55 protein-coding genes (1 of these 55 cut by a window edge) are annotated in these 55,264 nt (G+C 68.7%); 29 read left to right on the top strand and 26 right to left on the bottom strand.

Annotated elements, in window-relative coordinates; all coding sequences use genetic code 11:
• Positions 1-161, bottom strand: the 5' portion of a protein-coding gene (locus ACR80S_RS07890) for an ABC transporter ATP-binding protein (protein ID WP_435399934.1). The gene continues 652 nt to the left of window position 1, outside the view; 161 of the gene's 813 nt are visible here — the first part of the coding sequence; the start codon lies at positions 159-161; its stop codon lies off the left edge, out of view.
• 167 nt (positions 162-328) lie between these two features.
• Here ACR80S_RS07890 and ACR80S_RS07885 point away from each other — a divergent pair, with 167 nt between their 5' ends.
• From ACR80S_RS07885 to ACR80S_RS07835, 11 genes are all read left to right on the top strand, one after another.
• Positions 329-1,285: a calcium/sodium antiporter gene (locus ACR80S_RS07885; RefSeq protein WP_435399935.1), complete on the top strand. Its 957-nt coding sequence runs from the start codon at positions 329-331 to the stop codon at positions 1,283-1,285.
• A 32-nt stretch (positions 1,286-1,317) separates the two neighbouring features.
• A complete protein-coding gene (locus ACR80S_RS07880; RefSeq protein WP_435399936.1) occupies positions 1,318-2,313 on the top strand; it encodes a KpsF/GutQ family sugar-phosphate isomerase in 996 nt (331 codons plus the stop codon).
• 26 nt (positions 2,314-2,339) lie between these two features.
• Complete coding sequence (locus tag ACR80S_RS07875) at positions 2,340-2,897, top strand: KdsC family phosphatase (RefSeq protein WP_435399937.1); 558 nt, start codon at positions 2,340-2,342, stop codon at positions 2,895-2,897.
• Positions 2,898-2,901: 4 nt separating this feature from the next.
• Complete coding sequence (gene lptC, locus ACR80S_RS07870; protein ID WP_435399938.1) at positions 2,902-3,486, top strand: LPS export ABC transporter periplasmic protein LptC; 585 nt, start codon at positions 2,902-2,904, stop codon at positions 3,484-3,486.
• Positions 3,483-3,989 carry a lipopolysaccharide transport periplasmic protein LptA gene (lptA, locus tag ACR80S_RS07865; protein ID WP_435399939.1) on the top strand — a complete coding sequence of 169 codons (507 nt, stop codon included), beginning with the start codon at positions 3,483-3,485 and terminating at the stop codon, positions 3,987-3,989. The genes lptC and lptA overlap by 4 nt, the downstream gene beginning before the upstream one ends.
• Positions 3,990-3,997: 8 nt before the next feature.
• A complete protein-coding gene (gene lptB / locus ACR80S_RS07860; RefSeq protein ID WP_435399940.1) occupies positions 3,998-4,723 on the top strand; it encodes an LPS export ABC transporter ATP-binding protein in 726 nt (241 codons plus the stop codon).
• A 198-nt stretch (positions 4,724-4,921) separates the two neighbouring features.
• On the top strand, positions 4,922-6,337 hold the full coding sequence (locus ACR80S_RS07855; RefSeq protein ID WP_435399941.1) for an RNA polymerase factor sigma-54: 1,416 nt from the start codon (positions 4,922-4,924) through the stop codon (positions 6,335-6,337).
• A 182-nt stretch (positions 6,338-6,519) separates the two neighbouring features.
• Positions 6,520-6,828, top strand: a complete 309-nt coding sequence (hpf, locus tag ACR80S_RS07850; RefSeq protein ID WP_119020786.1) for a ribosome hibernation-promoting factor, HPF/YfiA family — start codon at positions 6,520-6,522, stop codon at positions 6,826-6,828.
• Between the two features lie 7 nt (positions 6,829-6,835).
• Positions 6,836-7,300, top strand: coding sequence for a PTS sugar transporter subunit IIA (locus tag ACR80S_RS07845; protein ID WP_435399942.1), 465 nt, complete (start codon positions 6,836-6,838; stop codon positions 7,298-7,300).
• Positions 7,301-7,346: 46 nt separating this feature from the next.
• Positions 7,347-8,267, top strand: a complete 921-nt coding sequence (gene rapZ, locus ACR80S_RS07840; protein ID WP_435399943.1) for an RNase adapter RapZ — start codon at positions 7,347-7,349, stop codon at positions 8,265-8,267.
• A gap of 2 nt (positions 8,268-8,269) precedes the next feature.
• Complete coding sequence (locus ACR80S_RS07835; protein ID WP_435399944.1) at positions 8,270-8,539, top strand: HPr family phosphocarrier protein; 270 nt, start codon at positions 8,270-8,272, stop codon at positions 8,537-8,539.
• Positions 8,540-8,548: 9 nt separating this feature from the next.
• Here ACR80S_RS07835 and pmbA read toward each other — a convergent pair whose 3' ends face one another.
• Entirely contained in the window at positions 8,549-9,892 is a 1,344-nt protein-coding gene (pmbA, locus tag ACR80S_RS07830; RefSeq protein ID WP_435402960.1) for a metalloprotease PmbA, read from the bottom strand.
• A gap of 115 nt (positions 9,893-10,007) precedes the next feature.
• Here pmbA and yjgA point away from each other — a divergent pair, with 115 nt between their 5' ends.
• Positions 10,008-10,547, top strand: coding sequence for a ribosome biogenesis factor YjgA (yjgA, locus tag ACR80S_RS07825; RefSeq protein WP_435399946.1), 540 nt, complete (start codon positions 10,008-10,010; stop codon positions 10,545-10,547).
• Position 10,548: 1 nt separating this feature from the next.
• On the opposite strand, the gene tldD is transcribed toward yjgA, so the two are convergent.
• From tldD to ACR80S_RS07790, 7 genes are all read right to left on the bottom strand, one after another.
• Positions 10,549-12,003, bottom strand: a complete 1,455-nt coding sequence (tldD, locus tag ACR80S_RS07820; RefSeq protein ID WP_435399947.1) for a metalloprotease TldD — start codon at positions 12,001-12,003, stop codon at positions 10,549-10,551.
• Positions 12,000-15,824, bottom strand: a complete 3,825-nt coding sequence (locus ACR80S_RS07815) for a YhdP family phospholipid transporter (protein WP_435402959.1) — start codon at positions 15,822-15,824, stop codon at positions 12,000-12,002. Before ACR80S_RS07815 ends, tldD begins: the two co-directional genes overlap by 4 nt.
• Positions 15,825-15,828: 4 nt before the next feature.
• Positions 15,829-17,292, bottom strand: a complete 1,464-nt coding sequence (gene rng / locus ACR80S_RS07810) for a ribonuclease G (protein WP_435402958.1) — start codon at positions 17,290-17,292, stop codon at positions 15,829-15,831.
• 80 nt (positions 17,293-17,372) lie between these two features.
• Entirely contained in the window at positions 17,373-17,999 is a 627-nt protein-coding gene (locus ACR80S_RS07805; protein ID WP_435402957.1) for a Maf family protein, read from the bottom strand.
• 15 nt (positions 18,000-18,014) lie between these two features.
• Positions 18,015-18,509 carry a rod shape-determining protein MreD gene (gene mreD, locus ACR80S_RS07800; protein ID WP_435399951.1) on the bottom strand — a complete coding sequence of 165 codons (495 nt, stop codon included), beginning with the start codon at positions 18,507-18,509 and terminating at the stop codon, positions 18,015-18,017.
• Positions 18,509-19,357 (bottom strand): rod shape-determining protein MreC, encoded by an 849-nt coding sequence (gene mreC / locus ACR80S_RS07795; RefSeq protein WP_435399952.1) that lies wholly within the window; start codon positions 19,355-19,357, stop codon positions 18,509-18,511. Before mreC ends, mreD begins: the two co-directional genes overlap by 1 nt.
• A gap of 104 nt (positions 19,358-19,461) precedes the next feature.
• Positions 19,462-20,499: a rod shape-determining protein gene (locus tag ACR80S_RS07790; protein WP_416140162.1), complete on the bottom strand. Its 1,038-nt coding sequence runs from the start codon at positions 20,497-20,499 to the stop codon at positions 19,462-19,464.
• A 170-nt stretch (positions 20,500-20,669) separates the two neighbouring features.
• Between ACR80S_RS07790 and gatC the strand changes: the two genes are divergently transcribed.
• From gatC to ACR80S_RS07770, 4 genes are read left to right on the top strand one after another with little or no spacing between them, the layout of a single operon-like run.
• On the top strand, positions 20,670-20,957 hold the full coding sequence (gene gatC, locus ACR80S_RS07785) for an Asp-tRNA(Asn)/Glu-tRNA(Gln) amidotransferase subunit GatC (RefSeq protein ID WP_435402956.1): 288 nt from the start codon (positions 20,670-20,672) through the stop codon (positions 20,955-20,957).
• A 25-nt stretch (positions 20,958-20,982) separates the two neighbouring features.
• Positions 20,983-22,443 (top strand): Asp-tRNA(Asn)/Glu-tRNA(Gln) amidotransferase subunit GatA, encoded by a 1,461-nt coding sequence (gene gatA / locus ACR80S_RS07780; protein WP_435399954.1) that lies wholly within the window; start codon positions 20,983-20,985, stop codon positions 22,441-22,443.
• Positions 22,443-23,897, top strand: a complete 1,455-nt coding sequence (gene gatB, locus ACR80S_RS07775; protein WP_435399955.1) for an Asp-tRNA(Asn)/Glu-tRNA(Gln) amidotransferase subunit GatB — start codon at positions 22,443-22,445, stop codon at positions 23,895-23,897. The genes gatA and gatB overlap by 1 nt, the downstream gene beginning before the upstream one ends.
• A gap of 39 nt (positions 23,898-23,936) precedes the next feature.
• Positions 23,937-24,488, top strand: a complete 552-nt coding sequence (locus tag ACR80S_RS07770) for a cupin domain-containing protein (RefSeq protein ID WP_435402955.1) — start codon at positions 23,937-23,939, stop codon at positions 24,486-24,488.
• A gap of 8 nt (positions 24,489-24,496) precedes the next feature.
• Here ACR80S_RS07770 and ACR80S_RS07765 read toward each other — a convergent pair whose 3' ends face one another.
• The 4 genes from ACR80S_RS07765 to ACR80S_RS07750 all read right to left on the bottom strand — a co-directional run bounded on the left by ACR80S_RS07765 (position 24,497) and on the right by ACR80S_RS07750 (position 28,523).
• Positions 24,497-24,667, bottom strand: coding sequence for a DUF6435 family protein (locus tag ACR80S_RS07765; protein ID WP_435402954.1), 171 nt, complete (start codon positions 24,665-24,667; stop codon positions 24,497-24,499).
• 154 nt (positions 24,668-24,821) lie between these two features.
• Positions 24,822-26,324, bottom strand: a complete 1,503-nt coding sequence (locus tag ACR80S_RS07760; protein ID WP_435402953.1) for an aldehyde dehydrogenase — start codon at positions 26,322-26,324, stop codon at positions 24,822-24,824.
• Positions 26,321-27,721 carry an aspartate aminotransferase family protein gene (locus ACR80S_RS07755; protein WP_435402952.1) on the bottom strand — a complete coding sequence of 467 codons (1,401 nt, stop codon included), beginning with the start codon at positions 27,719-27,721 and terminating at the stop codon, positions 26,321-26,323. The genes ACR80S_RS07760 and ACR80S_RS07755 overlap by 4 nt, the downstream gene beginning before the upstream one ends.
• Before the next feature lie 25 nt (positions 27,722-27,746).
• Positions 27,747-28,523, bottom strand: a complete 777-nt coding sequence (locus ACR80S_RS07750; protein ID WP_435402951.1) for a gamma-glutamyl-gamma-aminobutyrate hydrolase family protein — start codon at positions 28,521-28,523, stop codon at positions 27,747-27,749.
• 169 nt (positions 28,524-28,692) lie between these two features.
• Between ACR80S_RS07750 and ACR80S_RS07745 the strand changes: the two genes are divergently transcribed.
• Positions 28,693-30,063, top strand: a complete 1,371-nt coding sequence (locus tag ACR80S_RS07745; protein WP_435399961.1) for a glutamine synthetase family protein — start codon at positions 28,693-28,695, stop codon at positions 30,061-30,063.
• Between the two features lie 92 nt (positions 30,064-30,155).
• Here the strand turns inward: ACR80S_RS07745 and ACR80S_RS07740 are convergent, their stop codons facing one another.
• From ACR80S_RS07740 to ACR80S_RS07695, 10 genes are all read right to left on the bottom strand, one after another.
• Entirely contained in the window at positions 30,156-30,848 is a 693-nt protein-coding gene (locus tag ACR80S_RS07740; RefSeq protein ID WP_435399962.1) for a glycine zipper 2TM domain-containing protein, read from the bottom strand.
• A gap of 249 nt (positions 30,849-31,097) precedes the next feature.
• The gene (locus ACR80S_RS07735) at positions 31,098-32,390 is read right to left on the bottom strand and encodes an NAD(P)/FAD-dependent oxidoreductase (RefSeq protein ID WP_435402950.1); all 1,293 of its coding nucleotides are present in this window, start codon (positions 32,388-32,390) and stop codon (positions 31,098-31,100) included.
• A gap of 30 nt (positions 32,391-32,420) precedes the next feature.
• Entirely contained in the window at positions 32,421-33,251 is an 831-nt protein-coding gene (locus ACR80S_RS07730) for an ABC transporter permease subunit (RefSeq protein ID WP_435402949.1), read from the bottom strand.
• 2 nt (positions 33,252-33,253) lie between these two features.
• Positions 33,254-34,165 (bottom strand): ABC transporter permease subunit, encoded by a 912-nt coding sequence (locus ACR80S_RS07725; RefSeq protein WP_435402948.1) that lies wholly within the window; start codon positions 34,163-34,165, stop codon positions 33,254-33,256.
• An 82-nt stretch (positions 34,166-34,247) separates the two neighbouring features.
• Entirely contained in the window at positions 34,248-35,393 is a 1,146-nt protein-coding gene (gene potA / locus ACR80S_RS07720; protein ID WP_435402947.1) for a polyamine ABC transporter ATP-binding protein, read from the bottom strand.
• 55 nt (positions 35,394-35,448) lie between these two features.
• Complete coding sequence (locus ACR80S_RS07715; RefSeq protein WP_435402946.1) at positions 35,449-36,555, bottom strand: polyamine ABC transporter substrate-binding protein; 1,107 nt, start codon at positions 36,553-36,555, stop codon at positions 35,449-35,451.
• 104 nt (positions 36,556-36,659) lie between these two features.
• Complete coding sequence (locus tag ACR80S_RS07710; protein WP_435399968.1) at positions 36,660-38,006, bottom strand: glutamine synthetase family protein; 1,347 nt, start codon at positions 38,004-38,006, stop codon at positions 36,660-36,662.
• 36 nt (positions 38,007-38,042) lie between these two features.
• A complete protein-coding gene (locus ACR80S_RS07705; protein WP_435402945.1) occupies positions 38,043-39,350 on the bottom strand; it encodes an NAD(P)/FAD-dependent oxidoreductase in 1,308 nt (435 codons plus the stop codon).
• 206 nt (positions 39,351-39,556) lie between these two features.
• A complete protein-coding gene (locus tag ACR80S_RS07700; RefSeq protein ID WP_435402944.1) occupies positions 39,557-40,303 on the bottom strand; it encodes a HesA/MoeB/ThiF family protein in 747 nt (248 codons plus the stop codon).
• 8 nt (positions 40,304-40,311) lie between these two features.
• Positions 40,312-40,812, bottom strand: coding sequence for an Lrp/AsnC ligand binding domain-containing protein (locus tag ACR80S_RS07695; RefSeq protein WP_435399971.1), 501 nt, complete (start codon positions 40,810-40,812; stop codon positions 40,312-40,314).
• Here ACR80S_RS07695 and ACR80S_RS07690 point away from each other — a divergent pair.
• Positions 40,802-40,951 (top strand): hypothetical protein, encoded by a 150-nt coding sequence (locus ACR80S_RS07690; RefSeq protein ID WP_435399972.1) that lies wholly within the window; start codon positions 40,802-40,804, stop codon positions 40,949-40,951. The genes ACR80S_RS07695 and ACR80S_RS07690 overlap by 11 nt on opposite strands.
• 43 nt (positions 40,952-40,994) lie before the next feature.
• On the opposite strand, the gene prmC is transcribed toward ACR80S_RS07690, so the two are convergent.
• From prmC to hemA, 3 genes are read right to left on the bottom strand one after another with little or no spacing between them, the layout of a single operon-like run.
• Positions 40,995-41,852, bottom strand: a complete 858-nt coding sequence (gene prmC / locus ACR80S_RS07685) for a peptide chain release factor N(5)-glutamine methyltransferase (protein ID WP_435400099.1) — start codon at positions 41,850-41,852, stop codon at positions 40,995-40,997.
• A 32-nt stretch (positions 41,853-41,884) separates the two neighbouring features.
• The gene (gene prfA / locus ACR80S_RS07680) at positions 41,885-42,976 is read right to left on the bottom strand and encodes a peptide chain release factor 1 (RefSeq protein ID WP_435399973.1); all 1,092 of its coding nucleotides are present in this window, start codon (positions 42,974-42,976) and stop codon (positions 41,885-41,887) included.
• 8 nt (positions 42,977-42,984) lie between these two features.
• Positions 42,985-44,253 (bottom strand): glutamyl-tRNA reductase, encoded by a 1,269-nt coding sequence (gene hemA, locus ACR80S_RS07675; protein WP_435399974.1) that lies wholly within the window; start codon positions 44,251-44,253, stop codon positions 42,985-42,987.
• A gap of 162 nt (positions 44,254-44,415) precedes the next feature.
• Between hemA and ACR80S_RS07670 the strand changes: the two genes are divergently transcribed.
• From ACR80S_RS07670 to htpX, 11 genes are all read left to right on the top strand, one after another.
• Complete coding sequence (locus ACR80S_RS07670; protein WP_435402943.1) at positions 44,416-46,176, top strand: tetratricopeptide repeat protein; 1,761 nt, start codon at positions 44,416-44,418, stop codon at positions 46,174-46,176.
• Between the two features lie 52 nt (positions 46,177-46,228).
• Positions 46,229-46,843, top strand: a complete 615-nt coding sequence (lolB, locus tag ACR80S_RS07665; RefSeq protein ID WP_435402942.1) for a lipoprotein insertase outer membrane protein LolB — start codon at positions 46,229-46,231, stop codon at positions 46,841-46,843.
• Positions 46,844-46,859: 16 nt separating this feature from the next.
• A complete protein-coding gene (gene ispE, locus ACR80S_RS07660; protein ID WP_435399977.1) occupies positions 46,860-47,714 on the top strand; it encodes a 4-(cytidine 5'-diphospho)-2-C-methyl-D-erythritol kinase in 855 nt (284 codons plus the stop codon).
• Positions 47,715-47,779: 65 nt separating this feature from the next.
• Positions 47,780-48,721, top strand: coding sequence for a ribose-phosphate pyrophosphokinase (locus ACR80S_RS07655; protein WP_290904020.1), 942 nt, complete (start codon positions 47,780-47,782; stop codon positions 48,719-48,721).
• A gap of 128 nt (positions 48,722-48,849) precedes the next feature.
• Positions 48,850-49,506: a 50S ribosomal protein L25/general stress protein Ctc gene (locus tag ACR80S_RS07650; protein WP_435399978.1), complete on the top strand. Its 657-nt coding sequence runs from the start codon at positions 48,850-48,852 to the stop codon at positions 49,504-49,506.
• 103 nt (positions 49,507-49,609) lie between these two features.
• Positions 49,610-50,197: an aminoacyl-tRNA hydrolase gene (gene pth / locus ACR80S_RS07645; RefSeq protein ID WP_435399979.1), complete on the top strand. Its 588-nt coding sequence runs from the start codon at positions 49,610-49,612 to the stop codon at positions 50,195-50,197.
• Positions 50,198-50,296: 99 nt separating this feature from the next.
• A complete protein-coding gene (gene ychF / locus ACR80S_RS07640) occupies positions 50,297-51,388 on the top strand; it encodes a redox-regulated ATPase YchF (protein WP_435399980.1) in 1,092 nt (363 codons plus the stop codon).
• Positions 51,389-51,411: 23 nt separating this feature from the next.
• Positions 51,412-51,813: a peptide-methionine (R)-S-oxide reductase MsrB gene (gene msrB, locus ACR80S_RS07635; protein WP_435399981.1), complete on the top strand. Its 402-nt coding sequence runs from the start codon at positions 51,412-51,414 to the stop codon at positions 51,811-51,813.
• Between the two features lie 93 nt (positions 51,814-51,906).
• Positions 51,907-52,887, top strand: a complete 981-nt coding sequence (ylqF, locus tag ACR80S_RS07630; protein WP_435402941.1) for a ribosome biogenesis GTPase YlqF — start codon at positions 51,907-51,909, stop codon at positions 52,885-52,887.
• 42 nt (positions 52,888-52,929) lie between these two features.
• Positions 52,930-54,159 carry a pyridoxal phosphate-dependent aminotransferase gene (locus ACR80S_RS07625; RefSeq protein WP_435399983.1) on the top strand — a complete coding sequence of 410 codons (1,230 nt, stop codon included), beginning with the start codon at positions 52,930-52,932 and terminating at the stop codon, positions 54,157-54,159.
• 157 nt (positions 54,160-54,316) lie between these two features.
• The gene (htpX, locus tag ACR80S_RS07620; RefSeq protein WP_435399984.1) at positions 54,317-55,219 is read left to right on the top strand and encodes a protease HtpX; all 903 of its coding nucleotides are present in this window, start codon (positions 54,317-54,319) and stop codon (positions 55,217-55,219) included.
• Positions 55,220-55,264: the final 45 nt, after the last annotated feature.

Below are 55,264 nucleotides of genomic sequence, written 5' to 3'. Positions count from 1 at the left end.
CCGCCTATCAGCTTCAGCATCGTGGTCTTGCCGGTGCCGCTGGGACCCATAATGGCGGTAATCCTGCCCCGCGGGATGGAGAGATCGACGCCGCGGAAGATCTCCATGTCACCTCGCGAGAAATACAGATCCTCCACCACCACGAAGGGAGTGTCACTCATCGGCTCGTCAGCTCTCTCGGCAACCCTGGGAATAATTATCGAACATCGTATCCTAACTACCCTGGCCGGCGCCAGCGACACGCTCATCGCCCTCGCCTCGCGTCCTTGCACTCACCGGGGCCAGCGCGTCTAATGCGCCCTTCCCGATTGACGGCCAAGGACACCCCATGCTGGTACCGCTGATCATCGTGCTGCTGGGTCTGGCAGCGCTGATGTGGAGCGCCGACCGCTTCGTGGGGGCGGCGGCGGCCACCGCCCAGAAGGCCGGCATGAGCAAACTTCTAGTGGGCATGACGGTGGTGGCGCTGGGCACCTCGGCTCCGGAGATGGTGGTCTCGACGATGGCGTCCCTCGACGGCATCCCCGACCTGGCCACCGGTAACGCCCTGGGCTCTAACATCGCCAACATCGGCCTGGTGCTGGGCATCACCGCCCTGGTCGTGCCGATCCCGGTGCGCTTCTCCATCGTACGCCGCGAGCTGCCCCTGCTGCTGGGCGCCACCGGCCTGGCCGGCTATGCCCTGGCCAATGGCATCCTCGGCCGCTTCGACGCCCTCTTCCTGCTGTTGCTGCTGGTGTTCAGCCTGTGGTTGCTGTTTCGCGCCGACACCCCGGACGTCCCCGACGCCGCCGCCGGCGAGATCCCCGACATGGCGCTGCCTCGGGCACTGGCCTGGCTGGTGGCGTCCCTGCTGGTACTGGCCGTCGGCTCACGCGCCGTGGTGTGGGGCGCCAGCGAACTGGCCCGCGGGCTGGGCATCAGCGAACTGGTCATCGGACTGACCGTGGTCGCCATCGGCACCAGTCTGCCGGAACTGGTCGCCTGTGTGGCCAGTGCGCTCAAGCGCCATCACGATATCACCATCGGCAACGTGATCGGCTCCAACCTCTTCAACCTGCTAGTCGTGTTGCCCATCCCCGGCCTGCTCGCTCCCGGTCCCAGCGATCCGGCAGCCGCGGGGCGCGACTATCCGGTGATGCTGGCACTGACGCTGGTGCTGGGCATGCTGCTGCTCTGGCAGCGCCGCGGACGGATCGGGAGACTCCCAGGCGTCCTGCTGGCCACCAGCTATCTGGGCTACCTGGCCTGGGTCGGCCTGGCCAGTCTCGGCGTCGCCACTTGAGTGAACCCGCGCAACAGGCAACAATCAGCGCCATGACTCAAAATATCCCCCAGGGCACGGCCCCCTCCCTGCTGCGCGACAGCGCCCGGCGCACCCTGCGGCTCGAGCAGCAGGCCATCGGGGCCCTGGTCGAGCGACTCGACGCCGACTTCGACCGCGCCTGCCAGCTGATTCTCGCCTGCCACGGCCGCGTGATCGTCACCGGCATGGGCAAGTCGGGCCACGTCGCTGGCAAGATCGCCGCGACCCTGGCCAGTACCGGCACGCCCGCCTTCTTCGTGCACCCCGGCGAGGCCAGCCACGGCGATCTGGGTATGATCACCCCCGGCGACGTGGTGCTGGCGCTCTCCAACTCCGGCGAGACCGCCGAGGTGACCGCCCTGCTGCCGCTGCTCAAGCGCATGGGCGTGCCGATGATCAGCATGACCGGCCGCCCCGCCTCCACGCTCGCGCGCCACGCCGAGGCGCACCTCGACGCCGGAGTCGAGCGCGAGGCCTGTCCGCTGGATCTGGCGCCCACCGCCTCCACCACCGCCGCCCTGGCGCTGGGCGATGCCCTGGCGGTGGCACTGCTGGAGTCCCGCGGCTTTACCGCCGAGGAGTTCGCCCTCTCCCATCCCGGCGGTAGCCTCGGTAAACGTCTGCTGCTGCGGGTTGGTGACCTCATGCACGACGGCGCACGGCTGCCGATCGTGCCGCTGGGCAGTCCGCTGCGTGACGCCTTGCTGGAGATTACCCGCCAGGGGCTCGGCTTTACCTGCGTGGTGGACGAACAGGGCCAGCTGGCCGGGGTCTACACCGACGGCGACCTGCGCCGCACTCTGGACCAGCACAGCGATCTCTCGGGCCTGACCGTCGATGAGGTGATGACCCGCCCCGGCAAGCGGGTGTCGGCAGAGATGCTGGCCGCCGAGGCGGTGAAGCTGATGGAGGACCACCGCATCTCCGCCCTGGCGGTGGTCGACGACACGGGCCGCCCGGTGGGCGCCTTGAACATGCACGACCTGCTGGCCAGCGGCGTGATCTGATTCCCACTCACCCAACCGGAGCTCCCATGCCCCACAACCTTCCGCTGCAAGACCCCCGCCTGGTGGACCGCCTGCGCCTCATCCGCCTGCTGGCCCTGGACGTCGACGGCGTCCTCACCGACGGCCAGCTCTTCTTCCAGGCCGACGGCACCGAGATCAAGGCATTCAACGTCCAGGACGGCCATGGCCTCAAACTGCTCAAGCGTGCCGGCATCGAGGTGGCGCTGATCACTGGCCGCGACTCGCCCACGGTGAGTCACCGCGCCGCGGCGCTGGGGATCCAGCACGTCTTCCAGGGCGTGGAGAAAAAGCTGCCGGTGCTCCGCGACCTCTGCACCCGCCTCGGCCTGGAGTTCGACCAGGTGTCCTACTGCGGCGACGACATGCCCGACGTGGGCGCCATCCGCCGCGCCGGCGTGGGCATCAGCGTGCCCAACGCCCCCGAGTACATCCGCCAGCACGCCGACTGGGTGACGGTCAGGAGCGGCGGCCAGGGTGCGGTCCGCGAGGTCTGCGACACCCTGCTCAAGGCCCAGGGCCACTGGGACGCGGTGCTCGACACCTACCTGCACGGGGCCGGCTGAGCCCATGACCCTGCCGCGGCCATCGTTTCGGGTCTGGCTGTTCCTGCTGCTGGTGGCGCTGGGCGGCGTGATGACGCTGCTCGACTCTCGCAGCGTCCGCGAGCCCGGCGCGGTGCCCCGGGACGCAGCCGGCGAACCCGACTTCTACCTGGAGGGCGCGCGGCTGACCCGCTTCGACGCCGAGGGGCGGGCCCACCAGCGCGTCGATACCCCCCGGCTGGTGCACACCCCCCATGACGACGTCACCCGCCTCGAGACCCCCAACGCCCGGCTCTTCGACAGCGCCGGCCGGATGTGGCTGGCAACGGCCGACAGCGGCGTGCTGGGCGCCGGCGGCAACCCGCTGACGCTCTCCGGCAGCGCCCGTCTTCACGCCCCCGAGGAGCGCTGGCAGCTCGACACGGAGGTGCTCCACTATGACGCCAACATCGGCCATGCCTGGAGCGACACCCCGGCCCTGCTCCAGCAGCCCCCCCAGCACATGCGCGGCGAGCGCTTCGACGCCTGGCTCCATGACAACCGCGCCCGGCTGACCGACAATGTGCGCGGCCACCATCCGCCCGAGACCCCAGAGGACCCCCAGCCATGAAGCGAACCTCCGCCCTGCTGCTCTGCCTGCTGCTGCCGCTGGTCGCCGCGCCGACCCTCGCCCAGAGCCGCGACGCCGAGGCCCCCATCGAGGTGGAGGCCGACCGGCTCGACCTGGACGACCGCGCCGGCTCCGCCGTCTACACCGGCGAGGTGGATATCCGCCAGGGCAGCATGCGCCTGACCGGCGACCGGGTGGAGATCCAGCGCAACGCCCAGGGCCAGCTCTCCCAGGCCATGGCCACCGGCGAGCGCGCCTACCTGGAGCAGCAGCCCGACCCCAGTGAACCGATGGTGCGCGGCTGGGGCCGCACCATCATCTACCACGTGGCCGAGCGCCGCATGGAGCTGATCGACCGCGCCGAGCTGCACCAGGGCGGCGACACCTTCGACGGCGGCTACCTGGAGTACTTCCTCGACCGCCGCGTGGTGCAGGCCCGCAGCGAGGGCGAGGGCGTCGAAGGACGCCAGCGCATCCGCATGACCCTCCAGCCCGAGCAGTAAGGCCGCCCATGAAGACCCTCCATGCCCGCCACCTGGCCAAGAGCTACAAGCGCCGCCGTGTGGTCAAGGACATCAACCTGGCCATCCGTCAGGGCAGTATCGTCGGCCTGCTGGGCCCCAACGGCGCCGGCAAGACCACCTCCTTCTACATGATCGTGGGGCTGGTGCGCGCCGACGCCGGCGAGGTCGCCATCGACGACCTGGACCTGTCGCGGGCCGCCATGCACGAACGCGCCCGGGCCGGCATCGGCTACCTGCCCCAGGAGGCGTCGATCTTTCGCAAGCTCTCCGTGGCCGACAACATCATGGCGATCCTCGAAACCCGAAAGGACCTCGACCGGGAGGGGCGCCGGGCGCGTCTCGAGCAGCTGCTCGAAGAGTTCCATGTGACCCACATCCGCGACAACCTCGGCATGAGCCTCTCCGGCGGCGAGCGACGGCGGGTGGAGATTGCCCGGGCCCTGGCAACGGAACCCGCCTTCATCCTGCTCGACGAGCCCTTCGCCGGGGTCGACCCCATCTCGGTGGGCGAGATCAAGGGCGTCATCCGCCAGCTCAAGGCCCGTGGCATCGGCGTGCTGATCACCGATCACAACGTCCGCGAGACCCTCGACATCTGCGACACCGCCTACATCGTCGGCGACGGCCAGATCATCGCCGAGGGGAACGCCGAGGCGATACTGGCCAACCAGCGGGTGCGCGATGTCTACCTGGGGCAAGATTTCCGCCTCTGACCACGTGCCTCTTGTCCACCGGCATCTTTCCTGCGGACCTTACGATCACAATCCTATGAAATGCCAGTCGTAATTTTATGACGGCATGCCAATTGCGGCTGGCACATAATTTGCAAATCAAGCACTTGCAAGCCCGCGGCACCCGGGCTAGGGTGAGGCTTCCGGCCACTTCCCGGCACACGAGGGCAGACCATCACGATGGCCATGAAAGCCTCCCTGCAGCTGCGCGTCGGCACCCAGCTGACCATGACCCCCCAACTCCAGCAGGCCATCGCCCTGCTGCAGCTCTCCACACTCGACCTGCGCCAGGAGATCCAGCAGGCGCTGGAGTCCAACCCCATGCTGGAGCTCGAGGAGGAGTTCGGCGAGCAGACGGTGAGCGAGACCCCGGAGGACGACTGGGCCAACGAGATCCCCGAGGAGCTCGTCACCGACAGCGACTGGTCGGATACCTACCAGGACCTGGCCGCCCCCACCGGCAGCAGCGAGGGTCTGGACTTCGAGCGCGAGGCGGCCCCCCAGAGCCTGCAGGGGCACCTGACCTGGCAGCTGGCGATGACCGACCTGGCCCCACGCGAGCGTCAGGTCGCCGAGAGCCTGATCGACGCCGTGGACGCCGCCGGCTACCTGGCCCAGCCCCTGGACGAGATCCGCGACGGCCTCAGGACCCAGGGGCTCGAGGGGCTGCGCAGCGCCGAGATCGAACAGGTGCTGCTGCGCCTGCAGCAGTTCGAACCCACCGGCGTCTTCGCCCGGGACCTGCGCGAGTGCCTGATGCTGCAGCTCGCCGCCCGGCCCGACGACACCCCGCTGCTGCCCCAGGCGCGGCGACTGGTTCGCCAGTTCCTCGAGGCCCTGGCCGGCGACGATCGACGTCTGCTCAAGCGCCGCCTGGGCCTGGACGACGACGCCCTGGACACGGCCATCGCCCTGGTACGCTCCCTGGACCCGCGCCCCGGAAGCGCCTATTCAAGCGTCGAGAATGACTATGTAATTCCCGACCTGGTGGCACGCCACGACAGCCGCGGGTGGCACGTGGAGCTCAACCAGGAGGCCCTGCCGCGGCTGCGCATCCAGCCCGACTATGCCTCGCTGATCCGCCGCGCCGACAAGAGCCAGGACAACCAGTTTCTCAAGGACCACCTGCTGGAGGCGCGCTGGCTGATAAAGAGCCTCTCCAGCCGCAACGATACCCTGCTGCGCGTCGGGCGCGAGATCATGGTCCGCCAGCTCGACTTCCTGGAACGCGGCGAGGAGGCGATGAGGCCGTTGATCCTGGCCGACATCGCAAAGGTCGTGGAGATGCACGAATCGACAATCTCCCGTGTCACCACCCAGAAATACATCCACACGCCCCGGGGCGTGTTCGAGCTGAAGTTTTTCTTCTCCAGCCAGGTGGGTGGCAACGGCGAGGGCGACGCCCACTCCAGCACTGCCATCCGCGCGCGCCTGCGCAAGCTGATCCAGGAGGAATCCCCGCGCAAGCCGCTCTCCGACAGCAAGCTGGTGACCCTGCTCGACGAGGCCGGCATCCAGGTGGCCAGGCGAACCGTGGCGAAGTACCGCGAAGCCATGGGCATCCCCTCCTCCAGCGAACGCAAGCGGCTGAGGTAGCCCAGGCGCACGGTGGCGCTTTCGATAGCCGGCCGCGAAGCCATGGGCATCCCCTCCGCCAGGGCGCACAAGCGGCTTCGATGACCTGCATCAGCCCCGCCGACGCGGCGGCGGGGCGAGGGGTATGCAAGGCAGGAAAAAGGGTTACAATCGATCCATCACCAACGAGCAAGGAGCGTGTCATGCAAGTCAACATCACCGGCCATCATGTGGAACTGACCGATGCCCTGCGTGGCTATGTGGACGAAAAACTGGCACGCGTGGAGCGCCACTACGACAACATCACCAACGTACAAGTGACCCTGTCCGTGGAGAAGGAGCGTCAACACGCCGCCTGCACCCTGCACGCCGCCGGTGCCGACCTGCACGCCGAGGCCCAGGATGGCGACATGTATGCCGCCATCGACGCCCTGGCCGACAAGCTCGACCGCCAGCTGGTCAAGCACAAGGAAAAGGCCCAGGCCCGCGCCCAGGGCGCCGGCGCTCGCTGAGCCTGTCATGTCACTGGAAACCATCCTGCCCCCGGAACGCACCTTGTTTGGTGTTCCCGGTGGCAGCAAGAAACGGGTGCTGGAGTTCTTCAGCACCTTCATCGCCCAGAATACGCCCAGCCTCGACAGCCAGGAGGTGTTCAGCCGGCTGATCGGGCGCGAGCGACTCGGCAGTACCGGCATCGGCCACGGGGTGGCCATCCCCCACGCCCGCAGCCCTCACTGCAAGACCCCTATCGCCGGCTTCCTGAAGCTGGCCGAACCGGTGGACTTCGACGCCATCGACGGCGAGCCAGTCGACCTGGTGTTCGTGCTGCTGGTGCCCGAGGAGGCCGACGACGCTCACCTGACCCTGCTCGCCCAGGTGGCCGGCGTCATGAACAACGCCGAGACCCGCAGCGGGCTGCGCAAGAGCGAAAGCCAGCGCGAGCTCCACGAACGACTCATCGAGGCGATCCGACGACAGGGGTAGATCCCCCCGCGGGCCGCCCGGCCAGATTGACGACCAGGAGACCCCCATGCAGCTCGTGATCATCAGCGGTCGTTCCGGCTCGGGCAAGTCGATCGCGCTGCAGGCCCTGGAAGACCTCGGCTACTACGCCATCGACAACCTGCCGGCCATGCTGCTCGGCTCGCTGGTCGACGAGCTCAAGGGTCCGGAATCGCCGCGCTCCTCCATTGCCGTCAGCATCGATGCCCGCAACCTGCCCCAGGCCCTGCAGCGCTTCCCCAGCCTGCTCGAGGAGGTGCGCGCCCGCGGCATCGACTGCCAGGTGATCTACCTGACCACCGATGCCCGCATCCTGCTGGAACGCTACTCGGAAACCCGCCGCCGACATCCGCTGACCCGGGACAGCCAGATGACCCTGGCCGAGGCGATCGACTCGGAGGAGCTTGCGCTCGCGGAGATTCGCGACCTGGCGGATCTGGTCATCGACACCTCGCGGCTCTCGGTCCACGAGCTGCGTGGCCGTATCGCCGACCAGGTGGCCCGCCACCGGCCCGACCAGCTCACCCTGACCTTCGAGTCCTTCGGCTTCAAGCGCGGGGTCCCGCTGGACGCCGACCTGGTGTTCGACGCCCGCTGCCTGCCCAATCCCTACTGGGATCCGCAGCTGCGCGCCAGCACGGGCCGCGACCCGGAGGTCATCGCCTTCCTGGAGAGCTATCCGCTGGTCGACGAGATGCGCCGCGACATCCATGCCTGGGTGGAGCGCTGGCTGCCCGCCTACCTGGCCAGCCACCGTAGCTACCTGACGGTGGCCATCGGTTGCACCGGCGGCCAGCACCGCTCGGTCTACCTGGCGGAGCGCTTGGCCGCCAGCCTGGCCAGCAACCACCCCCTGGTCCGGCTTCGCCACCGCGAACTGGGCATCCACGACTCCCTGCCCTCGCCGCCGGATCCGGCGGCTGCCGTCACACCTCATCAAGGACGTTGAGCGTGGCGCAACGCAAGCTGACCCTGACCAATCGGCGCGGCCTGCACGCCCGCGCCGCCACCAAGCTGGTGCAGTGCTGCCAGCCCTTCGAGGCCCGCATCAGCGTGGTCAACGGCTCCCTGGAGGGCGACGCGGCCAACATCATGTCGCTGCTGATGCTGGCTGCCCCCTGCGGCACCGAGCTCACCGTCAGCGCCGAGGGCGAGGACGCCGACGCGGCGCTCGATGCCGTCCAGGCGCTCTTCGAGGCCCGCTTCCACGAGGATGAGTGAGAGCGAGGCTCAGCTGCTGCCGGCCACCGTCATCTCGTCGATCAGCCAGCTGCCGGTATGGATGCTGCCGCGGGTGTCGGTATCGCTGCCCACGCCGGAAAGCCCCTTGAACATCGCCTCCAGGTTGCCGGCGATGGTGAACTCCTCCACCGGATGCTGGATCCTGCCGTCCTCCACCCAGAAGCCCGCCGCCCCGCGAGAATAATCCCCGGTCACGGCGTTGACCCCCTGCCCCATCAGCTCAGTGACCAGCACACCGCGCCCCATGCGCGCGAGCAGCTCATCGCAGGTGGCCAGCGGGGCGGTAAGCCTCAGGTTGCGGGCGCCGCCGGCGTTGGCGGTGCTCTGCATGCCCAGGCGCCGGGCGCTGTAGGCAGAGAGCATGTAGCTGGCCAGGCGGCCGTTCTCGATGAAGACGTTGTCGCGGGTCTGCACGCCGTCCCCGTCGAAGGGCGAGCTGGCCATGGCGCCCACCTCCATGGGCCGCTCCTGGAGGCTGAACCACTCGGGAAACAGCGACTCACCGAGCCGGTCGCAGAGGAAGGAGGACTGGCGATAGAGGGCACCGCCTGCGATGGCCCCCATCAGCGAGCCTACCAGGCCCGAGGCCAGGGTCGGGTCGAACAGCACCGGCATCCGCCCCGTCGCCGGGCGACCGGCGCCCAGGCGGCGCAGGGTGCGCTCGGCGGCGCTCTCGCCCACTCGCTCGGGCGCCAGCAGGTCGCGGGGGTGGCGCGCGCTGGTGTAGTCGTAGTCGCGTTGCATGCCAGTGTCGTCCTCGGCGATCAGCATGCAGGAGAGCGAGTGGCGGCTGCCGCGTTGGCTGCCAAGGAAGCCGTGGCTGTTGGCATAGACGCGCACGCCCTCGCCGCTGGAGAGAGAGGCGCCATCGGAGCTCATGATGCCCGGGCGACGGCGACCGGCGGACTCGCAGGCCAGCGCCAGCTCGATGGCCTGATCGGTGGTCAGGTCCCAGGGGTGGTGGACATCGAGGTCGGGCAGCTCTGTGGCCATCAGGTCGGCGTCGGCCAGGCCCGAGGCGGGGTCCTCGCCGGTGTGGCGAGCGATGGCGATGGCCTTCTCCACCACCGCCCGGATCGATGCCTCCCCGGCGTCGGTGGAAGAGGCGCTGCCCTTGCGCCTGCCCACGTAGACCGTCACGGCGATGCCCTGGTCCCGTGAGAGCTCCACCGTCTCCACCTCGCCCTCGCGCACGCTCACGCCAACGCCCTGGTCGACGCTGGCGCCCACCTCGCAGGCGTCGGCGCCGAGCCGACGGGCCAGTTCCATGGCCATCTGGGCGCGTGACTCCAGCAGGGTCTGCTGCGCGGCGGCATCGAATGCCTGTGTCATGGGTCTCTCCTCGTCTGCCGGCCCGCCGGGCCGGCTCTTCGTAATGTTGCGCTCAAGCCCGCCGCCGCGGGCTGGTATACTGTGTGAATTCTCAAGCCTCTACCATGGATGCGGCATGTCCCAGGATTCCCCCCTCGAGCTGCTCGACCAGCTCATCCAGCAGCAGCCCGACGACGACGAACGCCCCAGCAAGTCCCAGCTCAAGCGGGAGATGCACGCCCTGCAGGCGCTGGGCGAGGCGATCATCGCCATGACCCCCGCCGAGCGCGCCCGCTTTCCCCTCTCCGACGACATGCTGGCCGCGGTGGAGGAGACCGCCCGGGTGCGTTCCCACGAGGGGCGCCGGCGCCACATGCAGTACGTGGGCAAGGTCATGCGCCGCGAGGATCTCGAGGCGATCAAGGCCGTCTACGACGAGCTCGAGCACGAACGGCTGCGCCGGGACCACGCCTTCCATCGCCTGGAGTCCTGGCGGAACCGCCTGCTCGACGAGGGTGACGAGGCCGTGGAGGCCTTCATCGCCGACTACCCCGATGTCGATCGCCAGGCGCTGCGCCAGCTGATCCGCAACGCCCAGCGCGAACGCGAGAGGGACAAACCCCCTGCCAGCGCCCGCAAGCTGTTCAAGCTGATCCGCGATACCGCGAGGATGTGACTCAGGAAGCCGTGCCACCCACCGTCAGCTCATCGAGCTTGAGGGTGGGCTGGCCCACGCCCACCGGCACGCCCTGGCCCTCCTTGCCGCAGACGCCGATGCCGGTGTCCAGTTCCATGTCGTGACCGATCATGGAGACTCGGCCCATGGCCTCGGGGCCGTTGCCAATCAGGGTCGCGCCCTTTACCGGGGCGGTGATCCTGCCGTCCTCCACCAGGTAGGCTTCACTGGCCGAGAAGACGAACTTGCCCGAGGTGATGTCCACCTGGCCGCCGCCGAAGCTCACCGCATAGAGGCCGCGCTTGACGCTCCTGAGGATATCCGCGGGATCATCCTGGCCGGCCAGCATGACGGTGTTGGTCATGCGCGGCATCGGCAGGTGGGCGAAGGACTCTCGCCGGGCGTTGCCGGTGGGGGTCATGCCCATCAGCCGGGCGTTGAGCTTGTCCTGCATGTAGCCGGTGAGGATGCCGTCCTCGATCAGCGGCGTGTACTGCCCCGGGGTGCCCTCGTCGTCGATTGTCATGGAGCCCCGCCGGTCGACCAGGGTAGCGTCGTCCACCACGGTGACGCCCTTCGCGGCGACTCGCTGGCCCATGCGGCCGGCGAAGGCGGAGCTGCCCTTGCGGTTGAAGTCACCCTCCAGGCCATGACCCACCGCCTCGTGGAGCAGGATGCCGGGCCAACCCGGTGCCAGCACCACCGGCAGCTGGCCGGCCGGGGCATCGATGGCTTCCAAGTTGACCAGCGCCTGGCGCACCGCCTCCCTCGCGAAGCGCTCGGCCACCCCCTCGTCGCGCAGCCGCGCCATGGGGTAGCGGCCGCCGCCCCCAGCGCTGCCGCGCTCGCGGCGGCCGTTCTTCACCACGATCACGCTGACGTTGAAGCGCACCAGCGGGCGGATGTCCGCCGCCAGGGTGCCGTCGCTGGCGCGCACCAGCACCACCTCGTGCACGCCGGTGAGGGACGCGCTGACCTGGCTCACCGTCGGGTCGGCGGCCCGGGCCACCCGGTCGGCTTCCTTGAGCAGGGCGATCTTCTCCTCTGCGCTGAGTCCGGTGAGCGGGTCGACCCCGCCGTAGTGGGCCTCGCCCTGCACCATCACCCGCGGCGCCACCGCCAGGCTCGCCCCGCTGCGCACGATGCCGGAGGCGGTGCGGCCGGTCTCGGCCATGGCATCGGCGGTGATCTGGTTGGAGTAGGCGAAGCCGGTCTTTTCGCCGGCAAGGGAGCGCACGCCCACCCCGCCGTCGATGTTGTAGCTGGCCTCCTTCACCTCGCCGTCCTCGAGCACCCAGCCCTCGTGCCAGCTGCGTTGGAAGTAGAGGTCGGCGTAGTCGATGCCGGGGCCCAGGGCGTGGCCCAGGCCGAGGTCCAGGTCGTCGAGGGTCAGCCCCCCGGGGGTGAGCAGGATGCTTTCGGCTTCGTCGAGCAGGCTAGGTCGGGATGCAGTCATTCGGCACTTTCCACTGAGATCTGCGGCGCGGTCCAGGGACCTCGCACGCGATAATGAATTCGGGTCACGCGGTCGATGGCGTCGCCGAACAGGCGGTCGGCGATGAACAGGGCCCCGCCCACCACCGGCGCGCCGGCGATCACCGCCGCCAGGGGTAGATTGCGGCTTATGGGTACCGTGACCTCCAGCCGCTGGTCCAGTTCCCGCCGCGCCAGGTCGACGCGGCCGTCCAGGGTGAAGCGGGTCGCCGGGCCCTCGACCACCACCGGCCCCCGGGTTTCCAGTATGCCACCATACAGGGTCGCCGCTCCGCTGACATGATCGAAGGCGGTGCCCTGGCCGGTGACGTCGGAGAAGTCCAGACGCAGGCGGCGCACCAGGTTGTCGACGTTAAGCAACCCCACCAGCCGGGCGGGGGTCGAGGCGACGTTGACGAAGCGCCCGTTGCGCAACTGTGCCTCCACGCTACCCCGGGAGCGCTCCAGGGCAAACTGCCAGGGCGCCCCCGGCCAGGCCAGCTGGCTGGTCACCCGGGTCTCGGCACTGCGGATCACCGCGGTCTGGCCCAGGGTCTCCATGGCCGTGCCCAGGTCGCGGCCGTCCAGGTCAAGCCGCGCCCGTGACAGGGTGTCGGCGTCTCCGGCGGCCTCCCAGACCAGCTCGCCTCGGGCGCTGATCTGGCCCAGAGTCAGGCCCAGGGGGGCGAGGGTGAGGCGCTCTGGCGTTGCCTGCCAGCGAACGGTGAAGGGTCCCAGGCGCTGGCCGCTACGCTCGATGTCGGCGATACGCAGGCGGCCATCGGGCAGCCCCCCCACCCAGCCGGGCAGCGGGGCCGGCTCGGGCGGGGTGGCGATCTCGTCGAACAGCGACCCCACGGCCCCGGGCGGTGGCATCAGGCCGTCCAGGGAGAGGCGCATCAGGCTGATGTCCAGGGGCTGGGTAAGGTTGGGCCGGTAGTCGAGCTGTCCGGCCAGCAGGCTCCCGTCCAGCGCCACCCGCCAGCCGCCCCCCGCCTGGGGGCGGCCCTCGGCGGAGAGCGACCCGATGCAGTGGTCATCGCTGACCAGGCAGTCGGTGACCAGGTGAAGCTCGCGCAGCACCCCCGCACCGTCACCGCCCTCCAGGCCCTCGAGACCTCCCAGCGCCTCGGCCCAGGCCGCCGGGTCCAGGCGGGGCTGATAGGCATCGACCCACCACCCCTCGCCCTGGGGCCAGCCGGCGGTGGGTGGGCGCCCCAGCCAGACCTGGCCCTGGCCCGGTCCGTCGCCGGGCTGTGCGCGCCAGCGCAGCGTCAGCGCATCGCCCAGGCTGCCCTCCAGGCGTCCCTCGGTGAGGTCCATGTCGAACCGCAGCCGACGGCGCTCGCCGGCGCTCTTGCCGAGCGGTGCCGGCAGGTCGATGGCCAGCCCCTCCAGGGTGCTGTCGAGCCGCAGGCGCGTCGTCGCCTCGCCGATGCTCAGCCGACCCTGCCAGGGGAATCGCCCGGTGAGCGGCTCGGCCAGCGCCGGGAGCTCCGCCCAGCGCGCCAGGGCCGCGGCCTCGGCGCTGCCGGAGAGGCCCAGGCTTCCCTCCAGGGTGTCGATGTCGGCGCGCACCGGGCCGCCCAGCAGCTGCCCCTCGATGCGCCCCTCGAGGCCACCCTCCTCGCCGCGCTGACGCCAGGCCAGCGGTCCGGCGAGGTCGCGAAACACCAACCCCAACGGAAGGTACTCGAGCCTCGGCAAGGCGGCCTCGGTATCGATGGCCAGGTCCAGCCCACCGGGCTTGCCCAGGGGCAGCCCCAGGGCAAGCCGTCCCTCGACGCTGCCCTCGGCCTGCCAGTCGGCGACGGCCTCGATCCCCTCCACCGGCATGGCCAGCAGGTAGCGGCGCAGCGCCTCGCCGGAGGCAGCCAGTTCGCCCTCCACCTCGAGACGCTCGTCAGCCAGGCGCACCTGGCCGTTACGGGCCGTGACCCCCAGGCTCTCGGCCTGATCGAGGCTCGCCTCCAGGGTGGTGTCCTGCAGGGAGAGTCGACCCTCGATGTTCGTCAGGGTCGGCCAGGCCGGATCGAAGGCGAGCCGCCCCTCCTCGATGGCCAGCTCCAGGCCGAAGCTCGGGTCGATGCGCTCGGCGCCCCCCGCCAGGGGCATATGCAGGCGCAACGAGCCCCGGGGCACCCGGCCGGCCACGCCGCCGAGCCACTCGCGCAGTTCCTCGCCGAGGATCCCCACCGGCAACCACTCCGCCAGCGGCGATTCCACGGCGTCCACGTCCGTGAAGCCCAGCGTAAGGCCGAAGCCGCCCCGCGCCCCGCTCCCGGCGGAGAGACCGAAACCACCCTCCACCTCGGCACCGTTCCAGCCCACTCGCAGTTCCCGGCCGCTGACCAGAGTGCGCGGGCCGTCATAGGTCCACAGCACCTCGCCGCTGGCGTGGTCCAGCGCCATGGGGTCGGCGAACAGCGTGGGGAAGTTCAGAGTGGCCCCCTGGGCGGCGGCGAAGCGCACCCGGCCGGTCAGGTCGCGTGCCTCGACCCACATGTCCAGAGGGCCCCCGCCGGGTGCCTGCCCCCAGGGGGAGACCTCCACCCCGCTCAGCGCCGCCCGGGCCAGCCACTGGTCATCTCGGTGGCCGAGCCGAAAGCCGTTGACCTGCCCGCGGGGGTCCAGGATGTCCACCACCCGGGCCAGGGCCTCCGGCAGCGGCACCCGGTGGCGCCAGGCGGCAAGCGACCCCAGGTCGAAGCCGCTCGTGTCCAGCCACCAGCCGTCGGCATCGCCGGCCAGCTGCCAGCGATGGGGCAGCGCCGGCCCCCAGCGGGCCTCGAGCGCGTGGGGTTCGGCCGACTCCGGGCTCACCGCGTCGCCCTCGAACCAGGCCTCCCAGCCGTCGTCGCGGCGCAGCCACTGGCCGCGCCCCTCGACCTCGGTGAGCTCGATGGCGTGGCGGTCGCCGCTGTCGTCGGCATGACTCACCGCCAGCCGCGTGATGGCCAGGTCCAGGCGGGCATCGGCCAGTTCGCCACGGTGCCAGCGTCCCCATAGCCGGGCCCCGCCGCTGGATTCGTCGAGGCGAATGGGCTCGTTGCGCCCCAGCACCTCCGCCAGGCTGATCAGGCTGTCGAGTTTCATGTCGGCCTGCAGGGCAGCGCTGAAGTCACGGAACCCCGTGGGGCCGGGCAGCACTTCCAGGGCCGCCTGAATAGCGGCATCGGGATCCCCCTCCAGGCGAAGCTCCCCCTCCAGGCGGGCACGCCGATCGTCGCCGGTCATCAGCAGCCGCGGCGCCTTGAGCACCACGCGCCGCTCCCGGCCATGCAGCACCAGGCGCAGGTCCTCGACCCAGGCGCGCTGGCGCAGCAACACCCCGACCCAGAAGTCGAGACGCTCCAGGTCGAGTTCGCCGGTGGGCTGCAGTTCGGGGGGCAGTTCGGCGGGGTCAGGCCAGTGCCAGATGCCCTCGGGGGTCTGGTAGAGGTGCAGGGTCACCCCGTTCACCCTGGCATCCTCCACCACCGGCACCCCGGCAGCGAAGCTGGCCAGGGTGTCCAGGCGCAGGTAGCCGCCCTCCACCTCCAGCAGCGGCACCCCGCGCTCATGGGTGCGGATGGTCAGGCCATCGAGGGAGAGCATCGGGTCGAGGCCGGCCAGGCGAGTGTCGAGCTCGGCGACACGGACCTCGGCGCCGAAGCGAGCCGAGAGCAGCGCCTCCAGATTCGGCGTGAGGCCATCGGCCAGCGCCAGCGCCAAGCGCAGCGCCAGCAGCAGCAGGGCCAGCGACGCCAGCAGCAGCGCCACCAGGGTCAGGCTCCAGCGGGTCACCACACGAATCGGAGACATGGGCTCACATCAGCACGATGTCGTACTGCTCCTGGGAGTAGTGGGTCTCCACCTGGAAGCGGATCGGCTTGCCGATGAACTCTTCCAGATCGGCCACCGCCGCGGACTCCTCGTCGAGCAGGCGGTCCACCACCGCCTGGCCCGCCAGCACCATGTAGGTCTCGGCGCTGTAGGCGCGCTCCTCGCGCAGGATCTCGCGGAAGATCTCGTAGCAGACCGTTTCCGGGGTCTTCAGGGTGCCGCGTCCCGCGCAGGTGGGGCAGGCCTCGCAGAGGGTCTGCTCCAGGCTCTCCCGGGTGCGCTTGCGGGTCAGCTGGACGAGGCCCAGCTCGGTGACGCCGGTGCACTTGGTCTTGGCGTGGTCACGCTCCAGCGACTTTTCGAGCATGCGCAGCACCTGGCGCTGGTGCTCGGTGTCCTCCATGTCGATGAAATCGATGATGATGATGCCCCCCAGGTTGCGCAGGCGCAGCTGGCGGGCGATAGCGGTGGCGGCCTCGAGGTTGGTCTTGAAGATGGTCTCCTCGAGGTTGCGGTGCCCCACGTAACCGCCGGTGTTGACATCGATGGTGGTCATCGCTTCGGTGGGATCGATCACCAGATAGCCGCCGGACTTGAGCTGCACCTTGCGGCCCAGGGCCTTCTGGATCTCATCCTCGACGCTGAACAGGTCGAAGATGGGGCGTTCGCCGGCATAGTGCTCGATGCGCTCCACGGCGTCGGGCATGAACTCCTCGGCGAACTCGATGAGCTTCACGTGGTTCTCCCGGGAGTCGATGCGCACCTTTTCGATGTCGTCGCGCATCACGTCGCGCAGGATGCGCATGAACAGCGGCAGGTCGTCATAGATTACGCTAGGGGCCGGGGCGGTGATCTTGCGTTCGCTGACCTTGCGCCATAGTCGCAGCAGGAAGTGCATGTCCGCGAAGAGCTCCTCCAGGCCTACCCCCTCGGCGGCGGTGCGGACGATGAAGCCGCCGCTCACCTCCAGACTCTGCCCGGCCTGTGCCTCCTCGATCAGTCCGCGCAGCCGCTCGCGCTCGCGGTCGTCCTCGATGCGTTGGGAGACACCGTGATGGGGCGCATCGGGCATGTAGACCAGGTAACGCGACGGTACCGACAGATGGGTGGTGAGCCGGGCGCCCTTGGAGCCGATGGGGTCCTTGGTGACCTGCACCACCAGCGCCTGCCCCTCGTGGAGCAGATGGCCGATGGAGAGCTGCTCCTCCGCCGGTGTGCCGGGGGGCATCACCTCGTGGGCGTGAATGAAGGCGGCGCGATCCAGGCCGATGTCGACAAACGCCGCCTGCATGCCGGGCAGTACCCGCACCACCTTGCCCTTGTAGATGTTGCCGACGATGCCGCGTCGGCGGCTGCGCTCGATGAAGGCTTCCTGCAGCACGCCGTTCTCCACCACGGCGACACGGGTCTCCATCGGCGTCAGATTGATCAGTACTTCGCCGCTCATGCGGAAATCCTTGTCCAGAATGCTTTGCGGCCATTATGACATAGTGTCACCAGCTCAAGGCGTTGATGACGGGGAAGGGTTCACTCAAGCGCACCGCCCCACACCGCCACACCCTGGCAGCGCAGCAGCGCGGCGGTCTCGAACAGCGGCAGCCCCACCACCGCCGAGTGGCTGCCCTCGATGCGTTCGACGAACACCCCCGCCAGACCCTGGATGGCGTAGCCCCCCGCCTTGTCGGCGGGCTCGCCGCTGGCCCAGTAGGCAGTGATCTCGGCGTCGGCGATCTCGCGCATCGTCACCCGGGTGGCGACACAGGTCTCCCGCAACCCCGCGGGGCCGCTCACCGCCACCGCGGTGAGTACCTCGTGGGCGCGGCCGGCGAGGCGGCGCAGCATGGCGGCGGCGTGCTCGGCCCCCTCCGGCTTGCCGAGGATCTCGCCGTCGCACACCACGGCGGTATCGGAGCCCAGGGTGGGCAGGGGGGATAGGCGCGCGCCGGCCAGGGCCTTCTCTCGGGCCAGGCGGCTCACGTAGTCGACCGCCCCCTCGGCCGGGCGCGGTGTCTCGTCGACATCCACCGGGCGGACCTCGACGCTCACGCCGATGGAGGCCAGCAGATCGCGGCGGCGCGGCGAGGCGCTGGCCAGGCAGAGCACGGGGCCTGAGGCGTCGGGCTGGATGGGGTCGGACGGAATGGTATCAGACACGGTGGCGGCTCCGGGTCAGTCTCGGGCCAGGCGCCGACCCAGGGCCTCGAACAGGGTGGCGAGCCACGGCCAGAGCACGGCGCCGATCAGCGACGGCAGCAGGAAGGAGAGATGGATGGAGAAGGGGCCGAGCAGGGTGCGCAACCACTGCTCTCCCAGCTGCACGGTGCCCAGCAGCACCAGAATGAGCACGGCCTGCTGGACCAGGGAGTAGGCGCGAAAGCGCGGATAGACCAGCGCGCAGAGGAAGGCCAGCAGCGACAGGATCAGGGCGTTCTGCCCCAGGGTGGCCCCTTCGATCAGGTCGAGCAGGATGCCGAGCGCGAAGCCATGGAAGACGCCCACCCGGTGCGGCGCCTTCATGCACCAGTAGATCAGCATCAGGCCCAGCCAGTCCGGGCGCCAGATCTGCCAGCCGTCAGCCAGCGGCATCACCTGCAGGCAGAGCGCCAGCAGCAGCGACAGCCAGATCCATGGCAGGGCCAGGTTGGCGGAAGAGGGGGAGGCCATCAGGGGGCCTCCCCGTCGGCATCGAGTCCGATCACCGCCCGTGCGGCCTCCACGGCCTCGGCGGAGAGCTCCAGCGCCCAGCTCTCATCGTCGGCCCCCGGGGCGGGCGGCGGAAAGAGCAGCAGGAAGTGACGCGAGCGCTGCAGCTGGGCCACCGGCGTGGCGGTGACCCGGGCGAAGGGCTGGCCCGGGTCATGCACCACCTCGGAGACCCTCGCCACCGGGTAGCCCGGCGGGAAGCGCCCGGCCAGCCCCGAGGTAATCAGCAGGTCGCCCTCGCGAATATCGGCGGTGTCAGGCACATGCAGGACCGTGAGCGCATCGTAGTTGCCGCTGCCCTGGACGATGAAGCGCAAGCCGTTGCGGTTGACCTGAACAGGCAGCGCATGGCTGGCGTCGGCCACCATCAGTACCCGGCTGGAGTAAGCCGATACCGCAGTGACCTGCCCCACCAGCCCGGAGGCGTCCATCACCGGCTGGCCCACGTAGACGCCGTTGCGGCGACCGCGATCGATGACCATCTGGTGGGCGAAGGGGTCCGGGTCCAGGGAGAGCAGCTCGGCGGTGATGAAGGGCACCTCGTTCTGATCCGACGCCGAGAGCAGCTCGCGCAGGCGCACATTCTCGGCAGTGAGGCTGGCCATGTGCTGCACCCGATGGGAGAGGTTCAGGATCTGCTCCCGCAGCCGGCGGTTCTCCTCAAGCAGGGCGCGCTGGTCCGAGAGCGCCAGCGACCCCCAGGTGAGGACATTGCTGGGCAGGCTCACCGCCCACTGGATGGGCGCGACCAGGGTGGAGAGCTGGGCGCGCACGTCCTCCATGCGCGTGAAGCGAGTATCGACGACCATCAGCGCCGACGCCACCAGCACGCACAGGAAGAAACGATAGCCGGGCAGCGATCCGTGGGAGAACAGCGGCTTGATAGGCGTTTTCCCCTAAAGTCAGCCCTGGGTCAGTCGCTGGAGAGCAGCTCGAAGGTGTGCTGGTCGATCATCTCCAGGGCCTTGCCGCCACCCCGGGCCACACAGGTCAGCGGATCCTCGGCGACGATCACCGGCAGACCTGTTTCCTCGGCGATCAGCTTGTCCAGGTCGCGCAGCAGCGCGCCGCCGCCGGTCAGCACCAGGCCACGCTCGGCAATATCCGAGGCGAGCTCCGGGGGCGACTGCTCCAGGGCGTTCTTCACCGCGGTGACGATGGAAGCCAGGGTCTCCTGGAGGGCATCGAGGATCTCGTGGGAGTTGAGCGTGAAGCTGCGCGGTATGCCCTCGGCCAGGTTGCGGCCGCGCACGTCGATCTCGCGCAGCTCGCCGCCCGGATAGGCACAGCCGATCTCCTCCTTGATGCGCTCGGCGGTGGCCTCGCCAATCAGGCTGCCGTAGTGGCGGCGCACATAGGCGATGATCGCCTCGTCGAAGCGGTCGCCGCCGACGCGGATCGACTCGGAATAGACGATGCCGTTGAGCGAGATGATGGCGATCTCGCTGGTGCCGCCGCCGATATCCACCACCATGGAGCCCTGGGCCTCGTCCACCGGCAAGCCGGCCCCGATGGCGGCCGCCATGGGCTCCTCGATCAGGAACACCTCGCGGGCACCGGCGCCCTCGGCGGACTCCTTGATGGCACGCCGCTCCACCTGGGTCGACATGCAGGGCACACAGACCAGCACCCGCGGACTCGGGGTGAGGAAGGTGCTCTGATGGACCTTGCGGATGAAGTGCTGAAGCATCTGCTCGGTGACGGTGAAGTCGGCGATGACGCCGTCCTTCATCGGGCGAATGGCGGTGATGTTGCCCGGCGTGCGGCCCAGCATGCGCTTGGCATCGGAACCCACCGCGGCCACGCTGCGCATGTTGCCCGACTGGCGAATGGCCACGACCGATGGTTCATCGAGCACGATGCCACGACCGCGCACGTAAATCAGCGTATTGGCGGTTCCCAGATCGATCGACAGATCGCTGGAGAACAGCCCCCTCAAGCGTTTGAACATGGAAGTCGTTACCTAGTGCAGTCCGGGAACCCTGTGCGGAGGCAAACGGTATCACCGCGGCCCCCCAGCAGCAAGCAGAGCCCGCGAGCCCGGCGTCTCTCGGGCCTGCCCGCGGGTCGCCGTATGTGGTACCTTTTGCGGCCTGTTTTCCCTTCGAGGACATCACGACCATGGCGCTTGAACACGCTGACGTGCTCAGGGCCGCGCATCTCGCCCGGCTCGGCCTGAGCGACGAGAACGCCGCCCACTACCTGGACGACCTTGGCCGCATCCTGGAGATGGTCGACCAGCTCCAGGCCCTGGACACCGAGGGCGTCGCCCCCCTGGCCCATCCCCTCGACACCACTCAGCGGCTGCGCGCCGACGAGGTGACCGAGTCCGACCAGCGCGACCGCTTTCAGCGCTGCGCCCCCGCCGTGGAACAGGGCCTCTACCTGGTCCCCCGCGTGGTCGAATAAGCCTTCCCGACGGAGCCCCCGGCCCATGCATGACAAGACACTGAGCGAACTGGCCGCCGCCCTCAGGGCCGGCGAGTTCACCAGCCGCGAGCTGACCGAACACCAGCTCGCGCGCATCGCTCGCCTCGACGGCGAGATCAACAGCTTCATCACCGTGACGCCTGTCGCAGCGCTGGAAGCGGCCGATCGCGCCGACGCCGCCCGGGCCAAGGGCCAGGCCGGCCCGCTGACCGGCCTGCCGCTGGCCATCAAGGACCTGTTCTGCACCGCGGGGGTGCTGACCACCGCCGGCTCGAAGATGCTCGGCAACTTCGTCTCCCCCTACGACGCCACCGTGGTGGAAAGGCTCAAGGCCGCCGGCACGGTGAGCCTCGGCAAGACCAACATGGACGAGTTCGCCATGGGCTCCTCCAACGAGAACAGCGCCTTCGGCCCGGTATCCAATCCCTGGGAGGCGGGCGCGGTACCCGGCGGCTCTTCCGGCGGCAGCGCCGCCGCGGTGGCCGCGGGCCTCGCCCCTGCGGCGCTCGGCACCGACACCGGTGGCTCGATCCGCCAGCCGGCCGCCTTCTGCGGAATCACCGGCTTGAAGCCCACCTACGGCCGGGTGTCGCGCTACGGCATCATCGCCTACGCCTCGAGCCTCGACCAGGCCGGCCCCATGGCGCGCACCGCCGAGGACTGCGCCCTGCTGCTCAACGCCATCGCCGGGCCCGACCCCCGGGACTCCACCAGCGTGGCCCGCGGGGTGCCCGACTACACCGAGGAGCTCTCCGCCCCGCTCACCGGCCTCAAGATCGGCCTGCCCACGGAGTACTTCGGCGACGGCCTCGACCCCGCGGTAGAAGCCGCGGTGCGCGAGGCGGTCAAGGTCTATGAATCGCTGGGTGCCACGGTGCGCGAAGTGAGCCTGCCCCACACCCACTACGCCATCCCGGCCTACTACGTCATCGCCCCGGCGGAGGCCTCCTCGAACCTGTCGCGCTATGACGGCGTGCGCTTCGGCCACCGCTGCAGGAACCCCAGCGACCTGATCGACCTCTACAAGCGCTCCCGCGCCGAGGGCTTCGGCGAGGAGGTGCAGCGGCGCATCCTGATCGGCACCCACACCCTCTCCGAGGGCTTCTTCGACGCCTACTACACCAAGGCCCAGCGGGTGCGACGGCTGATCCGCAAGGACTTCCTCGACGCCTTCGAGGAGGTGGACGTGCTGATGGGCCCGGCCTCCCCCACCCCCGCCTTCGACCTGGGGGCCAACAAGGACCCGGTCTCCATGTACCTGCAGGACATCTACACCATCGCGGTGAACCTGGCCGGCATCCCCGGCATCAGCGTGCCGGCGGGCTTCGTCGGTCGCCGCCCTGTGGGGCTGCAGATACTGGGCACCCACTTCGCCGAAACGCGGCTGCTCAACGTCGCCCACCAGTTCCAGCAGGCCACCGACTGGCACCTGCGTCGTCCCGCGCTTGCCGAGGAGACCACCTGATGCAATGGGAAACCGTGATCGGGCTGGAAGTGCACGTCCAGCTTGCCACCCAGTCCAAGATCTTCTCCGGGGCCTCCACCGCCTTCGGCGCCGCGCCCAACACCCAGGCCTGTGCCGTGGATCTGGGCATGCCCGGGGTGCTGCCAGTGCTCAACGAGCAGGCGGTGGCCATGGCCGTGCAATTCGGCCTGGCGATCCACGCCGAGATCCCCGAGGTCTCGGTGTTCGACCGCAAGAACTACTTCTACCCGGACCTGCCCAAGGGCTACCAGACCAGCCAGATGTATCACCCCATCGTCGGCGCCGGCGAAGTGGAGATCAGCCTCGAGGACGGCACCACCCGGCGCGTGCGGGTGCACCATGCCCACCTGGAGGAGGACGCCGGCAAGTCCCTCCACGAGGACTTCCACGGCATGACCGGGATCGACCTCAACCGCGCCGGCACGCCGCTGCTGGAGATCGTCTCCGAGCCGGACATGCGCTCGGCGAAGGAGGCGGCCGCCTACCTCAAGGCGATCCACTCCATCGTGACGTATCTGGGCATCTCCGACGGCAACATGGCCGAGGGCTCCATGCGCTGCGACGTCAACGTCTCGGTGCGGCCGGTGGGCCAGGCCGAATACGGCACCCGCGCCGAGGTCAAGAACGTCAACTCCTTCCGCTTCGTGGAGCGTGCCATCGAGTACGAGGTGGAACGCCAGATCGAGCTGTTGGAAGACGGCGGCAGGGTGCTCCAGGAGACTCGCCTGTTCGACCCCGAGCGCGACGAGACCCGCAGCATGCGCACCAAGGAGGAGGCCAACGACTACCGCTACTTCCCCTGCCCCGACCTGCTGCCGGTGGTGCTCGACCGGGCCTACGTCGACCACCTGCGCGAGGCCCTGCCGGAGCTGCCCGACGAGAAGCGCGCCCGCTTCCAGGCCGCGCTGGGGCTCTCCGCCTACGACGCCGGCGTGCTCTCCGCGACCCGTGAGATGGCCGAGTTCTTCGAGGTGGTCAAGAACACCTGCGGCGACGCCAAGCTCGCCGCCAACTGGGTGATGGGCGAGCTCGCCGGCGCGCTGAACCGCGAGGGGCTGCCGATCTCCGACAGCCCGGTCTCGGCCCGCCAGCTCGGCGAGCTGGTCGCCCGGGTGATGGACGACACCATCAACGGCAAGGCCGCCAAGCAGGTGTTCCAGGCGCTGTGGAACGGCCAGGGGCAAAGCGCCGACGAGGTGATCGAGACCAAGGGGCTCAAGCAGGTCACCGACAGCGGCGCCATCGAGGCGATGATCGACCAGGTGATCACGGAGAGCCCCGGCCAAGTGGCCCAGTACCGCGACGCCGAGCCCGACAAGCGCGGCAAGATGATCGGCTACTTCGTGGGCCAGGTCATGAAGGCCTCCCGCGGCACCGCCAACCCGCCGCAGGTCAATGCGCTCCTCAAGGAGAAGCTGGACGCCCTGTGCTGAGCTGCGACCGATCGGTGACCGGAGACGAAAGGAGGCATCATGGCCGATGACGTGGGCGAGCGGCTGCGCACCCTGCGCACCCTGCGCGGCATCTCCCAGCGGGAGCTGGCCAAGCGCTGCGGGGTCACCCACTCCAGCCTGTCGCTGATCGAGCAGGGCAAGGTCAGCCCCTCGGTCAGCTCGCTGAAGAAGATCCTCGACGCCATCCCCATGAGCGTCGGGGACTTCTTCACCATGGACCTGGAAAACGGCCGCCGGGTGTTCTACACCGCCAACGACCTGGCCGACGTGGGCACCGGGGACGTCATCTACAAGCTGGTGGGCGCCGATCGCCGCGATCGCGCCCTTTCCTTCATGGTCGAGACCTATCCTCCCGGTGCCGACACCGGCCGCGAGATGATCGCCCATCAGGGCGAGGAGGCCGGCGTGGTGCTGGAGGGGGAGATCGAAATCACCATCGGCGCCGACTCACGCTTGCTGAGACCCGGCGAGGCCTACTATTTCGAAACCAACATGCCCCACCGCTTTCGTAACCTCGGCGAAGCCCCCTGCCGCCTGGTGAGCTGCGCCACCCCCGCCCGGGCCTTCTGAGGGTGGCGTCACTCCTTCTTGTGCTTCTCGATCTCGGCGCGCAGCGCCTCCGCCTCCTCGGTGAGCGTGGCGTTGGCGCGCATGTCGCCGTTGCGGGCCGCATGCATCGCCTGCTCCAGCTTGCGCTCGTACTCCTTCTGCAGCTTCTTTGACGGATCACTATTGAACAGTCCGAACATGGCCATGGCTCCTGGCGGGGAAATGTCTTGCCAGGCTACTCGCCTGGCCGGAAAAAAGCGATGCAATAGTTGTACATTTTTATTTTATCGTACATGAAAGGAGAGGCTGGCACCGTGGGGCGCCGGCCTCGTTCTCTGGCCTGAGGCCGCCGGGTCAGGTGGCCAGAGACATCCATACCGCCTTGAGCTCGGAGTACTCCTCCAGGGAGTGGTGGGACTTGTCGCGCCCGTTGCCGGACTGCTTGACCCCGCCGAAGGGCATGGTCTGGTCGCCGCCGGCCCAGTTGTTGACGAACACCTGGCCGGAGTGCAGCCGCCGGGTCACCCGCATGATGCGATCGATGTCCTGGCTCCACAGGCCCGCGGCCAGCCCGTAGACGCTGTCGTTGGCCATGGCCACGGCCTCCTCCTCGTCATCGAAGCCGAACACCGAGAGCACCGGGCCGAAGATCTCCTCGCGGCCGATGACCATCTCCGGCGTCACCCCGTCGAACACCGTGGGCGGAATGAACAGGCCCGGTCCCGGCAGCGCCTCGCCGCCGACGCGCAGCCGAGCGCCCTCCTCGCGGCCCTTCTCGATGTAGCCGAGGATGCGCCGATACTGAGTTTCATCCACGATGGCCCCCATGAAGCTCTCCGGGTCCAACGGGTTGCCGGGCTGCATGCGCTCGGCCGCCGCCACCACCTTGTCGATGAAGGCCTCGCGGATCGAGTTCTCCACCAGCAGACGGGAGCCGGCGATGCACACCTCCCCCTGGTTGTGGAAGATCGCCGCGGCGGCGTGCTTCGCCACCTTGTCCAGATCCTTGCAGTCGGCGAAGACGATATTAGGCGACTTGCCGCCGCACTCCAGGTAGAGGCGCTTGAGGTTGGACTGGCCGGCATACTGCATCAGCTGCTTGCCCACCCCGGTGGAGCCGGTGAAGGCCAGGCAGTCCACCCCCATAGAGAGCGCCAGCGCCTTGCCCACGGTGTGGCCGAAGCCCGGCAGCACCTGGAAGACACCGCGGGGAAGGCCCGCCTCCCTGGCCAGCTGCGCCAGGCGCAGCGCCGAGAGCGGCGACTTCTCAGAGGGCTTGAGAATCACGCTGTTGCCGGCGGCCAGCGCCGGCGCGACCTTCCAGGCGGTCATCATCAGCGGGAAGTTCCAGGGCACGATGGAGGCCACCACGCCCATTGGCTCGCGCAGCACCAGGGCCAGGGCCTCCTCGCCGGTGGGAGCGACCTCACCATAGAGCTTGTCGATGCACTCCGCCTGATAGCGAAAGCAGGCGATGGCACCGCCGATGTCGCCCAGCGAGCTCGACACCGTCTTGCCCATGTCCAGAGTGTCGAGCAGCGCCAGTTCGTGCTTGTTGGCCTCCATCAGGTCGGCCAGGCGCAGCAGCACCCTCTTGCGCTTGCCCGGCGCCAGTCGCGACCAGGCGCCGCCGTCGAAGGCCGCACGGGCATGGCCCACGGCGAGATCGGCATCGGCCACATCGCAGCTGGCCACCTCGGCCAGGGCCTCGCCGGTGGCCGGGTTGAGCGTGGTGAAGGTCTTCCCACTGGCGGCATCCATGAAGGCATCGTCGACGAAGGCGCGGGTCTCGAGGGTGAGACCGGCGGCCAGGGCTTGCCAGTCGGCCAGGGTGCTGGGCGTGTCGGGGCGGCTCATGACAGGCTCTCCTGCTGTTGAAGAATTATCGGATCGGTCAGACGGGCCAGGGTATCGTCCAGCGCCCTGCGGGCCTTCTCTATCAGCTCGTCGATCTCGTCACGGGTGATCACCAGCGGTGGCGAGATGATCATCGTATCACCCACCGAGCGCATCACCAGGCCGCCGGCAAAGCAGAGGTCGCGGCACAGGGTGCCGACGCCTCGGGAGGCGTCGAAGCGCTCGCCGCTGGCGGGGTCGACCAGTTCCAGGGCGCCAATCAGTCCCAGCGAGCGCGCCTCGCCCACCAGCGGGTGTGCCTCGAGCGCCTTCCAGCGGCCGGCCAGGTAGGGTCCCAGGTCGTCGCGCACCCGCGCCACCACCCCCTCGGCCTGGAGCAGCTCGAGGTTCTTGAGCGCCACCGCGGCGCACACCGGATGTCCCGAGTAGGTGAAGCCGTGGAAGAACTCGCCGCCCTCCTCGATCAGGGTCTCGGCGACCCGGTCGCCCACCAGCACGCCACCGATGGGCAGATAGCCCGAGGAGAGCCCCTTGGCGATGGGCATCAGATCGGGCTCAAGGTCGTAGTGGACGCTGCCGAACCACTCGCCCAGCCGGCCGAAGCCGCAGATCACCTCGTCCACCACCAGCAGGATGTCGTACTTCTCGAGCACGTCCTTCACCGCCGGCCAGTAGCTCTCCGGCGGGATGATGGCGCCGCCGGCACCCTGCACCGGTTCGGCGATAAAGGCCGCCACCTGGTCTTCACCCAGTTCCAGGATCTTCGCCTCGATGGCGGCGGCGCAGTCACGGCCGAAGGCATCGGGATCCTGAGTGCTCCCTTCCTGAGACCGCCCTTCTCCGAACCAGTAAGGCTGGCGCACATGAGCGATCTTCGGCACCAGGGGGCCGCCCTGAGCGTGCATGGGGGCCATGCCACCGAGGCTCACGCCGGCCACGGTGGAGCCGTGGTAGGCATTCTCTCGGCTGATCACCCACTGCTTGTCGGGCCGGCCCTTCAGCGCCCAGTAGCGGCGCACCATCCGCAGCACGGTGTCGTTGGCCTCTGAGCCGGAGCCGGTGAAGAAGACGCGGTTGATATGGGCGGGCGCCAGCTTGACCAGCTGCTCGGCCAGCCTGACCACGGGCGGGTGGGCCGTCTTGAAGAAGCTGTTGTAGTAGGGCAGCTGGTGCATCTGCTCGGTGGCGGCGGCCACCAGCTCGTCACGCCCATAGCCCAGGTTGACGCACCACAGCCCCGCCATGCCGTCGAGAATGCGGTTGCCATCGGAGTCGTGAATGTAGACCCCCTCGGCGCGCTCGATGATGCGGCTGCCCTCCTCGCCCAGCGACTTGAAGTCGGTGAAGGGGTGCAGGTAGTGGGCGCTGTCCAGGACCTGATAGTCATGGGTCTGCATGGGAGATCTCCGGGAAACGGGCCGCTCAGGCCGTCGAGCGAGCGGGTGTGGCGGCCTGGCGAACCCGGCACGCCTCGGCAAACCCCCGATAGAGGGCATCGTTCAGGGGGTGCTCACGGGGTCGCCACTCGGGGTGCCACTGCACGGCCAGGGCAAAGCCGGAAGCATCGGCTACCGATACCGCCTCGACCAGTCCGTCCGGGGCATGGGCCTCGGCGACGAGGCCCATGCCCAGCTCGGCGATGCCCTGCTGGTGCAGGGAGTTGACCCGGGCTGTGGACACCGGATGCAGCGCCGCCAGTCGCCCGCCGGGCACCAGGGTGATCTCGTGGGTGGGCGCATACTGCGCCTCGCGGTCACCCTGGGGCTCGCGGTGGTCCTGCAGGCCGGGAACGCCCTGCACCGCCTGATGAAGGGTGCCGCCGAAAGCCACGTTGAGCTCCTGGAAGCCTCGACAGATGCCGAGCAACGGCAGGCCGAGGTCCAGCGCCGCGGGGATCCACATCAGGGCCGCGGCGTCCCGGTGGATATCGTCGCGGACATTTTCCGGCGCCCGCTCGACGCCATAGCGGCGCGGCTCGACGTTGGTGTAGCTGCCGGTGAGCAGGAGGCCATCGAGGCGTTCGAGCAGCGCACGAGCCTCGCCGGGGTGGGCCTCCTGCTCCTCCCACACCGGCAGGATCACCGGCGACAGGCCGTAGTCCCACAGGGCACGCAGGTACTTGTCGGTCACCATCTGGGCGGGATGCCCCTCCACCTCACGGTGGCAGGCGATCACCCCCACCAGGGGTCGGGTCCTCATCGCGTTTCTCCTCGAAGGCAGCTTGCCTGGTGTTATGTTTTACTCACCATAGCCACCTGAAGATGGCTTTCCAACCCGTAAAAGCTCATGGGCACGTAAAATATTTGACAACACCAGGCGCCGCAACAAGGATAGGGGCCATAACGATCACAACGCCAGAGGTGCGCTCATGCCTGCTCCCGACGATGTCCAGGCCTTTCTCGACGCCCATCCGGAGATCAGCAGCGTCGACCTGCTGATCAGCGATCTCAACGGTGTGATACGCGGCAAGCGAATCCCTCGAGACAACCTGGCCAAGGCCTATACCGGCGGTATCGCCCTGCCCGCCTCCGTCTTCGCCCTGGACATCAACGGCCACACCATCGAAGCGACCGGGCTGGGCCTGGACAGCGGCGATGGCGACCGCCTCTGCCGACCGATCCCCGGCAGCCTCAAGCCGGTGCCCTGGGTCGCCCGGGGCAACCAGGCCCAGCTGCTGATGACCATGGAGGAGTTCGATGGCACGCCCTTCTTCGCCGACCCCCGGCAGCTTCTGGCGCGGGTGCTGGGGCGCCTGACCGCACTGGGCCTCACCCCGGTGGTGGCGGTGGAGCTGGAATTCTACCTGGTGGATCGACAGCGTACCGCCGTCGGCCTGATCCAGCCGCCCTGCTCTCCGGTCAGCGGCGAGCGCGCCACCCAGAGCCAGCTCTACTCCATGCTGGAGCTCGACGAGTATGCCGACTTCCTCGAGGACATACAGTCCGCCGCCCAGGTTCAGGGGCTGCCCCTGGACACCGCCCTGAAGGAGTGTGCCCCGGGGCAGTTCGAGATCAACCTGATGCACTGTGATGACGTGCTCGCGGCCTGTGACCATGCGGTGCAGCTCAAGCGGCTGATCAAGGGTGTCGCGCTGCGCCACGGCTTCGAAGCCACCTTCATGGCCAAGCCCTATGGCCAGGAAGCGGGTAACGGCATGCACGTGCATATCAGCCTGCTGGATCACAACGGCCACAACGTCTTCAGCGAGCCAGGGGACGACCCCCTGGGCAGCCCGCGGTTGCGCCAGGCGGTGGCCGGCCTGCTGGCCCTGATGCCCGCTTCCATGGCGATCTGCGCCCCCAACCTGAACGCCTTCCGCCGCCTGCAGCCGGGGCTCTACGTGCCCATGGCCCCCACCTGGGGCTTCGACAACCGCTCGGTGGCCCTGCGCATCCCCGCCGGGGTGCCGGCCGCCCGGCGCATCGAGCACCGCGTGGCCGGCGCCGACGCCAATCCCTACCTGCTCCTGGCCGCCCTGCTGGCCGCCATCCACCACGGACTCGCCAATGCGCTCGACCCGCCGGCCCCCATCGTCGGCAACGCCTACGACCAGGCGCCTCCCAGCCTCACCAACAGCTGGCAGCGGGCGCTCGACCTGCTGGAGGCCGACGCGGTCCTGGGCGAGGCCCTGGGGCACGACTTTCTCCACGTCTTCCTGGCCAACCGCCGCGCCGAACGCGCCCACTCCCTGCAGGCGGTGAGCCAACTCGAGTACGACTGGTACCTGCGCCACGTCTAGGCGCTGCCGCTGATCGAGTTCGACCCGGCCAGAAGCCACAACGCCCCCGAACTCAAGCGTCCGGGGGCGTTGTCTGCGGCGGCGGTCGGGGCCTAGCTCTGTGTCTCGGACTCTTCCCGCGCGGCCTGCCACTGCACCTCGCCTTCCACCACCGGGAGGCGCTCGGCCTGGGGGGCGCTGTCCATTCGCCGGGTCATCTCCTCGCCGTCGATGCGATAGGTGACGTCGTATCCGAGGGGCTCGTCATGGCTCTCCATGACCGTCTGGCAATGCCGTTCGGTCACGGTCCGGGACTGGGTCTCGTAGCGCGTCTCGTAGCGGGTCTCGTACTGAACCTGCCCCCCCGCCTGGGCGTGCTGACGGGCCTCGACGCGGTTCTGCGCCTCGCGGCCCGCCAGGCCGCCGCCGATGGCACCGGCCACGGTGGCCAGCTTCTTGCCGCTGCCGCCGCCCACCTGGTTGCCCAGCAGGCCGCCGACGATGGCCCCGGCCGCGGTGCCAATGACGCGATGGGGATCCTGACTGGCACCGGGTCCGGAGGGCGCGGCCTGGGTGACGGGCACCTGAACAGGTACCTCGACCGGCACCTGCTCGCTCACCACCCGTGCCACGTCCTCGCAGACCTCCCGCGGGCGCTCCACGCTGCGGGTCGCAGTTTTCACGCCGATGATCTCGGCAAACTGCGGCTCGGGGGTACTGTTCTCCTGGACCTGCCAGGCGCCAAAAGCCAGACCGCCCAGGCCCAGGACGGCCAGACTGGATCCCACGATGATCGACTTGCTCATTGCTCTCCTCCTCGCGGGCGCGGGCCCGTCGCTGAAACTCGCATGGCTCCAGGCGTAGGTGACTCGGCTCGATGATGGTGATGGCAAGGGTTGCGGTGGGGCCTCCTGCGCCACCGCGATGCTGCCAGTATAGGGGCCCGCGCCGTCCATCGGGCGGCGGGGACGCGGCTTCCCCATTATCTGACCCGCCGTCGCCAGGTTGCGACACGAAGCAACACGCAGCGACACCTCGGCGTCGCGACCGCAGGATCACACCCCGAGGCGGTCCCGTGTGGCGTAGTACCAGGCGCCCAGGGCGGAGAGCGGCACCCGCAGCAGGCGCCCGCCGGGGAAGGGCAGGTGCGGAAGCCCGGCGAAGGCGTTGAAGCGCTCGCCCTGGCCGTGCAGCACCTCGGCGATCAGCTTGCCCGCCAAGTGGGAGCACGTGACGCCGTGGCCGGAGTAGCCCTGGGCGTAGTAGACGTTGCCGTTGACCACCCCGAACTGGGGCAGGCGATTGAGCGTCATCAGGAAGGTGCCGCTCCAGGCGTGGTCTACCTTGACGTCGGCAAGCCCCGGAAAGGTGGCCAGCAGCTTGGGGCGGATCACCGCGGTGATGTCGGCCGGGTCGGCGCCGCCGTAGTTGACACCGCCGCCGTAGAGCAGGCGGTGGTCCCGGGTCAGCCGGTAGTAGTCGAGCAGGTAGTTGCAGTCCTCCACTGCCTTGCCGCGGGGAATCAGCGCGCGAGCGCGGGCCTCACCCAGCGGCTCGGTGGTGATGATCTGGGTGCCGCAGGGCATCGATCTGCCCTCGATCTCCGGCAGCACGCCGCGCAGGTAGGCGTTGCCGGCCATCACCGCCCGCCGGGCCTTGACTCGGCCGCGGGCGGTGCGCAGGGTGACCGGCTCACCGTGAATCACCTCCTCCACCGCCGACTGCTCGAAGATGCGCCCGCCCAGGGACTCCAGGGCCGCGGCCTGGCCCAGCACCAGGTTGAGGGGGTGCAGGTGGCCACCGCCGTGGTCCACCAGGGCACCAACGTAGCGGTCGGTGGCGACTTCGCCCTTGACCGCCTCGCCCTCCAGCAGCTCCAGCTCCCGGTAGCCGTAGCGCTCCCATAGCGCCTTGTGCTCGCGCAGCCCCTCGAATTGCCTGGGGTTGAAGGCGGCGAAGAGGTTACCGTCGCGCAGGTCGCAGTCGATGGCGTAATGCTCGATGCGGCGACGAATGATGCGGCCGCCCTCGAATGCCATGTCGCCCAGGGCGCGTGCGGTCTCGGCGCCGAATTTCGCCTCGATCACGTCCATGTCACGGCTGTAGCTGTTGACCATCTGGCCGCCATTGCGCCCGGAGGCGCCGAAGCCCACCCGGGCGCCCTCCAGCACCACCACCGAGTGGCCGCGTTCGGCCAGATGCAGCGCGGCGGAGATGCCGGTGAAGCCGGCCCCCACCACGCAGACGTCGCACTCGACCTCGCCCGACAGCGCCGGGCGTTCGGGGGCGGGGTTGGCGGTGGCGGCGTACCAGGAGGCGACGTGCTCGCCGTGGGGCTGTTCAGGCATGACAGGGCTCCAGACTCTGCAAAATGGCCATCAAAGGGCATCCTGCTGGCGCAGGGCGGCCAGCCGGCGCGCCTCGCTGCGGCGCATGAAGTACCAGGCCAGAAAGGTGGCCAGCGATACCGCCAGGATGATCAGGGTGGCCAGGGCGTTGATCTTGGGCGAGACGCCCATACGCACCGAGGAGAACACCACCATGGGCAGGGTGGTGGCCCCGGGGCCGGAGACGAAGCTGGCGATCACCAGGTCGTCCAGCGACAGGGTGAAGGCCAGCAGCCAGCCGGCGGCCAGCGCCGGGGCGATCACCGGCAAAGTGATCTGGAAGAAGGTCTTCACCGGCCGCGCCCCCAAGTCCATGGCCGCCTCCTCAATGGAGCGGTCCACCTCGCGCAGCCGCGAGGAGACCACCACCGCCACGTAGGCGCTGCAGAAGGTGGTATGGGCGATCCAGATGGTGGCCATGCCGCGATCCGCCGGCCAGCCGATGATCTGAGCCATCTGCACGAACAGCAGCAGCAGCGACAGGCCGGTGATCACCTCGGGCATCACCAGCGGGGCGGTGACCATGCTGGAGAGCGCGGTCTTGCCGCGAAAGCGGCCGAAGCGGGTCATCACGAAGGCGGCCAGGGTGCCCAGGCAGACCGCCATGGAGGCCGCAAAGAAGGCGATGCGCAGGCTGGTCCACACTGCGGCGAGTATCTGCCGGTCGCGCAGCAGCTCCAGGTACCAGTGCGCAGAGAAACCCGCCCACACCGTCACCAGCCGCGACGAGTTGAAGGAGTAGACCACCAGCACCACCATGGGCAGGTAGAGAAACAGCAGCCCCAGTATCAGCATCAGCGTGGTGAACGACGGCTTGCGCATGATCACTCCTCCAGCTCGCGTGACTGATAGCGATGGAACAGCGCGATGGGGATCAGCAGCAGCAGCAGCATCACCATGGCCAGCGCGGAGGCCACCGGCCAGTCGCGGTTGAGGAAGAACTCCTCCCACAGCACCTTGCCGATCATCACCGTGTTGGGCCCACCGAGCAGTTCGGGGATCACGTACTCCCCCACCGCGGGGATGAACACCAGCATGGAGCCGGCGATGATGCCCCCCCTGGAGAGCGGCAGGGTCACGGTGAGGAAGGTATTGAAGGTACGCGAGCCCAGGTCCGAGGCGGCTTCCAGCAGGGAGTCGTCGAGCCGGGTCAGGTTGGCGTAGAGCGGCAGGATCATGAACGGCAGGTAGGCATAGACGATGCCCAGCATCACCGCGAAGTTGGTGTTCATCATGCGGATCGGCGAGTCGATGAGGCCGACCCACAGCAGCAGGTTGTTGATCAGCCCGGTGTTGCTGAGGATGCCCATCCAGGCGTAGACCCGGATCAGGAAGGAGGTCCAGGAGGGCAGCATCACCAGCAGCAGCAGCACCAGCTGCCAGCGCGCCGGGGTGCGGGCCATGGCGTAGGCCATGGGGTAGCCGATCAGCAGGCAGAAGACGGTCGAGAGGAAGGCGATCTTCACCGAGCCCCAGTAGGCCGCCACATAGAGCGAATCGCTGGCAAGGAACAGGTAGTTGCCCAGGTTCAGCGCGATGTTGAGGGTCTCGGCCGTGACATCGAGAATCGGCTGGTAGGGCGGCACCGCGATGGCCGCCTCCGACAGGCTGATCTTCAACACGATGGCGAAAGGTGCCAGGAAGAACAGCGAAAGCCACAGCAGCGGCACGGCGATGACCCAGCCGCGTCCGGGACGCAGGCGCCGCTTCAGGCGCTCGAAGGCTATGGGTTTCATGGGGCTCCTCACCGGTTCGGGCCGGGGCTCATGCTGCACTCACACATGCAGTGCTAATCGTGCAGGGCTAGTCGTGAAGGGCTTACTCGTGAAGGACCACGGCGCTCATCGCGTCCCAGCTGACGTAGACCGGCTCGTCCCAGCCGGGGCGGTCGCCGCGGCGCTCGACGTTGGCCAGGCTGGCCTTGACCAGGACACCCGTCTCGGTACGCACGAAGTAGACCGAGAGCCCGCCCAGGTAGGCGATATCCTCAACCGTGCCGGCGGTCCAGTTGTACTCGCCCTCCGGGCGGGTGCGGGAGAGCGCGGTCTTCTCCGGTCGCACGGCCACCCATACCCGGCGCTCGTCGGCCTGGGTGCTGACCCCGTGGCTGATGTAGATGTCGCGCCCCAGCCGGGCACTCGAGATGATGCAGTGGTCGGCCTCGTCGACGCGAATTTCCCCCTCGAAGAGGTTCACGGTGCCCACGAACTCGGCCACCATGCGGCTCGACGGGCTCTCGTAGACGTCCACCGGCGTGCCCACCTGGGCGATCCAGCCATCGGACATGATTGCCACCCGGTCGGCCATGGTCATGGCCTCCTCCTGGTCGTGGGTGACCATGATGCAGGTCACCCCGACCCGCTCGAGGATCGTCACCACTTCGAGCTGCATCTCGGTGCGCAACTTCTTGTCCAGCGCGCCCATGGGCTCGTCGAGCAGCAACAGCTTGGGCCGCTTGGCCAGCGACCTGGCCAGCGCCACCCGCTGGCGCTGGCCGCCGGAGAGCTGCTGGGGCTTGCGACGGGCGAAGGCCTCCATGTGCACGAGCTTGAGCATCTCGGTCACCCGCTGCTCGATCTCGGCCCGGGGCAGGCGGTCCTGCTTGAGCCCGAAAGCGATGTTCTGCGCCACGGTCATGTGGGGGAAGAGCGCGTAGGACTGGAACATCATGTTGATCGGCCGCTCATAGGGCGGCATGGCGGTGATGTCCTCGCCGTCGAGCAGGACCTGCCCGTCACTGGGTGTCTCGAAGCCGGCCAGGATGCGCAGCAGGGTCGACTTGCCGGAACCCGACCCGCCCAGCAGGGCGAAAATCTCGCCCTGGCGGATGGTCAGGTTGACGTCATCCACCGCCAGTTCGCCGTCGAAGCGCTTGCTGATCCGGCGGATCTCGACCAGGTCATCACCGGTGCGTCGCCCGGGCGGACGCGCCGGCTCCCTGGCCGCACTCTCGTTGGGGGGCATGGACATCTCCTCTTCGACTCGCCCATGGCGACCCTCGCCATGAGCAGCGACGGCCTCAGCGGCCGGATTTCACGCGGTTCCACACCCGGGTCCGCACGCGCTGGACGGCCAGGGGCTTCTCCTCGGCCACGTATAGGTTGTCCATCACCTCCTGGTCGGGGTAGATGGCCGGGTCGTTGAGGATCTCCGGGGCGAGGAACGCATTGGCGGCCAGATTGGGGTTGGCATAGACCACATACTCGGTGATCGCCGCGGCGATCTCGGGCTCGAGGATGAAGTTGATGAAGGCGTGGGCGTTGTCCGGGTTCGGCGCATCCACGGGGATCGCCATCATGTCGAACCACAGCGCGGCGCCCTCCTTGGGGATGCTGTAGGCGATGGTGAAGTCGCGACCCGCCTCTTCGGCACGGTCGGCGGCCTGGAAGATATCGCCGGAGTAGCCCGCCGCCACGCAGATGTCGCCGTTGGCCAGATCGGTGATGTAGCGCGAGGAGTGGAAGTAGGTGATGTGGTCACGCACCGCGGCGACCAGGTCACCGGCAGCCTCGAGATCCGCGGCCTCCTCGGAGAGCGGCGAGAGGCCCAGGTAGGCCATGGCCGGTGAGAGCATCTCGTCGCCGGAATCGAGCATCGAGAGCCCGCACCCCGCCTCGTGGAGGGCGGCGGTCACCTCGGGGTCGAAGAGCAGCGCCCAGGAATCCAGCGGCGCATCATCACCGAGGATCTCGGTGACCCGGTCGACGTTGTAGCCGATGCCGTTGGTGCCCCACATGTAGGGGACCGAGTGGCGGCTGCCCGGGTCCACGATCTCCAGGTCGTCCATCAGCTCCGGGTTGAGGTTGCTCAGGTTGGGCAGCTTGTCATGGTCGAGCTCCTGATACACACCGGCGCTGACATGGCGGGTCAGGTAGTGGTTGGAGGGCACCACCACGTCATAGCCGGAACGCCCGGCGAGCAGGGCGGCGTCGAGCACCTCGTTGCTGTCGTAGACGTCGTAGACCACCTCGATGCCGGTGGCGTCGGTGAACTTCGCCAGGGTGTCCGGCGCGATGTAGTCGGACCAGTTGTAGATCCGTACTTCACCGGCCGCCTGGGCGGTGGCGGCGCCGAGCACCAGGCTGGCGGCGGCCACGGCCAGGGAGAGTCGCTTGGTTTGCATCATCCTTCACCTCTCGTCACTTGTTGTTATCGGTCGCCCTGGGACGGGCCCGACGAGGCCAGCGTAGCCACCCGCTCAGCGAGCGGTCTCAACGCTGGCGGGTCGTGTCAGACACTCAGCAGCAGGAATTCCCGCTCCCAGGAGCTGATTACGCGCTTGAAGTTCTCGTTTTCCACCCGCTTGACCGCCACGAAGCCGGTCACGAACTTGCTGCCCATGTAGGTCTCGAGCTCGGCACAGTGCTCCATGCGTTCCAGCGCCTGCTCCAGGGTGAAGGGCAGGCGCAGGTTGCGGCGTTCGAAGGCGCGCCCCTGTACCGGCGCCGAGGGATTGAGCTTCTGGATCATCCCCAGGTAGCCGCACAGCAGGCTCGCCGCAATGGCCAGGTAGGCGTTGGCATCGGCGCCCGGCAGGCGGTTCTCGACCCGACGGTTCTGCGGGTTGGAGTCGGGCACCCGCAGGCCGCAGGTGCGGTTCTCCTCGCCCCACTCCACGTTGACCGGCGCCGAGGTGTCGGGCAGGAAGCGGCGGAAGGAGTTGACGTTGGGGGCCATCAGCGGCAGCGACTCGGGGATGAACTTCTGCAACCCGCCGATGTGGTGCAGGAAAAGCTGGCTCATGGTGCCGTCGGCGTTCGAGAAGATGCTCTTGCCGCTCTGCGCATCGAGCACGCTCTGGTGGATATGCATGGCGCTGCCCGGCTCGTTGGTCACCGGCTTGGCCATGAAGGTGGCGGCCACGTCGTGCTTCAGGGCCGCCTCGCGCATGGTGCGCTTGAACAGGAACACCTGGTCGGCCAGGGTCAGGGGGTCGCCGTGACGGAAGTTGATCTCCATCTGGGCGGTGCCCTCCTCGTGAATCAGGGTGTCGATATCCAGCCCCTGGGCCTCGCACCAGTCGTACATGTCCTCGAACAGCGGGTCGAACTCGTTGGCGGCGTCGATGGAGAAGGACTGTCGACCGGTTTCCTGGCGGCCACTGCGGCCGATGGGCGGCTGCAGGGGCAGGTCCGGGTCCTCGCAGCGCTTGGTGAGGTAGAACTCCATCTCCGGCGCCACGATGGGCCGCCAACCCTGCTCGGCGTAGAGCGCCAGCACCTTCTTGAGCTGGTTGCGGGCAGAGAGCTCGATGGGGTTGCCCATCTTGTCGAAGCAGTCGTGGATCACCTGGGCGGTGGGCTCCAGCGCCCAGGGCACCGAATAGGCCGCCCCCCCATCGGGCTTGCAGATCATGTCGATGTCGGCGGGGTCGAGCAGCGAATAGTAGATGTCGTCCTCGACGTAGTCGCCGGTCACCGACTGCAGCAGCACGCTCTCCGGCAAGCGCATGCCCTTCTCGGCCACAAACTTGGAGACCGGCGTGATCTTGCCGCGGGCGATGCCGGTGATATCCATCACCAGGCACTCCACCTCGGTGATGCGTCGCTCCTTCAACCAGCTTTCCAGGTCTTTCATGGAACCCTCATCAGGCGCCCGGCGGACGGGCGCTCGTCATAGTCGATCGCGCAGTTTGTAGAAGGCGGTGGCCAGCACCAGCAGCGGCGTGCGCAGTGTCTCACCGCCGGGGAAGCGTCGATGGGGCATGGCGGCGAAGGCATCGAAGCGCTCGGCGTGGCCGGCCACCGCCTCGGCCATCAGCTTACCGGCCAGCCCCGCCAGGGCCATGCCGTGGCCGGAGTAGCCCTGGGCATAGTAGAGCGTCTGGCCGATGCGGCCGAAGTCCGGTGCCCGATTGAGGGTGATGGCCACCTCGCCGCCCCAGCGGTAGTCGATGCGCACGCCGGAGAGCACCGGGAAGAGCCGGGCAATCTTGGCATCCATGCGCGCCTGCAGGCCTGCCGGCTCGCGGCCGGTGTAGCTCACCTCACCGCCGTAGATCAACCGGCGATCGGCGGAGAGACGATAGTAGTCGAGCACGAAGTTGGCATCCGACAGCGCATCGTTCCGGGGCAGCACCTGGGCGGCGCGCTCGGCACACAGCGGTTCGGTGGCGATGATGTAGTTGGCGGCGCGCATCACCCGGCCATCCAGTTCCGGCACCAGGCCGTGCTGGAAGGCGTTGGTGCCCAGCACCACGAAATCGGCGCTGACGCTGCCCGCGTGGGTGACCACCCGATGGGTAGACCCCTGGCGGATCTCCAGGGCCGGGCTGCCCTCGTGGAGCACGGCCCCCGCCTCGCGGGCGGCGCGGGCGAGGCCGAGAGTGTAGTTGAGCGGGTGCAGGTGGCCCGCCTCGCTCTCGAACAGGGCCCCGGGATAGGCGTCGCTGACCACGTGCTCGCGAAGGGCCTCGCCCTCGAGCCAGCCCAGCGCCTGGTAGCCGTAGTCCCGCGCCAGGCGATCGCGGAAGGTCTTGAGCTCACGCACGTGGCGCGGCTTGACCGCGGCGTGCAGGTAGCCCCAGGCGAGGTCGCAGGGGATGGCGTGGCGCGCGATGAGCTCGGCGGTCAGGCGCACCGCCTCGCGGCTCATCGCCCAGATATCCCGGGCGACCGAGAGACCCAGCGTCCGCTCAACGGTGGCGATGTCGGTGCCCAGCCCCGGCAGGATCTGGCCGCCGCTGCGCCCGGAGGCGCCGTGGCCGATCTCGCTGGCCTCGAGCAGCACCACCGAGTAGCCGCGCTCGGCCAGATGCAGCGCCGCCGAGCAGCCGGTGACCCCGCCCCCGACCACGCAGACATCGGCACGCACCTCGCCCGCCAGCGGCGGGCAGGGGCCGAGGTCGACGGCAATGGAATCGCGGTACCAGGAAACCGGACGCCGATCGAGGCGGGAGGGGCGGGAAGCCGATGCGGTCATACGCAGTGCGCTCGTTCTCGTTGTTGTTAGGTGAGTTGATTCCCTGACCAGTTTGACACCAGGCGCCGCGAGGTTGTCAAGTAATCAATAACAACGTTGCACCCGAGCTATTGAGCCAGACAACCGCCAGCCCACCATCGCGGCGCTTTCGACTCCAGGCCGGCGCGGAGGGCGTCAAGAAATGACCACCAACTGCCACCACGCCCTCAGCCGCCGCAGACCGGGCAGGCGGGATCGCGAGGCACCCGGAAGTGTCGCCACTGGCCGGAGAGGCCGTCGAAGGTGGAGAGCCCCCGATGGGGCGTGCCGGCGCCGCTGAGCAGCTTGATCGCCTCCAGCGCCTGGAAGCTGCCGATCAGCCCCACCAGCGGCGCCACCACGCCGCTCTCAGCGCAGGAGAGCGCCTCGTCGCCGCTGTCGTCGGGCGGATAGAGACAGGCGTAGCAGGGGCCCTCGGGGTCGCGGAGGTCGAAAACCGCCAGTTGGCCGGTGAAGCGGATCGCCGCCCCGGAGACCAGCGGCACGCCGGCCTCGCGGCAGGCGGCGTTGATGGCGTAGCGGCTGGAGAAGCGATCGGTGCAGTCGAGCACCACATCGGCCGCCGCCACCGCCGCGGCCAGGGCCGTGCCCTCCAGGTGGGCGGTGAGGGTCTCGATGGTGCAGCCGGGGTTGAGCGCTCTCGCCGCCTCGCGGGCCGACTGGGCTTTGTTGCGGCCCAGGTCCGCCTCGCCGTGGGCGATCTGGCGCTGAAGGTTGGAGAGCTCCACCGCGTCGGCGTCGGCCAGGGTCAGCCGCCCCACACCGGCGGCGGCCAGGTAGAGGGCCACCGGCGAGCCGAGCCCGCCGGCGCCCACCACCAGGGCGTGGCCGGCCAGCAGCCGCTCCTGCCCCTCGATGTCGATCTGGGCCAGCATGATCTGGCGGCTGTAGCGCAGCAGGTCCCCATCGTTCATGGTCGCGGTCACTTGTCCTCGAACTCCTCGATGTCGGGCACGTGGAGGGAGAACTCCTCCTTGACCTCCTCCATCACCACGTAGCTCTTGGACTCCTTGACCCCCGGCAGGGTCAGCACCACGTCGCCGAGCAGCTGGCGATAGGCGGACATCTCGGGGATGCGGCACTTGAGGATGTAGTCGAACTGCCCGGAGACCAGATGGCACTCCTGGATCTGGGGCAGCTTGGAAACGGCGCGACGGAACTCGTCGAACACCGCCGGCGACTGGGTCTCCAGGCTGATCTCCACGAAGACCAGCAGGTTGGCCTTCAGCGCCCGGGGATCGAGTACCGCCTTGTAGCCGCGGATCACGCCCGCACGTTCCAGGCGCTTGACCCGTTCCAGGCAGGGCGTGGTGGAGAGCCCGACCTGGGTGGCCAGGTCCACGTAGGAGATGCGCGCGTTGTCCTGCAGGCAGCGCAGGATCTTGAGGTCGATGCGGTCGAGGGAGCGAGTCTTGGCTTTCATTGGCGTGGTGGCTGTGTCGGTCTTGGGAGTGGCGGATAGAGCCGGCGTGACAGTCGATCCGACTGAAAACCACCGCCACGATGGCGGCAAATGGGTCTTCAGTCATGAAATCACGGCGGCTTTCGGTATTATTTTCTGATCAAGATGTACCACACCCCCGCCGGCCACTGCCAGCCGCCCCCTCAACGTCCCGGCCAGCGCCCCAGAGTGACCCGCTCATGGCCGGCCAGGTCGAGCCGCGTCGTCACCTCAAGATAGCCGGCCGCCACCAGGGCCTCGCGCACCGCCGAGCCCTGCTCGGCGCCGTGCTCGAGCAGCAGCCAGCCATCCAACGCCAGGTGCCCACGCGCAGTGCGTACCAGATGGTACAGATCGGCCAGGCCGCCCTCCCCGGCCACCAGGGCGCTCACCGGCTCGAAGCGCAGGTCGCCCCGGGCCAGATGGGGGTCATCATCGGCGAGATAGGGCGGGTTGGAGACGATCAGCTCGAAGCGCTGGGTGGCCCTCTCCCCGTTACCCAGCGTGGCGAACCAGTCGCTCTGGCGGAAGGAGGCATTGACAATGGCGAGTCGCGCGGCGTTGCGCACGGCCAGCGCCACGGCCTCGGCGCGCAGATCCACCCCCATCACCCCCCAACCCGGCCGCTCGCTGGCCAGGGCCAGCGCGATGGCGCCGGTACCGGTGCCCAGATCCAGCAGACGCCCGGTGGCCGCGGACGCCTTCTCCAGGGCGGCCTCCACCAGAGTCTCGGTGTCGGGGCGGGGAATCAGGGTGCTGGGCTCGGTGACCAGCTGCAGCCCCCAGAACTCCCGCTCGCCGGTGAGATAGGCCACCGGCTCGCCGGCCTCGCGCCGTGTCAGCAGCGCCTCGAAGCACGCCACCTTCGCCGCCTCGGCCTCGCAATCACCCCAGGTGTAGAGCCAGGTGCGATCGACCCCGAGCAGATGGCACAGCAGCATCTCGGCGTCGAGCCGAGGGCTGGGCGAGCCGGCCGCCGCCAGGCGAGCGGCAGCCTCCACCAGCAGGGCATCGAGGCGCATCATGCCCTCCTGCACATCAGCCCTCCTGCACATCAGCCCTCCTGCTGCAGCGCGGCGAGCTGTTCCGCCTGGTACTCGTGGATCAGCGGGTCGATCACCTCGTCGAGCTGCTCGCCGCTGACCACCTCGCCGAGCTTGTAGAGGGTCAGGTTGATGCGGTGATCGGTGACCCGCCCCTGGGGGAAGTTGTAGGTACGGATGCGCTCGCTGCGATCGCCGGAACCGACCAGGCTCTTGCGCTCATCGGCCTGGGCCTGGCGGCGCGAGTCCACGGCGGTCTGCCTGAGCCTGGCGGCCAACAGCGACATCGCCTTGGCGCGGTTCTTGTGCTGGCTGCGCTCCTCCTGACACTCCACCACCACGCCACTGGGCAGGTGGGTGATGCGGATCGCGGAGTCGGTGGTGTTGACGTGCTGGCCGCCGGCGCCGCTGGAGCGGAAGGTATCCACGCGCAGGTCGGCGGAATTGATCTCGATGTCGCCCACCGCATCGGCCTCGGGCATCACCGCCACGGTGCAGGCGGAGGTGTGGATGCGTCCCTGAGACTCGGTGGCCGGCACCCGCTGCACCCGGTGGGCGCCGGATTCAAACTTGAGCCGGGCATAGACCCCGTCGCCCTTGATCCGCGAGATGATCTCCTTGTAGCCGCCCTGCTCGCCGTGGCTGGCGCTGACCACCTCCACCTTCCAGCTGTGCTGCTCGGCATAGCGGGAGTACATGCGAAACAGGTCGCCGGCGAACAGCGCTGCCTCGTCGCCGCCTGTGCCGGCGCGCACCTCCAGGAAGACGCTGCGTCCATCGTCGGGGTCCTTCGGAACCAGCAGCTGCTTGAGCCGTTCGTCCAGCGCCACGAGCTTCTCATGCCCCTCGGCCTGCTCCAGGGCGGCCAGTTCGCGCATCTCCGGGTCGCTGTCACAGGCCAACTGCTCGGCGTCCTCGATGTCGCCCTCCACGCCGCGGAATTCGCGCCAGGTCTCCACCAGGGGCTCGAGTTCGGCATATTCGCGGGAGTAGTCGCGGAAGCGGCTCTGGTCGCCGATCACCTCGGGATCCGCCAGCAGGGCGGAGAGCTCCTCGAAGCGCTCGCCGAAGGCGTCGAGGCGCTGACGCAGGGAAGCTTTCATGGGTTGTCCTATCGGGTCTTGTCGGGGGAGGCGTCGAGCAGCAGGGCGCCGGCGGCCTCGAGCAGGTCGTGGCGTTCAACGGAGGCGGCCTCGCGCAGCGCCACGGTGGGGCGATGCAGCAGCCGGTTGGTGAGCTGATGGGCCAGGCGGCGCACCACCGCCTCGGGATCCTCGCCGTGTCTCAATCTCGCCAGGGCCTGCTCAAGGGAGAGGTCGCGCAGCGACTCGCCGCGACGGCGGAAGTCGTGGATCAGCTCGCCGCCGCTGCGGATGCGCCGCTCATGGAGCCAGGCGCCCACCCCGTGTTCAATCAGCGATTCGGCCTGGTCGGCGGCTACCTGGCGATGGCGGCGGTTCTCCTTGATCACCTCCTGAAGGTCATCCACGGAGTACAGAAAGATGTCGGAGAGCTTACCCACCTCGGGCTCGATGTCCCGGGGCACGGCGATGTCGACCATAAAGATCGGCCGATGGCGGCGCTTCTTCAGCGCGCGCTCCACCATGCCCTTACCGATGATCGGCAGCGGTGCCGCGGTGGAGGAGATGACGATGTCGGCCTCCACCAGGGCATCGGGAATCCCGTCCAGGGCGATGGCCTTGGCGCCCAGGCTGCCGGCCAGCAGCTCGGCCCGCTCGCGGGTGCGGTTGGCCACGGTGAGCTGGCGCACGCCGGCCTCGTGCAGATGCCGCGCGACCAGCTCGATGGTCTCGCCGGCGCCGATCAGCAGGGCCCGGGCGCGGCCGAAGTCGTCGAAGATGCGGCTGGCCAGGCTGACCGCCGCATAGGCCACGGAGACAGGGTTGCGCCCGATGCCAGTCTCGGTACGCACCTGCTTGGCCACCGCGAAGGTGTGCTGGAACAGACACTCGAGCTCCTTGCCGAGGCCGCGGGCCTCGCGACTGGCCTGGTAGGCGTCTTTGAGCTGGCCGAGGATCTGCGGCTCACCGAGCACCATGGAGTCCAGTCCCACGGCCACCCGCATCAGGTGGCGGGCGGCCTCATTGTCCAAGTAGTGGTAGGCACAGGTCGAGAGATCCGCCACCGGCAGGCCGTGGAAGCGGCCCAGCCAGTCGAGGACGGCCGCCTCGCCCTGGGGCTCGGTGACGCAATAGAGCTCTGTGCGGTTGCAGGTCGAGAGAACCGCTGCTTCCTTGACCTGAGGCAAGCCGCGCAGCTCGCCCAGCGCCGTCTCGAGCTGGGCGGGGTTAAAAGCCACCTGCTCGCGCACCTCGACGGTGGCGGTACGATGGTTGATTCCTAGGGCAAGCAGCGTCATGCGTCGGGCATCTTTGCTAGTGGTGGCCGGCCTGGGCGGCATCCTGATCATTGGGCCAAGATACTACCATAGCGACGCCCGCTTGGCCGCCTCCCCCGGTGCGCTTTGCCCACGCCGGTCAAGCCGTTATGCTGGCCCTTCGGCCCTGCCAACGAGACCCCCATGCCTGCCGTTTTCCCCTCGCCACTTCGCCTGCTTCCCACCCGCCTCGCTCCGCTGGCGCTTGCGGTGCTGCTGGCCGGCTGCCAGACGCTATCGGCCGTGGGCGGTGCAAGCGAACCCCTGGACGACCCCCTGGCCGGCGCCCCACCCATCACCCGCGGCCTGGACGCCGAGGGGCTGGCCGGCCTGCTCACCGCAGAGCTGGCCGGCCAGCGCGGCGACTACCGCCGCGCGGCTCTGGGTTATCTGGAGGCTTCCGAGCGTTACGCCACCCCGACGCTGGCCGAGCGCGCGGCCCTGGCGGCCAGCTTCAGCAACGACAGCGACCTGTTGGCCCGGGCCGCCGACCGCTGGCAGGCCCTGTCGCCCGAGGCAGAAGCGCCCTCGCGGCTGCTGGCCGGGCTCGCCGTCCAGCGCGGCGACTGGCCCGAGGCGCTTCGCCAGCGCCTGGTGCTGATCGAGCGTGGCAGCGAGAGCGACCTGACCGCCTTCATCGAGGCCGCACTGGCCGAGAACGCTAACCCGGCGCCGCTGCTGGCGCTGCTGCGCCCCTGGCTACCCCGCGCGCCCCAGGGGGCAGTCCGCCAGGATGCCGAACTGGCTACCGCCCTGCTGGAGGTCTCCGCTGGCAATACCGTCGCGGCCGAACGGCGCCTGGAACGCCTGGGCGACAGCGCCCCGTCGCTTCCGGCGCTGTGGCTGACCCGGGCCCGCCTGGACCAGGAGCGCGGCGACCACCGAGGCGCTCGTGATGCCGCCCGCCGCGGGCTTGCCGCCTCGCCGGATGACGCCCGCTTCATTTTGCTGCTGGCCCAGAGCGAGCTGCGCCTGGGTAACATCGCCGCCGCCGAGGCGAGCACCGACGCCCTGCTCGAGGATCACGCCGGCAACGAGGAACTGCGCCTGGCACTGGCCCGGCTCTACCTCGATGAGCAGGCCACCGAGGCGGCCCGACGCCTGCTGCTGCCCCTGGTGGACGCTGCCGACACCCCGCCGCTGGCCTTCCTGCTGCTCGGCGCCACCGCCGAGGCGGAGGGCGAGGCGGACAACGCCCTGCTCTACTACCGCCAGGTGGCGCCGGGGCCCGAATTCCTGGCGGCCCGGCTGCGCGCCGCCGAGATGCTGATCGAGGATGATCGCCTGCTCGACGCCCGCGCCTTCCTGCGTATCGAGCGGCTGCGCCACGAGGCGCACTTCGCCGACCTGGTGACCCTGGAAGTGGAGCTGCTGGAGCGGGAGGGGCTCGCCGAGGAGGCCAGCGCCCTGCTCGACCGCGAGCTCGACCGCACCCCCAACGACGAGCCGCTGCTCTATCTGCGTGCCATGCGCGCCTGGGAGGCCGGCGACCCCGAGGCCATGGAGCGCGATCTGGGGCGCATCATCGAACGCGACCCGGACAACGCCATGGCCCTCAACGCCCTGGGCTACACCCTGGCCGACCTGAACAGCGGCGAGCGCCTCGACGAGGCCCGCGAGATGATCGAGCGCGCCCACGAACTCGACCCGGGCAATCCAGCCATCCTGGACAGCCTGGGCTGGGTGCACTACCGCCTGGGCGACCCCGAGCGCGCCCTGCCCTGGCTCGAGCGCGCCTACGCCCTGATGCCCGACCAGGAGATCGCCGCCCACCTGATCGAGGTGCTGTGGGCGTTGGAACAGCGAACCGAGGCCCACGAGCGCCTGGCCGAGGCGCTGGAACGCTTCGACGAACGCCCGCTGATCGATGAACTGCTCAGACGCATCCCCGAACTGGCCCCCTGACCCCTTCCCGCACCCCCCCCCCGAGCCCGTATCACCGCCAGAGAGAGACCCCATGACACTGCGCTTGCTTGCCAGACCGCTGATCCCCCTGCTCGCCCTGCTGCTGACCGGCTGTGCCGGTCGCACGCCCGCGCCGGACGGTGTGCGCACCGCCGGCCAGTGGCAGGCCCAGGCCGAGCGCACCGAGGCCCTGGACACCTGGATCCTGGTTGCGCGTGTCGGCCTGCGCACCTCACAGGACGGCACCAGCGCCAACCTGGACTGGAGCCAGCATCCCCACTACTACCGGATGCTGCTCAGCGGCCCCTTCGGCAGTGGTCGCAGCACCCTGGAGGGCCGCGAGGGGCGCTTCTCGCTGACCACCTCAGAGGGCCGTTTCGAGGCCGAGACCCCCGAGGCGCTGATGGAGGAGCAGCTCGGCTGGGCGCTGCCGGTGGGCGCCCTGCAGGACTGGGTGCGCGGCCTGCCCGGCACGGGCAGCGATTACCATCGGGAAGAGGATGAGCTGGGCTTCCCCGGCCGGCTCGAGCAAGACGGCTGGGAGATCGTCTACCGCGACTGGACCCGGGCGGAGACGCTGTGGCTGCCCCGGCGGCTGGTGATGACCTATGGCGACCTGCGCGTCACCCTGGTGGTCACCGACTGGCGCCCCGTCATCGATGACTGAGCAGGCGACCGAGCGAATGACTGACGCCACCCTGACCCTGCCGGCACCGGCCAAGCTCAACCGCCTGCTGCACATCGTCGGCCGCCGTTCGGACGGTTATCACGAGCTGCAGACCCTGTTCCAGTTCCTCGACCATGGCGACACCCTGCACCTGCGCCGCCGCGAGGACGGCGAGCTGCGCCTGACCCCCGAGCTCCCCGGGGTGGCCCGGGAGGAGAACCTGATCATGCGCGCCGCCCGCCTGCTCCAGACCGAGAGCGGCTGCCGACTGGGCGCCGATCTGCGCCTGGAGAAGCGCCTGCCGCTGGGCGGCGGCCTGGGCGGCGGCAGTTCGGACGCCGCCACCGCCCTTCTCGGCCTCGATGCCCTCTGGGGCCTGGGCCTCTCCCTCGAGCGCCTGGCCGAGCTCGGCCTCTCGCTGGGCGCCGACGTGCCGGTGTTCGTCCACGGCCATGCCGCTTGGGGCGAAGGCGTCGGCGAGCGCCTCACTCCGGTGGTCCTCGACACGCCCTGGTTCGTGGTGATCCACCCCGGCGTGGCGGTCTCCACCCCGGGGGTATTCGGGGCCGACGAATTGACACGCCACACACCCCCGATTACCATGGCGCGCGCTCTTCAGGGGGGAGCGCCGAGCTGGCGCAACGACTGCGAGGCCACGGTCAGGGCCCTGTACCCGCCCGTGGCAGAGGCGCTCGACTGGCTGTCGGCGAGGGCACCGACCCGGCTGACCGGGACCGGGGCCTGCGTCTTTGCCCGCCTGGCCCGCGAATCCGATGCCGACCGGCTGCTCGGCGAGATCGCCGGACGCTGGCAGGCCTTCAAGGCCCGCGGCCTGAACCGCTCTCCCCTTCATGATGTTCTGGGTCGATGAGCCCCACCTGGGCGGTGGTGCCCCTCTCGACACCCGATGACCCAATCCTGCATAGGTGGCTGCGCGTGTCAAAATTGATGGTTTTCGCCGGAAACGCCAATCCCGAACTCGCTCGAAAGATCGCCGAGAGCCTGGACACCCGCATGGGCAACGCCACGGTCGGCCAGTTCAGCGACGGCGAGATCGCGGTCGAGATCAACGAGAACGTGCGCGGCAAGGACGTCTTCGTCCTGCAGTCCACCTGTGCGCCGACCAACGACAACCTTATGGAACTGGTGCTGATGGTGGACGCCCTGCGTCGCGCCTCCGCGCACCGGATCACCGCCGTGGTGCCCTACTTCGGTTATGCGCGTCAGGATCGTCGCGTGCGCTCCGCCCGCGTGCCGATCTCCGCCAAGATCGTCGCCGACGTGCTGGTCAAGGCCGGGGTCGACCGGGTGATGACCATGGACCTCCACGCCGACCAGATCCAGGGCTTCTTCGACGTGCCGGTGGACAACGTCTACGGCTCGCCGATCCTGCTCGACGACATCGAGCGCCAGAACTACGAGAACCTGGTGGTGGTCTCCCCCGACGTGGGCGGCGTGGTCCGCGCCCGGGCCATCGCCAAGCAACTCAACGCCGATCTGGCCATCATCGACAAGCGTCGCCCCTCGGCCAACCAGGCCCAGGTGATGCACATCATCGGCGAGATCGAGGGGCGCAACTGCGTGGTGGTGGACGACATGATCGACACCGCCGGCACCCTGTGCAAGGCCGGCGAGGCCCTCAAGCAGCACGGCGCCCTGCGGGTGGTGGCCTACGCTACCCACCCGATCCTCTCGGGACCCGCGGTGGACAACATCGTCGGCTCGGTGCTCGACGAGGTGGTGGTTACCGATACCATTCCGCTCTCCGACAGCGCGCGGCGCTGCGGCCATATCCGCCAGCTCAGCGTGGCCGGCCTGATCGCCGAGGCGATCCGTCGGGTGAGCAATGAGGAATCCGTCAGCGCCATGTTCCACTGAGTCACCGCGCCATGCGCACGGGGACACGCGGGAACGGGTGCCGGAAAGCGCCCTGCGGGGCAAGTGGAAGCGTCACGGTCAGGTCGCGGGCCGCGGCGCCTTCCTTACTTCACTGAAGAGGCAATACCATGTCTGATTTTACCCTAACAGCCAGCGTTCGTAACGACCTGGGGAAAGGTGCGAGCCGCCGCCTGCGTCGTGAGAACCTCCAGGTGCCGGCCATCGTCTACGGCGGTGAGCAGGCTCCTCAGCCGATCTCCGTGGAGAAGGCCGCCTTCTACAAGGCCGTCGAGAGCGAGTCATTCTTCTCCTCGGTGATCGACCTGGTCATCGGCGGCAAGAGCGAGCAGGTGGTGGTGCGTGACATGCAGCGTCACCCCTTCAAGCCGCTGATCACCCACGCCGATTTCCTGCGCGTGGATGCCACCCACGAGATCACCCTCAACGTGCCGCTGCATGTGGTGGGCGAAGAGAACAACAGGGACATCAAGGATAATGACGGCGAGCTGCACGTCCTGGCCAACGAGATCCAGGTCAGCTGCCTGCCCAAGGACCTACCCGATTACTTGGAAGTGGACATCTCCGAGGTCGAGCTGGGCACCACCCTGCACCTCTCCGACCTCCAGGTACCGGCCGGCGTGACCCTGGTCGACCTGACCCACGGCGAGGATCACGACAACGCCATCCTGAGCGTCACCAAGGCCAAGGTCCGCGGTGGCGATGCTGATGACGAAGCCGCCGAGGGCGAGGAAGGCGAGGAAGGCAAGCAGGGCGACGAGGAGTAATCCTCACCCCGTCCTTCCCACCGTCCGGGGGCCGTGCGCGGCACGGCCCCTTCCGGTTACGATCAAGCGCCCCGGCGCTTGATTTTTTTTGGAGGCAACCGCCATGAGTCAGGTCAGAGCGATCATCGGGCTGGGCAATCCCGGCGCCGACTATGAGGCCACCCGTCACAATGCCGGCGCCTGGCTGGTGGAGGCGGTCGCGCGTCGCGCCGGCGCAGAGCTGCGTCCCGACCGCAAGTTCCTGGGCCTCTATGCCCGGGGCCAGCTCGAGGGCCAGGACGTCCACCTGCTCAACCCGACGACCTTCATGAACCGCAGCGGTGGCGCCGTGGCGGCGCTCTGCCAGTTCTACAAGCTCGCCCCCGACGAGTTGCTGGTGGCCCACGACGAGCTCGACCTTGATCCCGGTACCGCCCGCTACAAGACCGGCGGCGGCCACGGTGGCCACAACGGGCTGCGCGACATCATCAGCGCCCTGGGCAACGACCGCGGTTTCCACCGCCTGCGCCTCGGCATCGGGCACCCGGGCGATGCGAAACAGGTCACTCACTACGTGCTGGGCCGCCCCGGCAAGACCGAACACGCCGCCATCGAGGAGGCCATCGACGAGTGCCTGGCCACCCTGCCCCAGGCGCTCTCCGGCGACTGGGCCCGCGCCATGAACCGGCTGCACAGCTTCAAGGGCGCCTGATTGCCAGTATCTGATGGCCGAGTGTCCGATGGCCCGCTTATCGGTAGAATGGCGCCATCGTCAATCGTTACTCCCGACCTCTCTTTCCAGGATGCTTCCATGGGTTTCAACTGCGGTATCGTCGGCCTGCCCAACGTCGGCAAGTCGACCCTCTTCAACGCCCTCACCAAGTCCGGCATCGATGCCGAGAACTTCCCCTTCTGCACCATCGAGCCCAACGTCGGCATCGTGCCGATGCCCGACCCGCGCCTCGATGCCCTGGCCGAGATCGTCAAGCCGCAAAAGGTGCTGCCCACCACCATGGAGTTCGTCGATATTGCCGGGCTGGTAGCGGGCGCCTCAAAGGGCGAGGGGCTCGGCAACAAGTTCCTGGCCAACATCCGCGAGACCCAGGCCATCGCCCACGTGGTGCGCTGCTTCGACAACGACAACGTCATTCATGTCGCCAACCAGGTGGACCCTCGGGCCGATATCGAGATCATCAACATGGAGCTGGCTCTGGCCGACCTGGACACCGTGGAGCGCGCCATCCAGCGCCTGGTGCGGGTCGCCAAGGGCGGCGACAAGGAGGCCATCGCCACCAAGGCGATCCTCGAGCGCATCCAGCCGCACGTGGCCGAGGGCCTGCCGCTGCGAAGCTTCGGCCTCGATGCTGACGACGAGAAGGCCCTCAAGGGCTTCGGCTTCCTGACCCTGAAGCCCACCATGTACATCGCCAACGTCAACGAGGACGGCTTCGAGGCCAACCCCTACCTGGACGTGGTGCGCGAGATCGCCGAGGCCGAGGGCGCCGTGGTGGTGCCGGTGTGCAACCAGCTCGAGGCGGAGATCGCCGAGCTGGACGATGAGGAGCGCGCCATGTTCCTCGACGAGATGGGCATGGAGGAGCCGGGGCTCGACCGGGTGATCCGCGCCGGCTACGCGCTGCTGGGCCTGCAGACCTACTTCACCGCCGGGGTGAAGGAGGTGCGTGCCTGGACCGTCAAGGTGGGCGCCACCGCCCCCGAGGCCGCCGGGGTGATTCACACCGACTTCCAGAAGGGCTTCATCCGCGCCGAAGTCATCGCCTATGACGATTTCGTAAGCCTGAGCGGCGAGCAGGGCGCCAAGGACGCCGGCAAGTGGCGCCTGGAGGGCAAGGAGTATATCGTTCAGGATGGTGACGTGATCCACTTCCGCTTCAACGTGTAGACAGAATCAGGAGGAGGGACGCCATGCGCAAGAAGATCGTCAGGAACGAGGCCGAATGGCGCCAGCAGCTGACCCCCGAGCAGTACCGGGTCACCCGTGAGCGGGGCACCGAACCGCCCTTCAGCGGCAACTACCGGGTCAGCGACGAGCACGGCATCTACCACTGCGTCTGCTGCAACGCCCCGTTGTTCGAGAACGAGCACAAGTTCGACGCCGGCTGCGGCTGGCCGAGCTTCGACCGCCCGCTGGGCGAGCACCACGTCGAGGAGCGACAGGACGGCTCCCTTGGGATGCAGCGCACCGAGGTGGTCTGCGCCCACTGCGAGGCCCACCTGGGTCACGTCTTCCCCGACGGTCCGCCGGACACCACCGGGTTGCGCTACTGCATCAACTCGGTGGCCATCGACTTTCACGCCGGGGAGTAGCACTCCGTCGAGTCGCCCACCGTCTGACCTGCCGCGGCCGCCCTTCTGGTAAGATGGGCGGCCGTTCTTTTGGCTGACTCAAGTGAGGCCCCCATGCTCGGCTGGTTTCCGGGACACATGAATAAGGCGAGGCGCCAGATCACCGAGGCGCTGCCGGAGGTCGACGTGGTGATCGAGGTGCTCGACGCCCGCCTGCCCTACTCCAGCGCCAACCCCATGCTCGCGTTGCTGACCCGCCACAAGCCGGTGCTCAAGCTGCTGTCGCGGGCCGACCTGGCCGATCCGGCGCGCACCGCCGAATGGGTGGCCTTCTTCGATGCCCAGCCCGACATGCGCGCCCTGGCCGTGACCACCACCAACGCCCGTGAGCTCAAGCGCATCCCCAGGCTGTGCCACGAGCTGGCCGGGGCCGTGCGCCCCGACCGCGACGTGCGGGTGATGATCATGGGCATCCCCAACGTCGGCAAGTCGACCCTGATCAACGGCCTGGCCGGCAGGAGCATCGCCAAGACCGGCAACGAGCCCGCGGTCACCAAGCGCCAGCAGAAGGTACGCATCGACGGGCGCGTGGCGCTGATCGACACCCCCGGCGTGCTGTGGCCCAAGATCGAGGATCAGGCCAGCGCCTACCGCCTGGCCGCCAGCGGCGCCATCCGGGATACCGCCATCGACTACGTGGATGTGGCCGTGGTCACCGCCGCCGAGCTGGCCCGCCGCTATCCCGAGGCGCTCACCGCGCGCTACAGGCTCAAGGCCCTGCCGAGCTACGCGGCCAACCCCGAGTCGGCGCGGGTCGAGGCCGACGGCCCGGCACGGGTCGACCTGCTGGCGATGGCCGGTTTCGACGGCCACGCGATACTGGCCGAGATCGCCTCCCGACGCGGCGGCCTGCGCCCCGGTGGCGAGGTCGACCTGCACCGCGGCGCCGAGGTGCTGCTCCACGAGCTGCGCGACGGCAAGCTCGGCCGCCTGACCCTGGAGACCCCGGCGGACATCCCGCCCGAGCCCATCCCGGGGCCAGAGTTGGAGCCGGCGCCCGCCGAGGATGACGCCGGCAGCGGCCACACCGCATAATCCCCCTTCGCCCGCCGCCCTGGACACTGGACACCGAACGACATGGACACCACCCCGATCCGGAAATCGCACAAGCTGCACAACGTCTGCTACGACATCCGCGGCCCGGTGCTCGACCACGCCAAGCGGCTGGAAGAAGAAGGCCAGCGGATCCTCAAGCTGAACATCGGCAACCCGGCCCCGTTCGGTTTCGAGGCCCCGGAGGAGATCCTCCAGGATGTGATGCGCAACCTGCCCACCGCCCAGGGCTACTGCGATTCCAAGGGGCTCTACTCGGCGCGCAAGGCGATCATGCAGGAGTGCCAGCGCAAGCACATACCCAATGTCGGCATCGAGGACATCTACATCGGCAACGGCGTCTCCGAGCTGATCGTCATGGCCATGCAGGCACTTCTCAACGACGGCGACGAGGTGCTGATCCCGGCCCCCGACTACCCGCTCTGGACCGCCGCCGCCAACCTCTCCGGCGGCCACGCCGTGCACTACCTGTGCGACGAGCAGGCCGACTGGGCGCCGGACATGGACGATATCCGTGCCAAGGTGACCGCCCACACCCGGGCCATCGTGATCATCAACCCCAACAACCCCACCGGCGCCGTTTACCCGCCGGCGGTGGTCCGCGAACTGCTGGAGATCGCCCGCCAGCACGATCTGGTGGTGTTCTCCGACGAGATCTACGACAAGATCCTCTATGATGACGTGGAGCACGTCTCCACCGGGGCCCTGGCCGGCGAGGACCAGCTGGTAGTGACCATGAACGGGCTCTCCAAGAGCTACCGTTGTGCCGGCTTCCGCTCCGGCTGGATGATCCTCTCGGGCCATATCGCCATGCAGCGAGCCGCCGACTTCATCCAGGGGCTGACCATGCTGGCCTCCATGCGCCTGTGCGCCAACGTGCCGGCCCAGCACGCCATCCAGACCGCGCTCGGCGGGTACCAGTCGATCAACGACCTGATCCTGCCCGGCGGGCGCCTGCTGGCCCAGCGTGACATCACCTTCGAGAGGCTCAACGCCATCCCCGGCGTCAGCTGCGTCAAGCCCAGGGGCGCGCTCTACGCTTTCCCGCGGCTCGATCCCAAGGTGTTCAACATCCAGGACGACCAGCAGCTGGTGCTCGATCTGCTGCTCCAGGAGAAGATCCTGCTGGTCCAGGGCACCGCCTTCAACTGGCCGGACCCGGACCACGTGCGCATCGTCACCCTGCCCTGGGCCGACCAGCTCGGCGACGCCCTGGATCGCTTCGCCCGCTTCCTGTCGCGCTATCGCCAATGATTCATCGCATCAATTCATCGCCGGGCCGGCGCAGCCTGTGCTTGAAACCCGCCCGCTCAGGCCGTATCTAAGTAAAAGCTTCTGAACGCCGCGCCACTGGCGCGGCACTTCTCCCAGCCCCCCCCCTGCTCGTGATAACCATCGGAGACCCCTCAACATGATGAGAATCCTGCTCTTCCTGGGCACCAACTTGGGCGTCATCCTCGTCGCCAGCATCACCCTGCGCCTGCTGGGCGTCGAGCCCTACCTGACTGCCCAGGGCATCAACTTCAACAGCCTGCTGATCTTCTGCTTCATCTTCGGCATGGCCGGCTCGATGATCTCGCTGTTCATCTCCAAGTGGATGGCCAAGCGCAGCACCGGCACCGTGATCATCGAGACGCCGAGCAATGCTACCGAGAAGTGGCTGCTCGACACCGTCGAGGAGCTTTCGCGCGACGCCGGCATCAAGACCCCGGAGGTTGGCATCTTCCCCGCCCAGCAGTCCAACGCCTTCGCCACCGGCTGGAACCGCAACGACGCCCTGGTGGCGGTCTCCGCGGGCCTGCTCAACCGCATGCGCCCCGAGGAAGTGCGCGCCGTGCTGGCCCACGAGATCGGCCACGTGGCCAACGGCGACATGGTGACCCTGGCGCTGATCCAGGGGGTGGTGAACACCTTCGTTATGTTCTTCGCCCGGGTGGTCGCCCACCTGGTCGACGGCTTCCTCAAGAGCCGCAGCGACGGCGCGGGGCTGGGCTTCATGGGCTACTTTGCGGTGGTGATCGTCGCCGAGATCGTCTTCGGCATCATCGCCTCGGCCATCGTCGCCTGGTTCTCGCGCTTCCGCGAGTACCGCGCCGACGCCGCCGGCGCCAGGCTCGCCGGCTCCGGCGCCATGATCAACGCCCTGGCCCGTCTCAAGGGCGAGACCGAGTTGCCCGACCAGATGCCGGACACCCTACGCGCCATGGCCATCACCAAGGGCCAGACCAAGTCGCTGATGGAGCGCCTGTTCGCCAGCCACCCGCCTCTGGACGACCGCATCCGCGCCCTCAAGGAAGCGGCCTACCGGCAGTAATCTTTTCCCCAGCCGAACCGCAGCGGGCCCGCCGATGGCGGGCCC

The sequence above is a fragment of the Halomonas salsilacus genome, from assembly GCF_051216275.1.
In the GTDB taxonomy this organism is placed as follows: Bacteria; Pseudomonadota; Gammaproteobacteria; order Pseudomonadales; family Halomonadaceae; genus Halomonas.
This window is presented reverse-complemented; position numbering and strand designations above follow the sequence as displayed.

Bases quoted from the DNA above. Each gene is read 5' to 3' on its own strand.
- rapZ (WP_435399943.1), top strand. From the start codon at position 7,347: ATGCAGCTCGTGATCATCAGCGGTCGTTCCGGCTCGGGCAAGTCGATC.
- ACR80S_RS07760 (WP_435402953.1), bottom strand. From the start codon at position 26,324: ATGAGCCGCCCCGACACGCCCAGCACCCTGGCCGACTGGCAAGCCCTG.
- ACR80S_RS07700 (WP_435402944.1), bottom strand. From the start codon at position 40,303: ATGAACGATGGGGACCTGCTGCGCTACAGCCGCCAGATCATGCTGGCC.
- ACR80S_RS07770 (WP_435402955.1), top strand. From the start codon at position 23,937: ATGGCCGATGACGTGGGCGAGCGGCTGCGCACCCTGCGCACCCTGCGC.
- gatA (WP_435399954.1), top strand. From the start codon at position 20,983: ATGCATGACAAGACACTGAGCGAACTGGCCGCCGCCCTCAGGGCCGGC.
- ACR80S_RS07750 (WP_435402951.1), bottom strand. From the start codon at position 28,523: ATGAGGACCCGACCCCTGGTGGGGGTGATCGCCTGCCACCGTGAGGTG.
- ACR80S_RS07745 (WP_435399961.1), top strand. From the start codon at position 28,693: ATGCCTGCTCCCGACGATGTCCAGGCCTTTCTCGACGCCCATCCGGAG.
- lptA (WP_435399939.1), top strand. From the start codon at position 3,483: ATGAAGCGAACCTCCGCCCTGCTGCTCTGCCTGCTGCTGCCGCTGGTC.
- ACR80S_RS07695 (WP_435399971.1), bottom strand. From the start codon at position 40,812: ATGAAAGCCAAGACTCGCTCCCTCGACCGCATCGACCTCAAGATCCTG.
- ACR80S_RS07625 (WP_435399983.1), top strand. From the start codon at position 52,930: ATGGACACCACCCCGATCCGGAAATCGCACAAGCTGCACAACGTCTGC.
- ACR80S_RS07855 (WP_435399941.1), top strand. From the start codon at position 4,922: ATGGCCATGAAAGCCTCCCTGCAGCTGCGCGTCGGCACCCAGCTGACC.
- ACR80S_RS07885 (WP_435399935.1), top strand. From the start codon at position 329: ATGCTGGTACCGCTGATCATCGTGCTGCTGGGTCTGGCAGCGCTGATG.
- ACR80S_RS07755 (WP_435402952.1), bottom strand. From the start codon at position 27,721: ATGCAGACCCATGACTATCAGGTCCTGGACAGCGCCCACTACCTGCAC.
- ACR80S_RS07880 (WP_435399936.1), top strand. From the start codon at position 1,318: ATGACTCAAAATATCCCCCAGGGCACGGCCCCCTCCCTGCTGCGCGAC.
- ACR80S_RS07875 (WP_435399937.1), top strand. From the start codon at position 2,340: ATGCCCCACAACCTTCCGCTGCAAGACCCCCGCCTGGTGGACCGCCTG.
- gatC (WP_435402956.1), top strand. From the start codon at position 20,670: ATGGCGCTTGAACACGCTGACGTGCTCAGGGCCGCGCATCTCGCCCGG.
- lptC (WP_435399938.1), top strand. From the start codon at position 2,902: ATGACCCTGCCGCGGCCATCGTTTCGGGTCTGGCTGTTCCTGCTGCTG.
- yjgA (WP_435399946.1), top strand. From the start codon at position 10,008: ATGTCCCAGGATTCCCCCCTCGAGCTGCTCGACCAGCTCATCCAGCAG.
- hemA (WP_435399974.1), bottom strand. From the start codon at position 44,253: ATGACGCTGCTTGCCCTAGGAATCAACCATCGTACCGCCACCGTCGAG.
- ACR80S_RS07730 (WP_435402949.1), bottom strand. From the start codon at position 33,251: ATGCGCAAGCCGTCGTTCACCACGCTGATGCTGATACTGGGGCTGCTG.
- prfA (WP_435399973.1), bottom strand. From the start codon at position 42,976: ATGAAAGCTTCCCTGCGTCAGCGCCTCGACGCCTTCGGCGAGCGCTTC.
- ACR80S_RS07815 (WP_435402959.1), bottom strand. From the start codon at position 15,824: ATGTCTCCGATTCGTGTGGTGACCCGCTGGAGCCTGACCCTGGTGGCG.
- ACR80S_RS07790 (WP_416140162.1), bottom strand. From the start codon at position 20,499: ATGTTCAAACGCTTGAGGGGGCTGTTCTCCAGCGATCTGTCGATCGAT.
- ACR80S_RS07725 (WP_435402948.1), bottom strand. From the start codon at position 34,165: ATGAAACCCATAGCCTTCGAGCGCCTGAAGCGGCGCCTGCGTCCCGGA.
- hpf (WP_119020786.1), top strand. From the start codon at position 6,520: ATGCAAGTCAACATCACCGGCCATCATGTGGAACTGACCGATGCCCTG.
- ylqF (WP_435402941.1), top strand. From the start codon at position 51,907: ATGCTCGGCTGGTTTCCGGGACACATGAATAAGGCGAGGCGCCAGATC.
- ACR80S_RS07710 (WP_435399968.1), bottom strand. From the start codon at position 38,006: ATGAAAGACCTGGAAAGCTGGTTGAAGGAGCGACGCATCACCGAGGTG.
- ACR80S_RS07845 (WP_435399942.1), top strand. From the start codon at position 6,836: ATGTCACTGGAAACCATCCTGCCCCCGGAACGCACCTTGTTTGGTGTT.
- tldD (WP_435399947.1), bottom strand. From the start codon at position 12,003: ATGACTGCATCCCGACCTAGCCTGCTCGACGAAGCCGAAAGCATCCTG.
- ACR80S_RS07735 (WP_435402950.1), bottom strand. From the start codon at position 32,390: ATGCCTGAACAGCCCCACGGCGAGCACGTCGCCTCCTGGTACGCCGCC.
- pmbA (WP_435402960.1), bottom strand. From the start codon at position 9,892: ATGACACAGGCATTCGATGCCGCCGCGCAGCAGACCCTGCTGGAGTCA.
- potA (WP_435402947.1), bottom strand. From the start codon at position 35,393: ATGCCCCCCAACGAGAGTGCGGCCAGGGAGCCGGCGCGTCCGCCCGGG.
- gatB (WP_435399955.1), top strand. From the start codon at position 22,443: ATGCAATGGGAAACCGTGATCGGGCTGGAAGTGCACGTCCAGCTTGCC.
- ychF (WP_435399980.1), top strand. From the start codon at position 50,297: ATGGGTTTCAACTGCGGTATCGTCGGCCTGCCCAACGTCGGCAAGTCG.
- ACR80S_RS07715 (WP_435402946.1), bottom strand. From the start codon at position 36,555: ATGATGCAAACCAAGCGACTCTCCCTGGCCGTGGCCGCCGCCAGCCTG.
- rng (WP_435402958.1), bottom strand. From the start codon at position 17,292: ATGAGCGGCGAAGTACTGATCAATCTGACGCCGATGGAGACCCGTGTC.
- lolB (WP_435402942.1), top strand. From the start codon at position 46,229: ATGACACTGCGCTTGCTTGCCAGACCGCTGATCCCCCTGCTCGCCCTG.
- ACR80S_RS07740 (WP_435399962.1), bottom strand. From the start codon at position 30,848: ATGAGCAAGTCGATCATCGTGGGATCCAGTCTGGCCGTCCTGGGCCTG.
- mreC (WP_435399952.1), bottom strand. From the start codon at position 19,357: ATGGTCGTCGATACTCGCTTCACGCGCATGGAGGACGTGCGCGCCCAG.
- mreD (WP_435399951.1), bottom strand. From the start codon at position 18,509: ATGGCCTCCCCCTCTTCCGCCAACCTGGCCCTGCCATGGATCTGGCTG.
- lptB (WP_435399940.1), top strand. From the start codon at position 3,998: ATGAAGACCCTCCATGCCCGCCACCTGGCCAAGAGCTACAAGCGCCGC.
- ACR80S_RS07650 (WP_435399978.1), top strand. From the start codon at position 48,850: ATGTCTGATTTTACCCTAACAGCCAGCGTTCGTAACGACCTGGGGAAA.
- ispE (WP_435399977.1), top strand. From the start codon at position 46,860: ATGACTGACGCCACCCTGACCCTGCCGGCACCGGCCAAGCTCAACCGC.
- ACR80S_RS07705 (WP_435402945.1), bottom strand. From the start codon at position 39,350: ATGACCGCATCGGCTTCCCGCCCCTCCCGCCTCGATCGGCGTCCGGTT.
- ACR80S_RS07670 (WP_435402943.1), top strand. From the start codon at position 44,416: ATGCCTGCCGTTTTCCCCTCGCCACTTCGCCTGCTTCCCACCCGCCTC.
- prmC (WP_435400099.1), bottom strand. From the start codon at position 41,852: ATGCGCCTCGATGCCCTGCTGGTGGAGGCTGCCGCTCGCCTGGCGGCG.
- ACR80S_RS07765 (WP_435402954.1), bottom strand. From the start codon at position 24,667: ATGTTCGGACTGTTCAATAGTGATCCGTCAAAGAAGCTGCAGAAGGAG.
- pth (WP_435399979.1), top strand. From the start codon at position 49,610: ATGAGTCAGGTCAGAGCGATCATCGGGCTGGGCAATCCCGGCGCCGAC.
- htpX (WP_435399984.1), top strand. From the start codon at position 54,317: ATGATGAGAATCCTGCTCTTCCTGGGCACCAACTTGGGCGTCATCCTC.
- msrB (WP_435399981.1), top strand. From the start codon at position 51,412: ATGCGCAAGAAGATCGTCAGGAACGAGGCCGAATGGCGCCAGCAGCTG.